General features: G+C 64.9%; 36 protein-coding genes and 2 pseudogenes. 24 read left to right on the forward strand and 14 right to left on the reverse strand.

Annotated elements, in window-relative coordinates:
- The 12 genes from BRX43_RS16095 to BRX43_RS16150 all read left to right on the forward strand — a co-directional run.
- A partial coding sequence (locus BRX43_RS16095; protein ID WP_125996117.1) for a TonB-dependent receptor occupies positions 1–1,275 on the forward strand: 1,275 nt, incomplete at its 5' end.
- Between the two features lie 149 nt (positions 1,276–1,424).
- Entirely contained in the window at positions 1,425–2,660 is a 1,236-nt protein-coding gene (locus BRX43_RS16100; protein ID WP_125996118.1) for a glycosyltransferase family 1 protein, read from the forward strand.
- 3 nt (positions 2,661–2,663) lie between these two features.
- The gene (locus tag BRX43_RS16105; protein WP_125996119.1) at positions 2,664–3,761 is read left to right on the forward strand and encodes a hypothetical protein; all 1,098 of its coding nucleotides are present in this window, start codon (positions 2,664–2,666) and stop codon (positions 3,759–3,761) included.
- Positions 3,758–4,555 (forward strand): ABC transporter permease, encoded by a 798-nt coding sequence (locus BRX43_RS16110; protein ID WP_125996120.1) that lies wholly within the window; start codon positions 3,758–3,760, stop codon positions 4,553–4,555. The genes BRX43_RS16105 and BRX43_RS16110 overlap by 4 nt, the downstream gene beginning before the upstream one ends.
- Positions 4,552–5,946 (forward strand): ABC transporter ATP-binding protein, encoded by a 1,395-nt coding sequence (locus BRX43_RS21220; RefSeq protein ID WP_125996121.1) that lies wholly within the window; start codon positions 4,552–4,554, stop codon positions 5,944–5,946. Before BRX43_RS16110 ends, BRX43_RS21220 begins: the two co-directional genes overlap by 4 nt.
- Positions 5,943–7,235: a glycosyltransferase family 1 protein gene (locus BRX43_RS16120; protein ID WP_206433250.1), complete on the forward strand. Its 1,293-nt coding sequence runs from the start codon at positions 5,943–5,945 to the stop codon at positions 7,233–7,235. The genes BRX43_RS21220 and BRX43_RS16120 overlap by 4 nt, the downstream gene beginning before the upstream one ends.
- A complete protein-coding gene (locus tag BRX43_RS16125; protein WP_125996122.1) occupies positions 7,235–8,398 on the forward strand; it encodes a polysaccharide biosynthesis/export family protein in 1,164 nt (387 codons plus the stop codon). Before BRX43_RS16120 ends, BRX43_RS16125 begins: the two co-directional genes overlap by 1 nt.
- Positions 8,395–9,549 carry a glycosyltransferase family 1 protein gene (locus BRX43_RS16130; RefSeq protein WP_125996123.1) on the forward strand — a complete coding sequence of 385 codons (1,155 nt, stop codon included), beginning with the start codon at positions 8,395–8,397 and terminating at the stop codon, positions 9,547–9,549. The genes BRX43_RS16125 and BRX43_RS16130 overlap by 4 nt, the downstream gene beginning before the upstream one ends.
- Positions 9,550–9,852: 303 nt before the next feature.
- Positions 9,853–10,773, forward strand: coding sequence for a CDP-alcohol phosphatidyltransferase family protein (locus tag BRX43_RS16135; RefSeq protein WP_164523641.1), 921 nt, complete (start codon positions 9,853–9,855; stop codon positions 10,771–10,773).
- A 273-nt stretch (positions 10,774–11,046) separates the two neighbouring features.
- Entirely contained in the window at positions 11,047–12,222 is a 1,176-nt protein-coding gene (locus BRX43_RS16140) for a zinc-dependent alcohol dehydrogenase (RefSeq protein WP_125996125.1), read from the forward strand.
- A 231-nt stretch (positions 12,223–12,453) separates the two neighbouring features.
- Positions 12,454–14,643 (forward strand): xanthine dehydrogenase family protein molybdopterin-binding subunit, encoded by a 2,190-nt coding sequence (locus BRX43_RS16145; protein WP_241215007.1) that lies wholly within the window; start codon positions 12,454–12,456, stop codon positions 14,641–14,643.
- 219 nt (positions 14,644–14,862) lie between these two features.
- Entirely contained in the window at positions 14,863–15,132 is a 270-nt protein-coding gene (locus BRX43_RS16150) for a hypothetical protein (protein WP_125996126.1), read from the forward strand.
- Positions 15,133–15,269: 137 nt separating this feature from the next.
- Here the strand turns inward: BRX43_RS16150 and BRX43_RS16155 are convergent, their stop codons facing one another.
- From BRX43_RS16155 to BRX43_RS16170, 4 genes are read right to left on the reverse strand one after another with little or no spacing between them, the layout of a single operon-like run.
- Positions 15,270–16,385, reverse strand: a complete 1,116-nt coding sequence (locus tag BRX43_RS16155) for a hybrid sensor histidine kinase/response regulator (protein WP_346962866.1) — start codon at positions 16,383–16,385, stop codon at positions 15,270–15,272.
- 17 nt (positions 16,386–16,402) lie between these two features.
- Positions 16,403–16,951: a chemotaxis protein CheB gene (locus tag BRX43_RS16160; protein ID WP_125996148.1), complete on the reverse strand. Its 549-nt coding sequence runs from the start codon at positions 16,949–16,951 to the stop codon at positions 16,403–16,405.
- A gap of 5 nt (positions 16,952–16,956) precedes the next feature.
- Positions 16,957–17,808, reverse strand: a complete 852-nt coding sequence (locus BRX43_RS16165) for a protein-glutamate O-methyltransferase CheR (protein ID WP_125996128.1) — start codon at positions 17,806–17,808, stop codon at positions 16,957–16,959.
- Positions 17,793–21,257, reverse strand: a complete 3,465-nt coding sequence (locus tag BRX43_RS16170; RefSeq protein ID WP_125996129.1) for a response regulator — start codon at positions 21,255–21,257, stop codon at positions 17,793–17,795. Before BRX43_RS16170 ends, BRX43_RS16165 begins: the two co-directional genes overlap by 16 nt.
- A gap of 219 nt (positions 21,258–21,476) precedes the next feature.
- Here BRX43_RS16170 and BRX43_RS16175 point away from each other — a divergent pair, with 219 nt between their 5' ends.
- Both BRX43_RS16175 and BRX43_RS16180 read left to right on the forward strand, forming a co-directional pair.
- On the forward strand, positions 21,477–22,469 hold the full coding sequence (locus tag BRX43_RS16175) for an alpha/beta hydrolase (RefSeq protein ID WP_125996130.1): 993 nt from the start codon (positions 21,477–21,479) through the stop codon (positions 22,467–22,469).
- 59 nt (positions 22,470–22,528) lie between these two features.
- Positions 22,529–25,039 carry a glycoside hydrolase family 9 protein gene (locus BRX43_RS16180; protein ID WP_241215008.1) on the forward strand — a complete coding sequence of 837 codons (2,511 nt, stop codon included), beginning with the start codon at positions 22,529–22,531 and terminating at the stop codon, positions 25,037–25,039.
- Between the two features lie 223 nt (positions 25,040–25,262).
- Here the strand turns inward: BRX43_RS16180 and BRX43_RS16185 are convergent, their stop codons facing one another.
- The 3 genes from BRX43_RS16185 to BRX43_RS16195 all read right to left on the reverse strand — a co-directional run bounded on the left by BRX43_RS16185 (position 25,263) and on the right by BRX43_RS16195 (position 26,707).
- Positions 25,263–25,892: a hypothetical protein gene (locus BRX43_RS16185; RefSeq protein WP_125996131.1), complete on the reverse strand. Its 630-nt coding sequence runs from the start codon at positions 25,890–25,892 to the stop codon at positions 25,263–25,265.
- Positions 25,893–25,915: 23 nt separating this feature from the next.
- Complete coding sequence (locus tag BRX43_RS16190) at positions 25,916–26,218, reverse strand: hypothetical protein (protein WP_125996132.1); 303 nt, start codon at positions 26,216–26,218, stop codon at positions 25,916–25,918.
- A gap of 219 nt (positions 26,219–26,437) precedes the next feature.
- Positions 26,438–26,707: a GlsB/YeaQ/YmgE family stress response membrane protein gene (locus BRX43_RS16195; protein ID WP_125996133.1), complete on the reverse strand. Its 270-nt coding sequence runs from the start codon at positions 26,705–26,707 to the stop codon at positions 26,438–26,440.
- A gap of 160 nt (positions 26,708–26,867) precedes the next feature.
- Between BRX43_RS16195 and BRX43_RS16200 the strand changes: the two genes are divergently transcribed.
- Positions 26,868–28,328 carry a helix-turn-helix transcriptional regulator gene (locus tag BRX43_RS16200; RefSeq protein WP_125996134.1) on the forward strand — a complete coding sequence of 487 codons (1,461 nt, stop codon included), beginning with the start codon at positions 26,868–26,870 and terminating at the stop codon, positions 28,326–28,328.
- Between the two features lie 287 nt (positions 28,329–28,615).
- Positions 28,616–28,801 carry a helix-hairpin-helix domain-containing protein gene (locus BRX43_RS16205; protein WP_125996135.1) on the forward strand — a complete coding sequence of 62 codons (186 nt, stop codon included), beginning with the start codon at positions 28,616–28,618 and terminating at the stop codon, positions 28,799–28,801.
- Between the two features lie 113 nt (positions 28,802–28,914).
- Here BRX43_RS16205 and BRX43_RS16210 read toward each other — a convergent pair whose 3' ends face one another.
- Positions 28,915–29,439, reverse strand: coding sequence for a transposase (locus BRX43_RS16210; RefSeq protein ID WP_346962867.1), 525 nt, complete (start codon positions 29,437–29,439; stop codon positions 28,915–28,917).
- A gap of 478 nt (positions 29,440–29,917) precedes the next feature.
- The gene (locus BRX43_RS16215; protein WP_125996136.1) at positions 29,918–30,202 is read right to left on the reverse strand and encodes a hypothetical protein; all 285 of its coding nucleotides are present in this window, start codon (positions 30,200–30,202) and stop codon (positions 29,918–29,920) included.
- On the opposite strand from BRX43_RS16215, the gene BRX43_RS16220 reads away from it, so the two are divergent.
- The 3 genes from BRX43_RS16220 (at position 30,180) to BRX43_RS16235 (ending at position 32,301) form a co-directional block, all read left to right on the forward strand.
- Complete coding sequence (locus tag BRX43_RS16220; protein WP_206433252.1) at positions 30,180–30,497, forward strand: TonB-dependent receptor plug domain-containing protein; 318 nt, start codon at positions 30,180–30,182, stop codon at positions 30,495–30,497. The genes BRX43_RS16215 and BRX43_RS16220 overlap by 23 nt on opposite strands.
- A 492-nt stretch (positions 30,498–30,989) precedes the next feature.
- Positions 30,990–31,529: a hypothetical protein gene (locus BRX43_RS21185; RefSeq protein ID WP_277600169.1), complete on the forward strand. Its 540-nt coding sequence runs from the start codon at positions 30,990–30,992 to the stop codon at positions 31,527–31,529.
- 574 nt (positions 31,530–32,103) lie between these two features.
- Positions 32,104–32,301 carry a hypothetical protein gene (locus BRX43_RS16235; protein WP_125996138.1) on the forward strand — a complete coding sequence of 66 codons (198 nt, stop codon included), beginning with the start codon at positions 32,104–32,106 and terminating at the stop codon, positions 32,299–32,301.
- A 49-nt stretch (positions 32,302–32,350) separates the two neighbouring features.
- Here the strand turns inward: BRX43_RS16235 and BRX43_RS20585 are convergent, their stop codons facing one another.
- Entirely contained in the window at positions 32,351–33,208 is an 858-nt protein-coding gene (locus BRX43_RS20585; protein ID WP_206433253.1) for an acetyltransferase, read from the reverse strand.
- Between the two features lie 610 nt (positions 33,209–33,818).
- Here BRX43_RS20585 and BRX43_RS20995 point away from each other — a divergent pair.
- On the forward strand, positions 33,819–34,802 hold the full coding sequence (locus BRX43_RS20995) for an SGNH/GDSL hydrolase family protein (RefSeq protein ID WP_125996139.1): 984 nt from the start codon (positions 33,819–33,821) through the stop codon (positions 34,800–34,802).
- A gap of 124 nt (positions 34,803–34,926) precedes the next feature.
- On the opposite strand, the gene BRX43_RS16250 is transcribed toward BRX43_RS20995, so the two are convergent.
- Complete coding sequence (locus BRX43_RS16250; RefSeq protein WP_206433254.1) at positions 34,927–35,814, reverse strand: LysR family transcriptional regulator; 888 nt, start codon at positions 35,812–35,814, stop codon at positions 34,927–34,929.
- Positions 35,815–35,908: 94 nt separating this feature from the next.
- Here BRX43_RS16250 and BRX43_RS16255 point away from each other — a divergent pair, with 94 nt between their 5' ends.
- Both BRX43_RS16255 and BRX43_RS16260 read left to right on the forward strand, forming a co-directional pair.
- Positions 35,909–37,087: an epoxide hydrolase family protein gene (locus BRX43_RS16255; RefSeq protein ID WP_125996141.1), complete on the forward strand. Its 1,179-nt coding sequence runs from the start codon at positions 35,909–35,911 to the stop codon at positions 37,085–37,087.
- A 15-nt stretch (positions 37,088–37,102) separates the two neighbouring features.
- Positions 37,103–37,681, forward strand: coding sequence for an NAD(P)H-dependent oxidoreductase (locus BRX43_RS16260; RefSeq protein WP_125996142.1), 579 nt, complete (start codon positions 37,103–37,105; stop codon positions 37,679–37,681).
- Positions 37,682–37,895: 214 nt separating this feature from the next.
- Here the strand turns inward: BRX43_RS16260 and BRX43_RS21000 are convergent.
- A pseudogene (locus tag BRX43_RS21000) lies at positions 37,896–38,212 on the reverse strand (transposase); the annotation flags it as partial.
- A gap of 50 nt (positions 38,213–38,262) precedes the next feature.
- Between BRX43_RS21000 and BRX43_RS16270 the strand changes: the two are divergent.
- Positions 38,263–39,021: an IS5 family transposase gene (locus BRX43_RS16270; RefSeq protein WP_125996143.1), complete on the forward strand. Its 759-nt coding sequence runs from the start codon at positions 38,263–38,265 to the stop codon at positions 39,019–39,021.
- A gap of 89 nt (positions 39,022–39,110) precedes the next feature.
- Here the strand turns inward: BRX43_RS16270 and BRX43_RS16275 are convergent.
- Positions 39,111–40,351 (reverse strand): IS3 family transposase gene (locus BRX43_RS16275; protein ID WP_125996144.1). Its coding sequence is split into 2 segments (ribosomal slippage): positions 39,111–39,997 and positions 39,997–40,351, totalling 1,242 coding nucleotides; the frame shifts between segments, so codons are not numbered across the junction.
- 263 nt (positions 40,352–40,614) lie between these two features.
- Here BRX43_RS16275 and BRX43_RS16280 point away from each other — a divergent pair.
- Positions 40,615–40,980, forward strand: a complete 366-nt coding sequence (locus tag BRX43_RS16280; RefSeq protein WP_125996145.1) for a hypothetical protein — start codon at positions 40,615–40,617, stop codon at positions 40,978–40,980.
- A 202-nt stretch (positions 40,981–41,182) separates the two neighbouring features.
- Here BRX43_RS16280 and BRX43_RS21005 read toward each other — a convergent pair.
- Positions 41,183–41,480 (reverse strand): annotated as a pseudogene (locus tag BRX43_RS21005) (hypothetical protein); the annotation flags it as partial.

The following is a 41,480-nucleotide window of genomic DNA, read 5'->3' on the forward strand; positions in this document are numbered from 1 at the left end:
GACTATGGCCAGATGCAGGCCATCCTCTCCGGCACGATCGGTGACGTCCATCTGCGCTCCACCAGCGGCATCACCTCGCATGATCTGCTGGAGCGCTATGATGCGACCCGGGCCGGGGGCCCCCGGCGCGTGTTCGTGCAGATCAACCAGACGCGCATGGAGGCAAATGAAACGCGCATCTGGCGGAGTGGGGCAGACGGTTCGGGCTGGCTGGGCGGGATCAGCTACCTCCACAATCGCACCTTGCTGCGCCGCCTGATCGGCGCCCCCGATCGGCCCCTGCCGGCGACCGGGGTGATCAACGGCGTGACCGAATGGACCGCCTATGGCGAGGGCAGTATCCGCCCCCTTCCCGGCCTGCTTGCCACGGTCGGATTGCGTGCCACCCGGTCCATGCTGAAGGGGCGTGGCGCGGACGTGTCCCCGATCGTCGCTGCGGAGCGCGACGATGCGACCGCGAGCCGGTCGCAGACGATCGTTCTTCCCGCGGCCTCGCTGCTCGTCGACCTCGCGACAGGGTCGAAGCTGTTCGTGCGCTACCAACAGGGGTTTCGGCCGGGTGGCCTCGCGATCGAATCCGACTTCGTTCGCGAGTTCCGCAACGACCGGGTCGCCACGATCGAGGCGGGCATCCGCCACAGCGCGCGCCGCATCGAACTGAGCGCAACCATCGCGCGGGCCGCATGGCGCGACATCCAGGCGGATTTCATCGACGGCTCCGGTTTGCCCAGCACCGCCAATATCGGCAACGGCCGGCTCTGGACGGTCGAGCTGGCGGGCGGCGTGCGGCCGCTGCCGGGTCTGCGGATCGAGGGCGGCGCGACCTATAATGATGGTCAGATCGAAGAGCCCTCCAAGGCGTTGATCGCGCTTGCCCTGCCACCCTATCCCCCGCCGGGCGTCAGCGCTCGCGCCTTGGCGCTCGCGCGTCTCGAACAGATTCCGAACATCGCGCGCTTCACCGGCCGGATCGGCGCGATCTATACCCGCCGTCTCGGCGACGCCGAACTGACCCTGGATGGCTGGGCGCGCTATATCGGCTCTTCGCGTCTGGGCGTGGGGCCAGTGCTCGGCCAGCGCCAGGGCGATTATCTCGATACCGAAATCACCGCACGGTCGGATTTCACCCGGTTCGGCGTCAGCGCCGGCGTGAGCAACCTCACCAACGCCCGCGGCAACCGCTTCGCGCTCGGCACCCCCTTCGCCACCGGCCGCGACCAGGTCACTCCGCTGCGCCCGCGTACGATCCGGATCGGATTGGATACGCGGTTCTAGCACGCCGTTCCACATCGGCGGAAACCCAAGTGCGCTAACCTCGCGATCCCAGCGTCGTCGCCATAAGACACTGACGACCGCTTCATTATTCTCCCTGAAATCGACGCATCCCGCCAAGGCTGGGCCGCCACGCCTCCGTCTGAGGAAGGATGCACGGCCACTGTCCCCCTTTCGCCGATCCGAATGCCGCCCCCGTCCTGCTCGACGTGACGCGCCTGATCGAATTGCGCTGGACCGGCCGGCAGCCGAACGGGATCGACCGGGTCTGCCTTGCCTATGTGCGGCATTTCGCCGGCATGGCCCGCGCCGTGGTGCAGCATCGCGGCGTCATCCGGGTCATCGGGGCCGGTGCGTCGCGGCATCTGTTCAATCTCCTCGTCCAGGGCGGACCCTCCACCCGCCCGCGCATCGCCGCGCACCTGGCCGCCGCCCTGGCGGCCCCCTTGCGCCCGCAGCCGGGCAGCCTGTACCTCAATGTCACCCATACCGATTTCGACCTTCCCGCCCATGGGGAATGGATCGCACGCCATGGGTTGCGCCCGATCTATCTGGTGCATGACCTCATCCCCATTCTGCATCCCGAACACTGCCGCCCCCATGCCGTCGCCCGCCATAGCGGTCGCGTGACGGCGGCCCTGACGCAGGGATCGGGCATCATCGTCGGCAGTCACGCAGTGGCGCACGACCTGCACGATCACGCGGCCCGGCATCGCCTCCCCGTACCGCCGGTCGTGGTGGCTCCGCTGGCCGGTGCCGATCTGAAGCCGGACGGCGCACAGGCAGTGGGCTGTGATGATTATTTCCTCTGCGTCGGCACGATCGAGAGTCGCAAGAACCACCGGCTGCTGCTGCGCGTCTGGCAGCAGCTTCATGCCCGTCTGGGAGCGGCGACCCCGCGCCTGGTGATCGTCGGCCGCTGGGGATGGGGATCAGAGGATTTCCGGGCCGCTCTTCACGCATCGGGCATGACGGACGGCCTCATCCGCATCCTCGACGATTGCGACGATGCGGCACTCGCGTCGCTGATGGCCGGTGCCCGCGCGATGCTGATGCCCTCGCTGGCAGAAGGCTTCGGGTTGCCGATGGCCGAGGCGCTGACGCTCGGCATACCGGTGATCGCCAGCGACCTGCCCTGTTTTCGCGACGTCGGCCAGGGTATCCCCTGCCTGCTCGATCCCCATGACGCCGACGCTTGGGCAGACCGCATCGAAGCCTTCGATCCCGCCAAGGGCCAGAGGCAGCGGCGCATCGATGCGCTGCACGGCTATTGCCCGCCGCGCTGGGAGGAGCATTTCGCCACGATCACGCCTTGGTTGGCGGCAATCAGCGGCACGGCGCCCATCAATTCGGCGCGCCGTCGCCGCAGCCTCAACGTGGAAGTCTGATCCGTGTCGTTCCGCCTACCGCGCCCCTCGCCCCTTTTCCTCACGCTGGTCATCGTCCCGACCTTCGTCGCATTCCTCTACTTCGCCGTCTTCGCCAGCAACGTGTACGTGTCGGAGGCGCGCTTCGTGGTGCGCAGCCCCAGCAGGGCGGCGCCCACCTCGCTCGGCCAGGTGCTCAGCGGCAGCGGCCTCGCCGGCGCCAGCGAAGAGAGCAATGCCGTCGTCGAATATCTCGAGTCGCGCAGCGCCCTGGCGGATGCCGATCGGAACGGCCTTCTGACCCGCGCCTACACGGCGGGCTCGGTCTTCGTGTTCGACCGGTTCGGCGGCCTCCTGCCGAGCAATCGCGAGCGTTTCTTCGACTATTATCTCGGCAAGGTCGAGGTGGAGCCCGATCCGACGACGCAGGTCCTTCATCTGAGCGTCAGCGCCTTCGACCCGGTCCAGGCGCGCGCGATCAACGAGCGGCTGCTCGAGCAGTCGGAAGCGCTGGTCAATCGCCTCTCCAGCCGGGCGCGCACCGACGCGGTCGCGGTCGCTGAGGAGGACGCGCGCACCGCGCAGCGCCGTGCCCGGGATGCGGCGGTCGCGCTCGCCAGCTATCGCAATCGCGCCGGCATCGTCGACCCCGAGAAGGAGGCCGAGTCCCGCCTCCAGGGCATCGCCAAGCTGGAGGACGACCTCGTCACCGTCCGTACCCAGCTCCAGCAGATGGAACAGTTCACGCCCGCCGCGCCGCAAATCCCCTATCTGCGGAGCCAGGTCGCGACCCTGCAGCGCGAGATCGCAGGCCGCCGATCGGGGGTCGCCGGCGGGCGCAACTCGCTGTCGGCGGCGGGCGCGCGCTATCAGGTGCTCCTGCTCGACAGCGAGCTCGCCGGCAAGCAACTCGCTGCGGCGCTGATGTCGTTGCAGGATGCGCATGCCGAGGCCCGGCGCAAGCGCGCCTATGTCGAGCGGATCTCGTCACCCAGCCTGCCCGATTATCCCATCCGTCCACGTCGTCTGGGCGGCGTGCTGGCGGTGCTGGTGCTCGGGCTGCTCGCCTGGGGCATCGCCTCCGTGCTGTTCGCCGGCATCCGCGAGCATCGCGAGGGATGACCGCTTCCGCCGGCCCGTCGCTCCGCCACAGCCTGCGGGTGCAGGGGCGCGTCCTGTGGGCGCTGCTGCTGCGCGAGATGCTGACCCGCTACGGGCGCCACAATATCGGCTTTCTCTGGCTGTTCGTCGAACCGATGCTGTTCACGCTCGGCGTCGCGGCCTTGTGGACGGCGGCCAAGGCCTATCATGGCAGCAACCTGCCGATCGTGGCCTTCGCGCTGACCGGCTATTCGAGCGTGCTCTTGTGGCGCAACATGCCGGGCCGCTGCATCGGCGCGTTGTGGAGCAACCTGTCGCTACTCTACCACCGCAACATCCGCGTGCTCGACATCTATGTCGCGCGCGTCGCGTTGGAATTCGGCGGTGCTACCATGTCGTTCGCCGGATTGAGCGTGCTGTTCATCACGCTCGGCTGGATCGACCCGCCGCGCAACATCCTGGAGGTGGTCGGCGGCTGGCTGCTGATCGCCTGGTTCGGCTCCGTGCTGGCGATCACGCTCGGCGCGCTCAGCCATCAGAGCGAACTGGTCGACAAGCTGTGGCACCCGGCCTCGTACCTGATCTTTCCGCTGTCGGGATCGGCCTTTCTCGTCGATGCGCTGCCGGCCGCCGCGCAGAAATACGTGCTCTACATCCCGATGGTCCACGGCACCGAGATCGTGCGCGAGGGCTATTTCGGCAATCGCATCCATGCCCATTACGACCTGGGCTATGTCGTTCCCTTCTGCCTCGTGCTGACCTTCATCGCACTGGGCACCACGCAATGGGTCGCGCGGCGGGTGGTGCCGGAATGATCAGGCTGAACGACGTCCGCAAGGTCTACCACACCCGGTCGGGCGACAATGTCGTGCTCGACGGGGTCGGCTTCGACCTGCATCGCGGCGAGCATCTCGGCGTGCTGGGTCGGAACGGCGCGGGCAAGTCGACAATGGTCCGCCTGATCAGCGGCGCCGAGCGACCGACCTCGGGCAGCGTCGAGCGGCATATGTCGGTATCCTGGCCGCTGGCCTTTGGCGGGGCGTTCCAGCCGACGCTGTCGGGCATCGACAATATCCGCTTCATCAGTCGGATCTATGCGCAGGATTTCCAGCGCAACCTCGCCTTCGTGGCGGACTTTTCCGAACTCGGCACCTATCTGCGCGAGCCGGTGCGCAGCTATTCGTCGGGGATGCGGGCGCGGCTCGCCTTCGCGATCTCGATGATCATCGAATTCGACTGTTTCCTGATCGACGAGATCGGCGCGGTCGGCGATGCGCGCTTCCACGATCGCTGCAATCATGAACTCTTCGGCAAGCGCGGCGACCGGGCGATGGTGCTCATCTCGCATGATCCGGGCTATCTGCGCGACCATTGCAACCGCTTCGCGCTGCTCCATGGCGGCAAGCTGTCGCTGTTCGACGATTTCGACCTCGCCTATGACCGGTTCCGCGAGGTGATCGGCCTTTCGGCGCCGCCCGCCATCGACCGCACCGCCGCCCCGGATCGCGCCGCGCTGGTCGAGGTCGCGCAGCATCGCGCCCTGGGGGACGACCGCTTCCGCATGGCGGTGCGCGAGGGCGACTGGAGCCGCGACGCCGGCCATTGGGCCGTCGCGGAGGAACGCTATGCCGCCGCGCTCGCGCTCCACCCCTATCAGCGTTCCTATTGGGTGCAGCTCGGCCATGTCGCCAAGGAAGGCGGCCATTTCGCCCGGGCCGAACTCGCCTATCGCACCGCCTGCGCGATGGGCGAGCCGGCCGCCGATGTCGTCGAGCACCTCCGCTTCGTGGTCGCGCAGGCCGGTGACGATCCCGACCGCTGGCCGATCCATCCCTATCGGAAGGGCGATGCGGCCATCCAGACGCCGGGCCGCCCCGATGTGGCGGCGCTCGCGTGGCTGCTCTGGCACGGTGTGATGCCCGACGACGCGGAGGCACTGGCGCTGCTCCGGCGCCATGGCAGTTGCGACGCGCTGGCCGCCGCGATGGTCGCGGACCCGCGCTTCCACATGCCGCAGGACGAGGTCGCCGCATCGACTGACCACTCGCATGGCGAGGCGATCGGCGTTCTGGCCTTCGCGCACCTCCCGCCCGCCGAAGCGGCCGACATGGTCGCCCGCATGGCCGACGAGCCGGCCTGGCCCCTGGCGCGCGCGGCGGGCGCCTTTGCCGACTGGCCGCAAACCCGGGAAGCGCTGCACCGATGAAGCATGTCCTGATCGACGGATATAATCTGGGGCTGGAGAAGGGGACGGGCGTCGCCACCTACGCCCGCAACCTCAGCCATGAGGTCGGGCAACTCGGCCATCGCACGTCCGTGCTCTATGGCGACCGCCTGCCGTCGCCCCGCAACCCGCTGCTGCGCGAGATCGCCTTCTTCGACGGTGACGAAGGGACACGCCGCCGACCGCTGCGCGACATCGCCGGCATCGTCTCGCCCCGCCCCTCGGTGGCGGAGGAGATCCAGGTCAGCGGACATGTCATCACCCGGCAGTTCGCCGCGCGTCTGCCGCATCACGATACGCTCTACAATGCGCCCAACGTCTTCCGTCGCGCCAATGGCCGCTTCAACACCTGGGGCCTCAGCACCCCGGTCCGCCTGCCGGCCGCGCCGGATCTGGCGCACTGGACCTATCCCCTTCCCCTGCACGTCCCCGGCGCCGCGAACCTCTACACGCTGCACGACCTGGTGCCGCTGCGGCTGCCCTACACCACGCTCGACAACAAGCGCCGCTATCTCGGTTTGATCCGGCGGCTGGCGAAGACCGCGGACCATATCGTCACCGTGTCCGAATGTTCGCGCCGCGACATCATCGACCTGACCGGCATCGCACCCGACCGCGTCACCAACACCTATCAGTCGGTCGACATCCCGGCCCGGCTTCGCAGCCTCCCCGAGGAACAGGTCGCCCGGGAGGTGGAGGGCGCGATCGGTGCGCCCTATAAGGGCTATTTCCTGTTCTGGGGCTCCATCGAGCCCAAGAAGAATGTCGGTCGCATCGTCGAGGCCTATCTGGCCAGCGGGCTCACCACCCCGCTGGTCATCGTGGGTGCCCGCGCCTGGCGCGCGGAGAACGAGCTACGCCTGCTCGACGCCTTCGCCAACGGCAGGCCCGCCAAGGGCGACGTCCGGCGCGGCCGGATCATCGTCCTGCCCTATGCCCCCTTCAGCCTGCTCGTCAGCCTGATCCGCGGCGCCAGGGCGGCCCTCTTCCCCTCGCTCTATGAGGGGTTCGGCCTGCCGGTGCTGGAGGCGATGATGCTCGGCACGCCGGTCCTCTGCTCCAACACCTCGTCGCTGCCCGAAGTCGCCGGCGACGCCGCGATCGCGGTCGACCCCTATGACACCGCGACGATCACGGCGAGCCTTCGCGCGCTCGACGCGGATGCGGGGCTGCGGGACGACCTCGCCCGCCGTGGCCTGGCGCAGGCCGCGCTCTTTTCCCCCAACCGTTACCGTGCCCGGCTCGCCGCGCTTTACCAAAGGTTCCTGTGATGCCCGCCCCGTCGCTGCGGCTTGCCGCCCTTCTGTCCACCGCGCTGCTCGCCGGCTGTTCCACGATGAGCGCCTCGGGCCCGAGCGTCGGCGCGATCAAGCGTGCGGACCGCGCCCCCGCTGCGGAACGGGGCATAACGGTCCTGCCGCTGGACGAAGCCGCCGGCCACCGCACCGCCAGCTATGCCCGGTCGCAGCGCTTCGCCGATATCTTCGGGATGGCCCCTGCCGCCGGCACCCTGATCGGGACGGGCGACGTGCTCGACATCGCGATCTGGGAAGCGCCGCCAGCGGTCCTGTTCGGCGCCACGGCCCCCGGCGCCGGCATCGGCAATGCGCTGGCGCAGAGCGCCGGCATACCGCAGCAGGTGGTCGGCGAGGACGGCACCGTCACCATCCCCTTCGTCGGGACCGTCATGGTCCGTGGCCGCACCCCGCAGGATGTCGGCCGCATGGTCGTCGCCCGGCTCGCCGGTCGCGCCCACAGTCCACAAGCGATCGTCCGCCTCGCGCAGAACGACAGCCGGGCAATGACCGTGATGGGAGAGGTGGGCGCGACCCGCCGCCTGCCGCTCACGCCGCGTGGCGAACGGCTGCTCGATGTCCTCGCCGCGGCCGGCGGATCGCGCCAGCCGGTCGCCAAGACCACCATCCAGCTCACGCGCGGCACCCGCACGGCCGCCATGCCGCTCGACGCCATCGTCCGCGACCCCGCGCAGAACGTCACCGTCCAGCCCGGCGACATCGTCACCGCGATCTTCCAGCCGTACAGCTTCATCGCGCTGGGTGCGGTCGGCCAGAACGCGGAGGTCCCGTTCGAGGGCGGCGGCATTTCCCTGGCCCAGGCTCTCGGCCGTGTCGGCGGCCTGCGCGACGACCGTGCCAATATTCGCGGGGTCTTCGTCTTCCGCCTCGAACATCCCGAAGCGCTGCCACAGGACGTCGCCACCACGGCGCGCCGCACCGCCGACGGACGGGTCCCCGTGGTGTACCGCCTCGACCTGGGCCAGGCGACTTCGTTGTTCGCCGCGCAGGATTTCGCGATCCGCGACAAGGATGTGCTCTACGTCTCGAACGCGCCGATCGCGGATCTTCAGAAGTTCCTCAGCATCGTCTCCAGCGCCGCCTTCTCGGTGACCGGCATCAACAACGCCTTGCCATGATCGCGCGCGGTCGTTCCACGCCCACGATCTGCATCGACTGCCGCTATATCGGACCACGCCCCAGCGGCATCGCGGAGGTGGTGCGGCGGCTGATCGACCATCTGCCGGCGCTCGCACCGGAATGGCGATTTCTGCTGCTGCGTCATCCGGCGCATAGCGGGCCGTTGAGCGATGCCGCCAACGTCATCGAACAGGTGGTGCGGCAGGCCGCCAACGGACCGGCGACGCTGTGGTGGCTGCCCGAAGTCGCCGATCTCTCACGCGTGGATCTGTTTCACGCAACCTTCAACATCATGCCCGCCGGGCTGACGATGCCGTGCGTCGTGACCATCCACGACATCATGCGCCTGACCCGGCCGGCCTGGTGCCGCACCGGCCTGCGCGGGGTGGTGGAGCAACACTTCTACGGTCACGGCTTGAAGCGCGCGATCCGCCATGCCGATGCCATTGCCGCGATCAGCGCCGCCACCGCGAGAGAGATCGCGCACTATCATCCGCCCGCCGCGGCGCGGACGAGCGTCACCGCGTCCGGGGTGGCGCCGCACTTCCGCCCCCTGCCGCCCGATCCCGCCGTCCTGGCCGGCCTGGGCCTCACGCCCGGCAAGCCCTTCGTCCTGACGATCGGACAGGACGCGCCGTACAAGAATCATGAAGGCGCGCTTCGTGGCTTTGCCGCCGCCTTCCCCGGCGACGCCCCGATCGAGCTGGTCTTCGTGCAACGCCAGGGGGCGGGCCGGGCCAAGCTGAACGTGCTGGCCAAGGCGCTGGGCGTGGCGGATCGGATCCGCTTTCTGCCAACCGTGGACGACGCGCAATTGATAACGCTCTACGGTGCAGCGCAGGTCTTGCTCCACCCGTCCCTTGGCGAAGGGTTCGGCAATCCCGTGGCGGAGGCGATGGCCTGTGGCTGCCCGGTCGTCACCAGCAATATTTCTTCCATGCCCGAAGTGGCCGGAAGTGCGGCCGTGCTCGCCGATCCGTGCGACATCGCTTCGATCGCCAGCGGATTGCTGGCGGTCGTACAATCGCCCGCCCGGGCGGCGGTAATGCGCAGCGCCGGTCTGGCCCGCGCAGCCGAACTAGACTGGCGGGACTTCGCACTGGCCAATCTCGCCATCTATCGCCGATTGCTCGCCGATCGGTCGTTCTGACCAAGGTTTTCGACGTTTCGCTCCGTCAACGGAGCAATGCATCTGGCGGGAACGATTACCTTGTCTCACATTTTCCTGGTTTTCGAGAACGCAGCGACGGTCGAATGCAATGTCGCGGGACTCCCCGCCGGTGCGCGCGCCGTACATGCCCTCACCGCGCTGGCGCGAGAGGACGGGATCAATGGCTGCACGCTGGTCGCGGATCGGGGATGGACGGCAAGTGGCGACCTGATCCTGGAATGCGAACGACTGGCCCCCGATCTGCCGGTCCGTTTCGCGCAGACGCCACCGGCGAGCGACGCGATGGCGGTCAGCGGCGAAGCGTTCGTGGCGGCCCTCGCCCGACGCCATGGCTCGGCTTCGCGCGACGATGTGCTGTTCGCCCTGGTCGATGCCCGCCTTCGGCCGACAAGGCCGCAGGACGCCTTGCGCCGTGCCAGCCGCGATATCCTGACCGCGACCGGCAAGGGCGGCGATGGCATCGTCTCGCAGTACCTCAACCGACCGATCTCGCGCGCGATCAGCGGGCAGCTGCTGAAGATTCGCGGGTTCGAACCGTCGCATGCCAGCATCGGCACGGCCCTTCTCGGCCTCTGCATGGCGCTGGCCCTGGTATTTGGCGGACATGCGGGGCTGATCGCGGGGGCCGTGCTGTTCCAGGCGGCGTCGATCTTCGACGGGGTCGATGGCGAGATGGCACGGGCGACCTATCGCACGTCGAAATTCGGCGCCGCGCTCGACAGCGCCATAGATGCCGGAACCAACCTCGTTTTCCTGCTGGGGGTGACCATCAACGTCGCGCTCGCCGGCGATACATTGGGCGCGGCCGCCGGCGGGATCGCGCTGGTGACGCTTGCCGCAGGTCTTGCCCTGATCGGCCGCCGCGCCCGTGCGACACGTCAGCCCCTGAACTTCGACGTGGTGAAAGGCCATTTCCGTCAGAGGGACCATAACATCGTCATGGATTGCCTGATCCACCTCACCATGCGCGACTTTTATGCGCTCGCCTGCGCGCTTCTCATCCTCGCGGGCCTGACGCACTTCGTCCTGGTGGCTTTCGCAACCGTGGCGCTGGGCTGGTTCGCCGTGACGACGTTCGTGCTCGCCCGGAGCGCACGCCAGCCCGATGCGGCCACCACGCCCGTCACCCGCAGCGACTATACGGACGCACAACCGTCGCGGTCCTCCCGCCCCCTACAACCGGCCGATAGCCGCTTCATCTAGCCGTTCGGTCCCTCCCGGGACCAATGGTCGGGTCGAGCGGATGCACCCGACCATCGAGGGGGCAAGCCGGCCTAGTATCGGGCCATGTCGAAACGGCGCAAGCTCGTCGCGCGTTGCCGCGCGTGGCACGACCTGGTCGCAGACCTTTGCTGAAAACCGGAAGTGCGTTCCCATCGACGAATGGGTGTGAGCCCGTTCCGTGCGACGAGACGTTGAGGTGGTTCAGTCGCTTTTCCGATCCTGGCGGAGCTCCTGCTCATACGGAGACGAAACATGCGCGCATTATGCTGGCACGGTAAGGGCGATGTTCGCGTCGACACTGTCGCGGATCCCGAGATCCAACACCCGCGCGATGCGATTATCAAGGTTACCGCCTGCGCGATCTGCGGGTCGGACCTCCACCTGCTCGACGGCTACCAGCCCACTATGGAGGCCGGCGACATCCTCGGTCACGAGAATATGGGTGAGGTCGTCGCGCTCGGCTCGGAAGTGACCAACCTCAAGATCGGCGACCGCGTGGTGGTGCCATTCACGATCAGTTGCGGCGATTGCTGGTTCTGTCGCAAGGGTCTGTTCGCCGCCTGCGACCGGACCAATCCCAATGCCGAGATGGCCGTCAAGGCGATGGGCCACTCCCCCGCTGGCCTGTTCGGCTTCAGCCACATGCTGGGCGGATATTGCGGCGGCCAGGCGGAGTATCTGCGGGTACCGATGGCTGATATCGGCCCGATCAAGATCCCCGACAATGTCACCGACGATCAAGCGCTGTTCCTTTCGGACATCTTCCCGACCGGCTACATGGCCGCCGAGAACGCACAGATCGAATCGGGCGATACCGTCGCCATCTGGGGCTGTGGCCCGGTCGGCCAGTTCGCCATCCGCTCCGCACTGATGATGGGTGCGGGGCGCGTGATCGCGATCGACGAGGTGCCCGAGCGGCTCGCCATGGCGGAAGCCGGCGGTGCGGAGACGATCAACTTCGCCGAGACGGACGTCTATGACGAACTGCAGGCACGGACCAAGGGACGCGGCCCGGACAGCTGCATCGATGCGGTCGGCTGCGAGGCGGCCGGACACGGCGCGGCCGATGCCGTCATGGACAAGGTCAAGGCAAGCGTGATGCTCGCCACCGATCGCGTCCACGTCCTGCGCCAGGCGATCATGAGCTGCCGCAAGGGTGGCACCGTCTCGGTCCCCGGCGTCTATGTCGGCATGGGGGACAAGCTGCCGATCGGTGCGGCCATGAACAAGGGCCTGACCATCAAGCTCGGCCAGACCCATGTGCAGCGCTACACCAAGCCGCTACTGGACAAGATCGTTGCCGGGCAGATCGACCCCAGCTTCGTCATCACGCATCCGGCCAGTCTTGAGGACGCCCCGGAAATGTACGCCAAATTCCGCGACAAGGAGGATGGCGTCATCAAGGTGGTGATGCGCCCGCACGGTTGAGCCGCAAAACCCTTACCTTGCGTCCGGCCCCCACAGGGGTCGGACGTTTCTGCGACCCATAGCCGGCGATTCGCGCACCCTATTCCGTTTCCCGACTCCAGACGGGTATTCGTCTGCCACCTATGCTTCGATCCATCATCGTTCGATGAGAAGATCGGCGCTTCGCTACGCTTCGCGGAGCGTCCGCCCGCTGCGGCACGTTGAAGCCTTCGGGCCAGACAAGGTGCTGAGATGGAAGCTGAAATATCCAATGGGTCGACGATGTTCGGCATCCGGCAACGAAGCGCCTCCGGCGTCAGCCGGATCGGTGAACCGCAGACGCGCATCGACGGGCCGGAAAAGGTCTGTGGCCTGGTCGAGTATCCCGGCGACGTATCGCTCCCCGGCATGGCGCATGCGGCCCTGGCGGTCAGTGCCATCGCCAGCGGCCGCGTCACGTCGATCAGGCGCGACGAGGCGGAGACCATGCCGGGCGTGCTGCTGATCCTGACCCACGAGGATGTCGGCGACGCCATCGGACCCGTCGACCATCTGATGGAAGGCGGCTATGCGAACAGTAGCTGGCGTCCGCTCGCATCGCCCGAAATCCGTTACGCCGGCCAGATCGTCGCGATGGTCGTGGCGGAGACGGCCGAGGTCGCGGTGGCGGCCGCGGCCGCTCTCCGCATCGGCTATGCCGGGCAATCACCCGTCGCCTCCCTCGCCGACCCGCGCTGTACGACCGAGCGGCTTGCGGAGGTCAACGCCGAGCATCATGATCGCCGCACGGGCGATCTCGATGCCGCCCTCGCCCGCGCAGCGGTCCGGGTCGACTCCCGCTATTCGACGCCGATCCAGCACCACAATCCGATCGAACTGCCGAGCACGACCTGTTTATGGGACGGTGACCGCCTGACGGTGTACGAACCGACCCGCTATCTGGGCGCGGCACAGCACGGGCTTGCCGCACAGCTCGGCATCGCCCCCGATCATGTCCGCATCGTCTCCCGCTTCATCGGCGGGCATTTCGGCTCCAAGCTCGCCCTGTCGCAACACACGGCGATCTGCGCCCTCGCCGCGCGCCGGCTCGACCGGCCGGTCCGGCTCGAGGTCAGCCGCCGCGATCAATTCACGATCGCCAACCACCGTACGGAAACGCGCCACCGCATCCGCCTGGGTGCGACGGCCGATGGACGGTTGCTGGGCCTGGGGCACGAGGCCGCGACCGTCAGTTCGCGCTTCGACGATTTCGCGATGGAAGGGACGGATGTGTCCACCGCGCTATATGCGGCCGAGGCGGTCGCGGCCGAAGAGCGGCTGGGGCGGGTCGATCGGAACACACCGGGGCCCATGCGGGCGCCGCCCGAGGTGCCTTTCCTGTTCGCCCTGGAAAGCGCGATGGACGAGCTGGCCCATGCGCTGGAGATGGACCCCGTCGAACTGCGACGCCGCAACGATACGGCGACCGATCCGGTCACGGGCAAGCCCTTCACGACCCGGCCGCTGATGCGTTGCTTCGACGCGGCGGCCGCGGCATTCGGCTGGTCCGAGCGGGCGCCCCGGCCACGGGCCACGCTGCGGAACGGCTGGTGGATCGGCTATGGCTGCGCGGCCGCGGCCCGGCCTGTCAAGATCGGCCCTGCGTCGATCCGGGTCATGCAGGATGGCGAGGGAAATGTCCGCGTCGAAACCGCGCACCACGAGATCGGCAACGGCCTGTACACGCTATTGGCGACGATCGCGTCCGAGCGGCTGAACGTCCCGCTGGACCGCGTCACCGTCGTGCTCGGCGATAGCGCATTGCCCCCGGCCGGCATATCGGGGGGCTCCGCCACGACCACCAGCCTGGCAAGCGCGCTGGCCGAGGCCTGTGCGGCGCTGCTCCGCAACCCGGAGGGCCCGCGCGAGGTCCGTCACGACTATCTGCCGGCGGGCGCGAAGCCCGATGCGTTGGAGGCGCTGCGGGCCGGGCATATCAAGCTGCTGACGCTGCCGGAGGACGGGCTGGCCTGGACCTTCGGTGCGCATATGGTGGAGGTGCGCGTCCATGGCCTGACCGGCGAGGTCCGTGTGCCGCGCCATGTCGGCGCCTTCGCGGCGGGGCGCGTGCTCAATCCGACGACCGCCCGCAGCCAGTATCTCGGCGGCATGGCCTGGGGCCTGAGTTCGGCGCTGCTGGAGAAGACCGAGCTGGACCCGCGCACCGGCATCTACATGAACCGTGATCTCGCCGAGTATCTCGTCCCGACCTCCGCCGACATCGCCGAACAGACGGTCGTCATGGCGGACGATGACGATGCCGCGGTGAATGCCGAGGGGATCAAGGGGCTGGGCGAGATCGGCATCATCGGTGTCGCCGCGGCCGTGGCCAATGCCGTCTTCCACGCGACCGGGGTGCGCCTACGCGACCTGCCGATCCGGGTCGAGGCATTGTTGAACTGATCACCCGGTCGGATGACCAGCCCCGGACCGATTACTCGCGTCCACCTCCTTCGCCCTCGACCTCCGGACGTTCCAGCAGGTCAGCGAGTGAGGGAGATCCGATTGCGAACGGTGGGCGAAATCCGGACCTTATGACGGCCGGCATAGCCCATCGATCAGATGGGCATTGAATCCCGTCCGCTCTGGTGTATCCATGGCGCACCAGCAAAAGGGTTGATCATGAAGAAGATTTTCGCAGCCGCTATCGTCACCGGCCTGCTTTCGCTCGCAGCCTGCAATTCCAGCCCGCGCGAGCAGGCGGCCGACAACATCGAATCCAACACGGAAGCGGTGGCCGACAATCTGGAGGACGCGGCTGACAACACCAGCAACGCGGCCGCAGAAGCAAGCCTCGAGAATGCCGCCGACGCCGTTCGTGCGACCGGCCAGAACCAGGCTGACGACATGCGCACGAATGACCCGGATACCAACCTTTCCAATGGCATCTAAACGCCAAGGCGTTTAGAACCTGGACAGACTGCTCCCAAGCAGTTCGAATGGGAAGGGCATCCGAGGTCACTCGGATGCCCTTCTCGCATTCAGGCCGGATCACGCGCTTCGCAGACGATATGTCGGGATGATGTACGTCAATCCATGCAAGGCAGCCGGACGAGGAATGTAGATCCTTGCCCAACGGTGCTTTCCTTCAGGCAGATCCCCCCGCCGTGCAGCGCGACGAGCTGGCGGACAAGCGCCAGTCCGATGCCCAGTCCCTCGGTCGGCCCATGGCTGCGCTCGACCTGCGCGAACAGATCGAAGACCTGCGACTGCATGTCCGGCGGGATACCGACCCCGGTATCGGCAACCTCGATCACGACCTCTGCGCCGGTGCGGTGCACCGTCAGGGCGATCGCACCGCCCGGTTCGGTATATCTGGCGGCATTGGCCAAGAGATTGCTCAGGATCTGGGCGATGCGTGCATGGTCGGCATCGAGCCAGATCGGCCCCTCCGGCACATCGACCGTCAGGCGATGCTCGCGGGCTTCGATTCGCGGCCGGGTGATTTCCACCGCGAGCGCAACGGCATCGGCCAGCAGCATCCGCTCGGTGCGAAGTACGATCTTCCCCTGGTCGATCCGGGCGACGTCGAGCAGGTCCTCGATCAGCCGGGTCATATGCGTGACCTGGCGCTCCATCTGTCCACGCACCTGCTCGAACACCTCATCGGAGCGGCTGCGGCCGATCAGGTGCACCCCGGCCCCCAGCGCCGCGATCGGATTGCGCAATTCATGCCCGACCATGCCGAGAAACGCGTTCTTGCGCCGGTCGGCGAGCTGAAGGCTACGAGTCATCTGCGCGAGTTCATCCCGCTGCTCCATGATCTGGCGCCGCTGCTCGTACAGATTGAAGAAGACATCGCTCTTCGACCGCAGGACGGCCGCATCGATCGGCTTTTGGAGGAAATCCACCGCACCCGCCTCATAGCCGCGAAAGCGGCGTTGCGCGTCCGCACTGCCGGCTGTGAGGAAGATGATCGGCACATGGCGCGTGCGCTCGTTGCCGCGCAGGAACTCGGCAAGCTCGAACCCGTCCATGCCCGGCATCTGCACGTCGAGCAGCGCCAGGGCGACCTCATGGACCAGCAGCAGCTCGAGCGCCTCGTCACCGGAGTGCGCCTTCAGACACTCCAGCCCCTCACGTCGCAACAGCGCCTCCAGCGCCAGCAGATTTTCGTCGAGATCGTCGACTAGCAGGAACTTCACGGGTGCAGGCATTCGGCTCAGGCCAATCGTAGGAGGTACGGGGCGATGGCGTCGATCGCCAAACGGGTAGCATCGGGGCAAAGCGCGAGCCCGGCCGCGGGCATGGTATGCACCTGCGCGGTGTCCGGGTCTTCGACAATCGCGATGCCGCCGGCCCGCGCCACGGCGCGAAGCCCCCGGGCACCGTCATCATTGGCACCGGTCAGCAAGATAGCGATGAGACGGCGTCGCATCGCATCGGCTGCGGTTTCCAGCAACAGGTCGATCGACGGCCGGCTATGGTTGACCGGATCGTCGGCCGACAGCGCCATACCGCCACCGGCTTCCACGAGCAGGTGGTAATTGGCCGGTGCGACATAGATGGTGCCGGGTGCGGGCGATTGCTTATCCTCGGCTTCACACACCTGCATCGCGCATCGTGCCTGGAACAGCGCCACCAGCCCGTGGTCGCGATCGGGCGGCACATGGAGGACGATCAGGATGGGCCGGGGAAATTCCGCCGGCAGGGCAGGCAGCAGCGTGAGCAGCGCCTGGACGCCGCCCGCCGAAGCGCCGATGACGACCATCCCGCTCACCGCTCCCGCCGCTGGTAGATCTTCTCTTCCCGACTGAAGGCGGCAAAGCCGGCCGCATGGGCGGAAAAGCGCAGGCTTTCCTTATGGCCAAGCCCCAGGAACCCCCGCCGCACCAGCGATTCCTCGAAGAGACCAACCGCCCGCTCCTGCAGATCGCGGTCGAAGTAGATCAGCACGTTGCGACAGGAGATCAGGTGCATTTCGCCGAATGCCGAGTCCGTAGCCAGGCTGTGGTCCGAAAAGACGACATTGGCGCGCAGGCTGCTGTCGAAGATCGCCCGGTCGTAATCGGCGACATAATAGTCCGACAACGAGGTGCGCGCACCGGATTTCTGATGGTTCTCGGTGAATTTGCGGATCTGGTCGAGCGGATAGATGCCGGCCTCGGCGGCTTTGAGGGCCTTGGGGTTGATGTCGGTCGCGTAGAACAGGGTACGCTGCTCCAGCCCCTCCTCGCGGAACAGGATGCTGAGCGAATATACCTCCTCGCCATTGCTGCATCCCGCCACCCAGACCTTGAGCGAGGGATAGGTCCGCAGATGCGGGAGCACGCGCTCGCGCAGCGCCCGGAAATAGCTCGGATCGCGGAACATCTCGCTGACCTGGACGGTCAGGTAGTTCAAGAGCTTCGCCAGCATGGCGGGGTCGCGCAGCAGTTGCTCCTGGAGCGCGGAGAAGCTGGACATGCTCAGCCGTTCGCGCGCCTGGACCAGCCGTCGCTTGATCGAGGCTCGGGCATAATGGCGAAAATCATAGTGATAGCGCCGATACAATGCCTCGAGCAGAAGCTCGATCTCGATGTCGTCGATATCGGATGCGGCAAGGTCGTCGTTCATCGCGGCATCCATACGCGTACCAGCGACAACAGCTTGTCCACATCGATCGGCTTGGCCATGTAATCGCTTGCCCCCGCCTCGATGCAGCGTTCCTGATCGTCCGGCATCGCCTTGGCAGTCAGCATGATGATCGGCAATTTGGCCCAACGCGGGTCCTTGCGGATTTCGCGGGTGGCGGTGAGGCCATCCATCACCGGCATCATCACGTCCATCAGCGCGAGATCGATCGCGGGTTCGCCGTTTGCCGCAGCCTTGGCCAGGGCATCCAGCGCCTCCCGGCCGTTGCGGGCGATACGGACGACCACGCCGCGCGGCTCCAGGACGCTGGTCAACGAATAGACGTTGCGGACATCGTCCTCGACGATCAGCACATGCCGCCCCTCCAGCACCGCATCGCGACGCCGGGCCGCCTGGATCATCTCCTGCTGTTCGCTCGGCAGCTCGGACACGATCTGATGCAGGAACAGCGAGACCTCATCGAGCAGTCGCTCGGGCGACTTGGCGCCCTTGATGATGATCGAGCTCGAATAGCGGCGCAGCTTCTGCTCGTCATCGGCGCTGAGATCGTGACCGGTATAGACGATCACCGGCGGGAAGCTGTGCGCGCCGTCCTCCTGGCTGAGCGTCTCCAGCAGCGAATAGCCCGACGCATCCGGCAGCGACAGGTCGAGCACCATGCAGTCGAAGGTCTGGGCGCGCAGCATGTCCAGGCACTCGGCCGCGGTGCTGACGCCGACCGTCTCGACATCGTCCTTCTGGAGAAGGCGCGCGACCGCCTCACGCTGGACGGTGTCGTCCTCGACGATCAGCACGCGGCGCATCCGGCTCGCGCTGCGCTCCTGCAGGTTCTTCAGCACCTCGGCGAGCAACTCGCGCTTGATCGGCTTGATGTGATATCCGACCGCCCCCAGGGATAGGGCCGTCTGGCTCTGATCGGCGGCCGAGATGACGTGGATCGGGATATGCCGGGTGGCGTCTTCCTGCTTCAGCCGGTCGAGCACGATCAGTCCCGACTGGTCGGGCAGGCCGAGATCGAGCACCACGGCGCTGGGGCGGTAGGTCTGGGCGAGGTGAACCGCTTCATCGGCGGTGCCGGCGACCAGGCACTGGAAGCCTAGTTCCCGCGACAGATCGCAGACGATCGAGGCGAAGACCGGATCGTCCTCGATCACCAGCAACTGGCGACCACCGGGGATCAGCGAGTCACGGTCATCCTCCACCGCCCAGTTGGCCGCCGCGCTCGACCGGCGCGGCGCCCGGTCGGCGGTGACGGACGCGGGCTGCGCCGGCGACGTCGCCGGACGGGTTTGCGCGGCCGCCGTCACAGGCTGCACGCGGGCTGTCACCGCGGCCGGATCATAGTGCGTGGGGAGCGAGAGCGTGAAGATGCTGCCCTCCCCGGGGCTGCTCTCCAGCCTGATGCCGCCACCGAGCAGCCGGGCCAGCTCGCGCGAGATCGACAGGCCCAGCCCGGTTCCACCGTAGCGGCGGCTGATCGTGCCGTCGGCTTGGTGGAACGCCTCGAAGATCATCCGCTGCTTCTCGGGCGAAATGCCGATGCCGGTATCACGGACGACGAATGCGACCCGATCTCCGTCGGCGCCGTCGGCCCGGACGTCCAGCCGCACCGATCCCTTCTCGGTGAACTTGAGCGCGTTCGAGAGCAGGTTCTTGAGGATTTGCTCCAGCCGCATCCGATCGGTCTCGACGCTGCGCGGGGCGCCCTCATCCAGCACGATCGCGAGATCGAGCCCGCGCTGCTTGGCCACCGGCTGGAAGACCTGGCCCAGGTCGTTGCCGATCCTTACCAAACTGACCGGTTCGGGGCGGATATCGACATGACCGGCCTCGATCTTCGACAGGTCGAGGATGTCGTTGATCAGGGTGAGCAGATCGTTGCCGGACGCCTCGATCGTGCGCGCGAACTTCACCTGTTCGGCGGTGAGGGTGCCGTGGCTGTCGTCGCCCAGCAACTTGGCGAGGATCAGCAGCGAATTGAGCGGCGTCCGCAGCTCGTGGCTCATATTGGCCAGGAAGTCGCTCTTATACTGGCTGGCCTGTTCCAGCTCGCGGGTCTTCGCGAGGAGCGTCGCGCTGCCGCGTTCCAGTTCGTCGCGCTGGTTCTCCAGGGCCTGGGCCTGCTCCTCCAACTGGCTGTTGGTCTGTTCGAGCTCGACCTGCTGCTGTTCCAGCATCGCCTGAGATTCGCGCAGCGACCGGCCCTGCTCCTCCAGTTCCTCGTTGTTGACCTGCAACTCCTCGCTCTGCGTCTGGAGCTCGGCGGCCTGGCGTCGGGTTTGCTCCAGCGCATCCTGCAATCGGCTGCGGAAGCTGGCCGATCGCAGCGCGACCCCGATCACGGGCGATGCCCGCTCCAGCAACTCCACCACCATCTCATCGATCGTCTCGAAGAAGCCGAGCTCCAGCACCGCGTTCACGACATCGTCCGCCCTGGCCGGCACGATCAGCAGGTGACGCGGCTTGTCGCTGCCAAGGGCGGAGCCGATCTTCAGATACCGATCAGGAACGTCGTCGAGCTGGATCGGCGCGCCCTCGGCGGCCACCCGGCCGAGCAGCCCGTCGCGAAGGCCGAATCTCGCCGGCATGTCGGCATTATCTGGAACGCCCAGCGTGGCGACGCGGTGGAACTCGCCCGCCTCCCCCTTGAACAGCGCACCGGCTTCAAAACGCAGCCGGTCGGCCAGATATCCCAGCACCGCGTCGGCGATCTCCTCGACCGTCCGGTCGCCGCGCACGGCGGCGGAGATGCCAAGCACGCCGTCCTGCAGCCAATCCTCCCTGGCGCGCGCATGCTGGTTGCGGCGGACCAGGACGAAGATCAGCAGGGTCAGCGCCGCGCCGATCATGCTGGAGACCAGGCCGCCGGCGATCGCCATCCGCGACGCGGTGGCCATCTCGGCGAGACGCTCCTTGCGAAGGCGGTTTTCCTCCTGCGCCATCGAGGCAAGATGCGTGCGGATCGCATCCATGCTGATCTTGCCGCGATCCGTACCGACGATGGCCAGTGCGCCCGTCAGGCCCCGCGTCCGGCGCGCGTTGATCGTCTCCTGCAATTCCTCCAGCTTGGCGCGGACATGACGGCGGAGTTCCGTGACATTGTCCTGCTGCACGTCGTTGTCCTGGACCAGGTTTTGCAGGCGATCGAGGCTGGCCCCAAGCGTCCGGGTCGCGTTGGTATAGGGTTCGAGATAGCTGCTGACGCCGGTGAGCAGATAGCCGCGTTGACCGGTTTCCGCGTCCTGCACGCTGGATAACAGCTCGTCGACCGCGATCATCACCGTGTGGCTGTGCCGGATGGCGGCATCATCCTCCCTGAGGGTGCGTATGTTGTGATAGGCAAGTGCCCCGCTGATCAGGAAGAACGCCAGGCCGACGACCAGCCCTATCGTCGTCCAGGCGGAACGGCCACCGGAGCTATCGAACGAATTCCGGCGCTTCATGCACGTCTGTCCCCGCTGAACCTCTGCCTTCGCATACCGTGCCTCCAAGAGAGAGCAAGAACCTAGGTTCCGACCTCCACCCATCACCCGGGCCTCCACGCGGGATATCGCGGATGCCCAGAATAGCGGACGCCTTGGCGCGGGCGGAATTGGCCGGCTTGACCCGTTGGTAGCGCTATCGCTATCGTCTTGAAAATAAAGACAAAATAGGAGAGTGCGATGATTCGCGAGACTGTCCGGGCTACCCGACACCCGTCGCCTGGTCAGCGAGCGACCTGGCTGACCGCCACCGTCCTCGCCTGTGCAGCGATAGCGGTATCACCGGCCTACGCCCAGACCCTGAGCAACGCGACCCGCGGTCCGGTCAGCGACCGGATGGTCCCCATTCCCACGCCCGCGCAGCCGGGGGCGATCACGCTGGATACCGGCCGTCTGCCGGGCGCGACGGCGCCGGAAGCCTGGCACAGCCAATATGGCAGCGTCTTCGCGCGCAATGTCGTGGTCGCGACGCTCACGCCGTTCCTGCCCGATCCGGCCAGCGCGAGCGGCACCGCGGTCATCGTCGCGCCCGGCGGTGGATTCCGCACCCTTTCGATGCAGAACGAGGGCTGGGACGTCGCCAAGGCGCTGGCGGCGCGCGGCGTTGCCGCCTTCGTGCTCAAGTACCGCCTCAACCAGACGCCGCAGGACATGGCGGCCTTCGACCGGTCGATGAAGGTGATGGTCGCGCGCGGTCCGGGCGATCGGCCCTCGGCCGACCGGGCCGCCGCCAGCCTAGCGCCGCAGGTCGCCGATGCGCGCGCTGCCTTCGCCCTGGTCCGCGCGCACGCCAGGGATTGGCATGTCGACCCGAGCCGGATCGGCATGATCGGCTTTTCCGCCGGCGCGATGCTGACGATGACGACCGCCCTGTCCGGCACCGATGCACGCCCCGCCTTTATCGGCAACGTCTATGGCCCCCTGGGCGCGGTGACGGTGCCGGCGGACGCCCCGCCGCTGTTCGCCGCCATCGCGGCGGATGATCCGCTGTTCGGCAAGGCGAATTTCGCCTTGATCGACAGCTGGCGCACGGCCGGGCGGCCGGTGGAGTTCCATCTCTACGAACAGGGCGGCCATGGTTTCGGCATGTATCCGAAGGCGACGACATCGACCGGCTGGTTCGATGCCTTTGCCCGCTGGATGACGATGCACGGCTGGATGCGCGCGCAATAGGATCGCGCGTCCTCCTTCCTACCCCCTCTCCTTCCCTTCCCGTTTTCCGGAGACGTCCTGTGCTCAAGCCATTGCCCGCCTTGTCGGCCAGCGTCGCCCTTTGCGCGCTCGCGATCGGCTTGCCCGGTTTCCCGATCGCTTCACGGGCGGACGCCCAGGCGCTCAGCGTGTCGCCCGCGGAAACGCTGGAGGGGCGCGGCCTGAGCGTCATCATCGACCAGAACCAGTTCAGCCCGATCTTCTTCGACGAGAAGAATGCCGGCATCCAGATCGTCCTGCATGGCGAGCGGATCGCCACGGACGGCGCGGTGCGGCTCGACAAGACGCCCGAGCAATGGGCCCCGGTCCCGGCCTTTCTGGGGCGCAGCGTCGACCGGGCCACCAACACGGTGGTCGTGCGATCCGCCTATAAGGCGCAGGACCTGGGCTATCGCGTGCGCGTGACGCCGGAGGGCGACGGGGCCTTTCGCATCGCGGTCGACCTCGACCGTCCGCTTCCCGCCGCCATGGCGGGCAAGGCCGGGTTCAACCTCGACTTCCTGCCCAGCAGCTATTTCGGCAAGACCTATCTGATGGATGCCGCCGGCGGCCTGTTCCCGCGCCATCCGACCGGTCCGATGGCGAAGGACGGATCGGGCGATCCGCTGCCACTGGCATCGGGCGGGCATAGCTTGACCCTGGCGCCCGAGGACCCGTTGACCCGCGTCTCCATCACCTCCGACAGCGGCCCCTTGTCGCTCTTCGACGCGCGTGCCCGGGCCCAGAATGGCTGGTTCGTCGTCCGGTCGGAGATCGCAGCGGGCGCAAAGGACGATGCGGTCGTCTGGCATGTTCGCCCCAATCTGGTGAAGGACTGGGTCCGCCAGCCGGTCGTATCCTTCAACCAGGCGGGCTATACGCCGGGCCGGGCCAAGGTCGCGTTGATCGAACTCGATCCGAACTTCCCCGCCCCGCGCGAGGCGGAACTCGTCCGCTTGGGGAGCGATGGCGAACAGGTCGTGCTGCGCGCCGCGACCAGCCCGCGCGGACGCTATACGCGCTATGACTATGCCGCGTTCGACTTCTCGTCGGTGCGCGCGCCGGGCGTCTATGCGATCCGCTATGCCGGGCGCACCACCAACCCGTTCCGCATCGCGGCCGACGCCTATGCCCGGATCTGGCAGACCTCGCTCGACACGTTCATCGCCGAACAGATGGACCATATGGGCATCCGCGAACAATATCGCGTCTGGTCCGCGCCCTCGCATCTCGACGATGCGCGCCAGGCGCCGCCCAACCACGTCCATTTCGACGGCTATCGCATGGGCCCGAACCTGGACTCCCCGTTCAAGCCAGGCGAGCACATCCCGGGCCTGGCGGTCGGCGGGTTCCAGGATGCCGGCGACTATGACATCCAGACGCCCGAAAACGCGCAAGTCGTCCGCGACCTGGTCTGGGCGCGCGAACTCTATGGCCTCGACTGGGACGAGACGAGCATCGACGAGCGCGCGCGGGCGGTCGAGATCCGCAAGCCCGACGGCGTCGAGGACGCGGTCCAGCAGATCCGCCACGGCACGCTGCAACTGCTCGCCCAGTACAAGGTCTTCGGTCATGCCATCGTCGGCATCGTCGACCCGGCCCTTCGCCAATATGCCCATCTGGGGGATGCCGGCTCGCAGACCGATGGCCGCCGGTTCGACGCCGCATTGAAGACCGGTGAGGTCCGCGACGACGCGTCCGGCACGGCCGACGACCGTTGGGCCTTCACCACCGACCTGCCGGCCAACAGTCTGGCGGTGGCCGGTGCGCTGGCGGCGGCTTCGCGCGCCTTGCGGGTGAGCGATCCCGCCATGGCGGACGAGGCGTTGGCGGCCGCGAAGGCGCTATGGGCGCGGCAACAGACCGGCAAGGTCCAATCCGGCGACGGTCGGGACGATAGCGCCTCGCCCCGCTCGGCGGAGGTCGCCAACGTCACCGCCACGGTCGAACTGCTGCTGACGACCAAGGACCGCGTCTATGCCGACAGGCTGCGCCGCCTGCAGCCGGTGATCGCCCGGACCTTCGCCTTCACCGCCGGGCCGGCGGTGCGCGCCCTCCCGCTCATGGATGCCCGGTACCGCGCCGCCATCGCCGGCGCCGTGCGCGCGTTCAAGGTCCAGACCGACCGCGATCTCGCGAGCAATCCGTTCGGCGTGCCGATCACCGAGGGGAGTTGGGCGGGTTCGAACCAGGTCGTCAGCTTCGGCGCGACCATGCACCTGCTGCACGGCGCCTTTCCGGCGATCGTCGGCAACGACTATACGCTGAACGCCATCGACTATGTGCTGGGCCGCCATCCGGCGAACAACCTGTCGCTGGTGTCGACGGTCGGCACCGCATCGAAGCTGATCGGCTATGGCCATAACCGTGCCGACTACAGCTTCATCCCGGGCGGGCTGGTACCCGGCGTACTGATCGTGAAGCCCGACCTTCCCGAAGCGAAGACCGACTGGCCCTTCCTGTGGTTCGAGAATGAATACACCGTCAGCACCACCTCGGCCTATATCCTCGCCGCGCGGGCAGCCGAGGCAAGCGCGGCGGAGGCGCGATGACCATAAGCGGCCATCCAGTACGGGTTTGGTCGCTGGGCTATATGCCGGGGAATTCTTCGCGCGCATAGCCGGAAGGGCTCCGTCGATGCGCATGCGAACGAGGTTTGACATGTCGACCAACGACCGAAACAAGGCGTCCGATTTCGCTCAATTGGCAGATTGAGGACGATGCCTCGAAGCCTGTTGTCGGCTCCCACCTTTCGACGGGAGCCGACAGCCGCGTTCAAAAGCGTGCCGGCTGGGCGTAGCGGCTACGCTCTTCGTGCACCTGATCGGTAGTATAGGCGGGGGCATCCGGGTCGAACGAGCTCCAGCCGCTCTCGCGATAGCTGGCGCCGCGCGTCGCTGCGGTCACCGAACCATGGCGGTCGAGCACGGCCTCGGCTTCGCCGACCAGTTCGTCCGGCACCTTGGCACTGACGAGCGAACCGCCGCGCCGAACACCCTCGGCATAGACATGGGCGTCGTTTTCGTCATGACCGGCGTCCTTCAGCGCACCGACGATGGTGCCCGTCGCCGCGCCGCCCGCTGCACCGATGCCGGCGCCGGCAGCCGTTGCCGCCAGCCAGCCAGCCGCGACGATCGGCCCCAGCCCCGGTATGGCCAGAAGCCCGAGCCCCGCGAGCAAGCCGCCCGCCCCGCCCAGCATCGCGCCGGTCGATACGCCACGGCTGACATCGCCGTCGTCGTTGACGCCATCATGATCGCGCGTGCCATGATCGTCATGATGCCCATCGGCATTGCTGGCAACGATGCTCAGATCGCCATGCGCGATGCCGAGCTGTTCCAGGTCTCGCACCGCGGCGGTAGCATCGGTATAATTGTCGAACAGTCGTGTGATGGTCTGTGACATATATTCTCTCCTAATGAAATGGATCAGCGCGCGGTGATGTTGCCCTTATAGTCCAGCATCACCGTCATCCGCTTGCCGCCCTTCGTCGCCGCACCCTGCCAGAGGCCGTTCTGCTTGGTCAGCTTGGAAGCGACCTTGTACCCGGCTTTCGCAAAGCGACCGCGCGCCTGATCCTCGGTGAAGGAATTCGCACCCTTGGCCGGCGCTGCGACGCCATGCGGCGCGCTGTCCTTGATCACGGGGTTGCGAGAGCCGGCCTGGGTCTGTGCCGGTGCGGCGCTGGCGAACAGGGCGACGGCCGAAGCGGCTATCAGATATCGAACCATGGAACTCTCCTAATTAATGTTATGATGCTGGTGTCGGGCGGGCGGGCAACGCCGACGATGCGCGCTGCCACCACTGCCCCTCACCTTCGCGCCGGTGCACGCGGCATCCGGCGCCTGCGTCTGGCCCGCATTCTCGGGACGAGCCGGCGGTTTCGCTTTACCGTCGGCCCGACCGTGCCGCCCCGCCCATTCGGGCAGGACGGACGGCCGGGCTCTCGATCAGCGCAGCGCGCCGCGGCGAAAGAAGTTGATGATCGCCAGCAACACCACTGCGCCGAGCAGCGATACCACCACGGACTGGATGCTGATCACGCCGCTGGTGATCGGTGCGCCGCCAATCAGCGGCGTGATGAGGAAGCCCGCCAGCATGGCGCCGACGATGCCGACGACGATGTTGAGGAAAATGCCCTGCTGCCCGTCGGTGCGCATGATCATGCTTGCCACCCAGCCGATCAATCCGCCGACGATAAGAAGTACGATGAAGCCCATGGTCATTCCTTCACATCATGATTTCGTGATCGCTCAACGGGTTGTGGCACGATGATGTTCAGATCGACGCCCGGCCGACGGTCGGGGCCATTGGTGCGCGCGCACTAGTGGCACCAATGCCGGCCAGGAACGTCGGCGCCGGCCGAGCGCTTGCAGGACCATGCCGACACCCGCTTCCTCGCCGACGCTCCGCCACCTCGAACAGCTCATGGCGCAATTGCTGGACGGGGTGATCCTGCTCGATTCCGCCGGTGTGATCCTGCGGGCCAACGCCGCGGCCCTGCGCATGCACGGGATCGATAAGCTTGAGGATCTGGGCACGACCGCCGAAGGCTATGCCGAACGCTTCACGCTCCGCTCCAGCACCGGCCGGCCGCTCAAGCGTCGCGACTATCCGCTGTTCCGGCTGCTGGCCGGGGAAAGCTTCCCGGACGAGGTCGTCGAAGTGATGCCGGCGGGCGAGGACGAGGTCCGTTGGGTGCATCAGGTCCGCGACGTCACGATGGATGTGGATGGGGGAGAGCCGGACTATCTCGCCCTCGTCCTCTGCGATGTCTCCGCGCGCTTCGATGCCGAGGCGCGGTTCAAGGCGATGTTCCAGGCGAACCCGGCGCCGGCGCTCGTCGTCCGACAGTCCGACCTGCGCGTGATGCGGGCCAATCCGGGATTCCTGTCGCTGACGGGGTTCGGGGAAGACGATCTCCGCGGCAAGGCGCTGTTCGGTCTCGAGCTGCTGGGCGGCGTGGAGGATGCGAAAGGGGTCAAGACGCGGATCGAGGAGGGCCGCACCGTGCCTCAGACCGAGGCCGAATTGCTGGTCGCGGGCGGATCGCGGCGGCTGGTCCTGTTCGCCGGTCAGCCGATCGACGTCACGCAGGAGGATGCGCTGCTGCTCACCTTTGCCGACCTCCAGCCGCGCCGCGAGGCGGAGCAGGCGCTGGCCGCCAGCGAACGGCATCTGCTGACCGTGTTCGAGATGGCCCCCGTCGCCATGGCGGTCACGCAGGGCGCCGACCGCTCCATCACCCGCGTCAATGCGGCGTTCCGGGCCCTGACGGGATATGACAGCGCAGAGCTGACCGGTCCGGCGACGGGTGGCCCGGCCCTATGGGACGCACGCGACGCGTACCATGCCGCAGACGGGCTCGTGGCGGAACACGGCACGTTGCGCCAGTACGAGGCGCGGTTGCGGTCTCGCACCGGCGAATTGATCGACTGCCTCGTTTCCGCCGAAACCGTCAATGTCGATGGCGCGGATTGCGTCCTCTGGGTCTATCAGGACGTGACCGAGCGGCGCCGCGACGAAGTCGAACTGGCCAAGGCCATCGACGAGGTGATGCAGGATACGAGCTGGTTGAGCCGATCCATCCTGGACAAGCTCGCCACCCTCCGCCGCCCCCAGACGCAGCCGCCCGCCGAACACCTGTCCCCCCGCGAGCGGGAAGTGCTCGGTCTGATCTGCGACGATCTGGACGACAGCGGGATCGCCCAGCGTTTGAACCTGTCACGCAACACCGTGCGCAACCATGTCGCCCGGATCTACGCGAAACTGGGCGTGAGCCGGCGAAGCGGTGCCGTCATCTGGGGTCGTGAGCGCGGCATGGGTTCCCACGGCTCATAGTTCGTGGAACGACTGCTGGTAGCGAGGAGATGTATTGGCGGTCACCTAGGCTGGACCGACATTCAGGATTTCCAAACAGGTTGAAGGCTGGTTACGGGCACGACGGCTGATCCTGGCCGGACGGGTGTGGATATTCGACCTCTCGGGGTGTCGGACACGCATCGGAGCTGAGCCATCAGGTGGCACCGCGGTGAAATTGTGTCAGAACCCAGAAGCAGACGGTATTTAAAGAATCTACGGCACAGCCTGAAGCTGCGTTCGTTCATGTCGAACGATTGGAGAGGTTCGTGATCAACCTGAATAGCGCGACTGCAGCAGAACTGGACAAGGTGCCACAATTGAAGGGCCATGGTTTCGAGATCGTGAGATATCGGGATGAGCGAGGCAGCTTCAGCGAGGTACGCCAGCTTGAAGAAGTGCCGGGCCTCGCAGGCAAGTGGAACGGAGCTGAAACGATCCTATTGATCGAATGACGATTGTCATAGCCATGAAGACCCACTGGCAACCGTTCACCGCCGCCTGACTCGCTCTCCACACCGGTCATCCACTCCTATGGCGGCAGATCGCTGAGCGTCCGTTTGGAGATTTACGGATAGCCGATGCGTCGGACGAGCGAGTTGGTCATGGCGGCGGAGACGTCGATGCGGGCTTCGTCTTCTTGCACGAGGCGGCGATATCGGGTGAGCGATCCGAAGGTCCGCTCGACGACCCAGTGCTTGGGCAGGATGGCGAAACCGGGATCGGAGCGGCGAACGATCTCGACGACAAGGTCGATGAGGGCGGCGTTTTCGAGCATCTGCCGCCGGTCAGAGGCACCATGGGCGAATGGATGCCTGATCCAGGGCCATCGCTTGTGCAAGACATCGATGACGGTATGCGCGCCGGCACGGTCGGAGATGTTGGCGGTGGTCAGGTTCACCATCAGCAACCGTCCATCGGTATCGATGGCGATGTGGCGCTTGCGCCCTCTTCGCGCAGCACCGGGCAGGAGCGGCGATATCCTCGACCATTCCTCATCCGTCAGGTCACTGGGATGCGCTTGGTCGTTCGCCCGATCTCGGCCTGCCGACCACGGCTCTTGCGGGTCTGAATCCCCACAGTGAATCACCATCAGAACACCCGTGCAATCATTTCCAAACAGCCGCCTAGAGCGCGATGACGTCAGCTTGATCCACCCCTCCCTTGAAGGTGAGGGGCTTTCTTCAGTTTTACCTCATTTCATCGCGTTCCGGGGAAGCCACGATTGGTGACGCCCTTCCGTCGCTGGTGCGCGTCACCTTCCCTTGCAGGGGATAAATAGAAACGCTGGATAACGATTGTGACGTCTGCGTCATCACGTCGTCATCCCAATCAGATCGCTTCATAACAAAGCCCCGCTACGGCAACGGCAACGACCGGCGCCGGGGGGTGTCGGCACGACCAAGCGCCCAGGGGAGCATCATGCACATCGTCCGTTTCGGCATCCGCCGTCTTGCGGGGGCCTCGCTCATCGCATGGGGTCTTGCCGCAGCGCCCGTATTCGCCACCACCAGGGATGCGGCCGCCCCTGCGTTCATGCCCGCTTCCGGCCCGATCCTGTCGGGGCGCATCTATGACGCGACCGGCGTGGCGCTGCCCGGCGCGCGGGTGGTGGTCGAGGGGACGGGGGCCAGGCGACGACCAACCTGCAAGGCGAGTTCGGCATCATCACCCCCGAGGCACCGGGCGACATCACCCTGCTGGTCGACTATCTCGGCCGCCCGCCGGTCACCCGCGTCGTGGCGGCGGCCGATCGCGGTCGCGACATCTCGCTGACCCTGCCCGCCGCCAGCGGAGAGGCGGGCGATATCATCGGCATCGTCGCCTCGCTGCTTGACAACACCGCGCGCGCTCAATCAGCAGCGGACCGCCGACAACACCGTCACCATCGTTTCGGCCGATGCGATCGGCCGCTTCCCCGATCCCAATATCGCCGAGGCGTTGCAGCGCGCACCCGGCGTCGGCATCGAGCGCGATCAGGGCGAGGGCCGCTATATCAACGTGCGCGGCGCCCAGCGAATGGTCGGCCATCTCGGTCGACGGCATCCAGATCCCCTCGGTCGATCCAACGATGCGCGCGGTCGACCTGGACACGCTGCCCTCCGACATCGTCGCCAACCTGAGTGGCCCCCACCGGGTAGTCCGGGTTGATAGTTAGTACATTGTGGTTCGAGGGTCCCCCGTGGACGGCGATGTCAACACGCAGCTTAAGGGATGGAAGCTAGAGACGCCACCTGGCGAACACGTCACGTTGTGTGAGTTGTTGTCGCATACGGCGGGAACCACTGTGCACGGCTTCCCCGGATACGCTGCCGGGGAAGCCGTACCGGGAGTGGTGGACGTGCTTGCCGGACATACGCCCGCAAACACCAAAGCGGTCGTCGTAGATAGTAAACCGGGGACGATCTGGCGCTACTCTGGCGGCGGCTATACGGCTGTCCAGAAACTCATCGGCGACGTGACGGGCAGGCCATTCGCGGACGTTCTTCGAGACGAGGTGCTTCATCCCGCCGGCATGATGCGCAGCAGCTTCGCGCAGCCGCTCGATGCCGCCTTGCTGGCGACCGCCGCATGGCCACATGACGGATCAGGGAAACTTGTGCCCGGCGGACCACACACCTTCCAGAGCTGGCTGCTGCCGGTCTGTGGAGCACGCCAAGCGACTTGCTACGCTACGCGATCGCCGTGCGCGACAGTGCACGCGGAGAAAAAGGCAGCATCCTTGGCCAGTCGCTGGCGACGGCAATGCTGACACCCGGCAAAGGGGAATGGGGCCTTGGCCTGGAGGTCCACCCGACACCTACCGATCGCGCCTTCGCGCACGGAGGCAGCAACGAGGGATACGAGAACTTCCTGGTCGCCTATGCTGGATCGGGTGACGGCGTGGCTGTCATGACGAACGGTGCCCAAGGTGCCGAGCTGGCATCGGAAATCACGCGCAGCGTGGCCACCGCCTATGGCTGGCCAAGCTACCACAGTATCGAGCGCACCAGCGTGCCGATTCCAGCCGCCACCCGCGCCCGCCTGGTGGGGACCTACGCCGTTTCCGATCTCGGCTCCTTCTCCATCAATGCTGATGGATTTAGCCATCTCGCTCAAGGACGGCGTCAGCGAACCGCTCTATGCGTCGGGACCAGATACCTACTTCATCCTGTCGAACGACCTCGTACTGCGGCTAAATAACCGCGAGTCAAAGGTCACCGGGCGGCTCGTCATGAGATCGTTTGACGGGCCGTTCGTCGGAGAAGGTATTGCCAAGCAATAGGCCTGACGTTCCTGATCGGTTAGGGCGGTCATACGACCCAAAATCGGTGAATTCGGGCATCTATCCGCTTCCCAACTTCGAACCCTTGTTCAGCTATAGAAGGCGCTTGCCGTATCCTCATTACAAAAGTGCAAATATTGGAAACGGGCAGGAGGACCGGTTGCGCAAAATCCATCGCTAACTGCGGACTAGAACGACCTGCGATACCGTTGGCGCTTCAAGGTAGAGCGGCCAATTTGGCGATCGCGGAAGCCACTCGGTCTACCCGCCAGAGAGAACCACAATGCAGCTTATCACTTCGCAGGCGTACTCGGAGCAATTCCCATCTTACGGTCACGCATGACCACCTACCACGGATTACATTGCGTCCCGAGACGGGACTACCCACCGCACATTTCGGGCACGTAACCATTGAAACCAGATTATATTGACCAGCGTTTAAATCGCGTACAGAACGATATTTTTGAAGCTTGTTAACTTTTAGGCAGCCTGATGATTATCCAGACAGATGCAGGAATGGATGCGATAATCTCTCTTTTCGAGGAGGGCTGGACAGCGGGCTTTACGAAGAAGGAAGAAAATCCTCCGAGCTATATGAGCCCCTCAATGCTTGAGTTTTGGCACGATGGTTACGCTGCTGGCGTTGCAGACAGCGCTACGGATTCGGCAATGAGTTCTTTGTTTCATTGATGCTCTTCGGGTTGTCTCTAGCATTTAGCTATTAAGTCTACAACTTCGTCTATTGATAGGTGATCGCCTCGCAAATCAGGCCAGCCACTTGATCGTAGGAAAGAGTATCTTCTGCCGTGTCCGCAGCCGTACATCCCTTTTCGAAGCTGGCGTCCTTTATCTGGGCAAATAGGCCATCTTCTTCATTTGCCAAGAAGAAGAATGGGTAAAGTGAGCGCACAGATGCAGCATCTCCTTGGCCAGCGTGCTGATCGATCTGGTCTCGAATATCGGAAATTTTCAACCACATGAGTTGTGCAGGCGCATCAACGCTGAAATTTGTCTTAACTGTGCCAATACGCTTAAATCCGAGCATCAGCTCGTAAAAGCGTCGATGACGAGGATGCACCTCAATAAACAGATCGGTGCACTCATGGCGGCGCTGACCATAGATGAATACGATGTGGAAGAGTGCAGCCAACATGGGTTTTGAGGGCATAGTGGAGATGAACGCCAGCTTCGTCAGCTCGCAAACCTTGGCACCGGGCCGGCTGCGAAATTGGTCGATTTCGTCCTGAAAAATGCCATCTGCAGCGAGCCCGGCTTCAGAGTCTACGGCGAGCGTCAACGTGCCTATGGTATTGCCCTCTACTGACGCTGCGAAGGTTGAGTGCGTTGAGCGCACCGGCAGCTTGTGACTGCTCCCATACCCGCGCCAGGAATACATCTTGTTGATTAGCGAGCATGCAGAGCTACGTTGATCATCGGTATCGGCTAAGAGTACACTTACAAGCTTTTGTTCGCCGCAAGTACCCGTAAGAGGAAGCACGATCTCACGATGATTTTGAACAGCCCCAATGTGGCTAACTTTTGCCACTCCCGTTTGGCGATGATGCGGCTCACTTTGCCCGTCGATTGATGGATACATGTTAATCGCCCTGAAAGTTTCTATTTTTCCACATTCAGTAGATTTAAAGCAGAATTTAGTCTTGCTTTACCACAGCAATGCATGGTTTGCCATATTAGCTCTGAGCAGACGCGCTATTGTCACTTAGCCAATCGTGTTTCTACGCAGATAGCACTCATACTATTAACGGCACTACAATAACATTGATTGTTAGAGATTAACCCTGCCGCCACGCTTGCCATGGCCAAATTGGAGACACAAAAACGTTAAGCAGCTACATGGCCGAACGGGTAGAGCTTATGGTCACTTAGTCGACGGAACGTGCGAAGGATAAGACAGATTTATTTTGTTGTAGCTAGTGGAAGGCAATGATAACCGCCAGCACGAGCAAGTGATATACGATATGATGGCAAGCCGTTGGGGGCCCAGCCTGGTAGGGTAATCGATGATCATCTCATAAATCAAGCGGTGGGTCAGCAGAATACCTTTCACAGCCACTTTTGACCTGCAGAATATTCTTCACTTCGACGCACGGCATATAATTTTGTTAATGCCTCATTAAGGATATGGCTTATCGCGCACAGCCGGTGTACGTCGGTGGCTTAACGATTTGTGCGGGTAGGTTTTTGCAATGAACAAGCGTTTGGCATCGGTCATATGCGCAATCAGTGCTTTTTCAGCCGCCCCCGCCTGGGCCGACAGAGATACACCTCAATATACCTCGGTCACGGTTTTCGGCGACAGCCTCGTAGACGCTGGCAATCTCTACATCGCTAATGGTGGCACTCGACCCGATCCGGCACTTGGCTATTTTCAAAACCGCTTCACCAACGGTTATGATTATCCGGATCTTCTATCCATTGAACTTTTTGGCGTGCCGACAACACCTTCGCTGGCAGGAGGCAACAATTTTGCCTTTGGCGGCGCACGCGTGGTCGATACCGGCGACAACATCCCCGATCTCAAAGCGCAAATTGGAGCATTCACTGCGTCGGGTCGGTCTGTCGACACCAATGGCCTCTACATCCTCAACTTTGGTGGCAACGACGTTTTTGGCGCCAAGGGTGTATTTGGTCTTGAGGGCGCAATCGGTTCATACCCGACCGTCGACGCCTACCTACAGGCCGCGGCGAACCAATATGCCGCTGGCGTTCAGACGCTCAATGATCTGGGCGTGCGGAACATCCTGATGACGGATTTCCCGCTTTTCGGCGATCCCTACACCATTGCCGCCAACGCCTATCTCAATAAGGCACTCGGCGGCTTGTCGCTCGATGCTGACACAGACCTGCTTTTCTATAGCCTGAGCGATTTCAATCGACGCGCGCTGACTGATCCTGCCTCATTGGGCCTGCCGCCACAACGAGCGGATATCACCTGTATTGAAGCAGGTGCACAGGCAACCGGTTGTGCCGGCATCTTCTCCTTTGATGGTGTTCACCCCACCGCCGCAGCGCAGGCCGCAGGCTATCGTGACATGAACCGCAAATTTGGCCTCACTTCTGTACAGGCAGTGCCGGAGCCAAGCAGCTGGGCGATGCTGTGTGTCGGCTTCGGGCTGTTGGGAGCCTCTTTCCGCTATCGTCGCCGGTTCAACAAGGTGACGTTCGCATGACGTTGATCATGGCTTGGTCAACCTTGGGGTCGGGACCAAACACCTAAGCGATCGCTGGGTGCAACGCCCTCAGCCTATGTCCGACGCAGTTGAGCACCGACTAGCAGCGCCAAGCCCATGACACTCACGCGTGCGCATGGCACTTCGCAGCTTCGACTAAAGCGTCGATGAAAACTCGAACCTTCGCTGATAATGCTCGATGGTTTGGATAGAGCGCATGAATGGCGACCTCGTGGGTGCGCCCGTTAGGCCATAACCTGACCAGTCGGCCCTCCTCGATAGGAGCTTTAACGAGAAAGTCTGGAAGCCGTGCGATGCCGCAGCCGCCAAGAACCGCAGGCAGGATCGCTGCGGCGTCAGAGATGATGGCGTGCGGGCAGAATTCGGCGATGCCCGCTGGCCCAGCTGTGCCGTCGTAATAGGCCACTGGGCGATCCGCATAGTCGAGCAGTGTATGGGTATGGAGATCGGCGGCGCGAAGCGGCGTGCCGCGAACTGCGAGATAGTCAGGGCTCGCACATAGCCACGTCTGCGATGTCAGGAGGTGCTTTGCGATCAGATCGCTATCGGCCAGCGGGCCGACCCGGACAACCATGTCCACGAGCTCGGCCGGCATGTCGATAATGCGATCCTCGATCTTGAGCACCACCCGCACTTGCGGAAAGGCCGCCATGAAGCGGGGCAGCATCGGTGCGACCAGTGCGCTTGCGATCGTGAACGGCAGACTGACCCGCAACGTGCCGCTCGGCACGGCGGCAAGACCTTCAAGCGCTGCCCCTGCCTCGTCGACATCGGCGAGAATGCGAAGGGCATGCGGCCGAAACAGGGTGCCAGCGTCGGTCAGCCGCATATGCCGGGTCGAGCGATCGAGCAGGACGGCGCCGACCTGCTGCTCAAGCCGCGCCAGCGCGCGACTGACGCCTGATTTCGGCAATCCCAGCATCCTCGCCGCGGCCGACACGCTCATCAGGTCGGTGATGTGCACGAAGGCACGTAGGTCAGCAAGGTCCATCATTGTTGCACCATATGCAACACCTGTCGCGGATAGGCCACCTAATCAGGCCATTGCACAACGACTATCCTTTCCCGACACGAAAGGATGCAACATGAGCACCACGATCAATCAGACCCAGCCCGATGCGGTGACGGCATTCCCGATCCACATACCCGACGCCGGCCTGAGTGACCTTGCCGACCGCCTCGAGCGTGTGCGCTGGCCCGATCCCGGCACGACCACGGATGGGCGTCAGGGGCCTGCTTTGCCGATGATCCGGCGATTGATCGAGCGCTGGCTGAACGGCTATGACTGGCGTGCCACGGAGGCCATGCTCAACGGTTGGGGCAGCAGCAGAACCGTCATCGATGGGCTGGGCATCCACTTCCTGCACATCCGGTCGCCGCACGCGAACGCCACTCCACTGCTGCTGACTCACGGTTGGCCTGGTTCGATCCTCGAGTTCCGCGACCTGATCGCGCCACTCAGCGATCCGTCATCGCATGGCGGCAATGCCGCCGACGCCTTTCATCTCGTGATCCCGGCACTCCCGGGCTTCGGCTTTTCGGACAAGCCGAGTGAGCCGGGCTGGGGTGTGGGCCGTACTGCCGCGGCATGGGGGCAGTTGATGCAACGGCTGGGCTATGGTGACCGCTGGATGGCGCAGGGCGGTGACTGGGGGACGGCAGTGACGACCGCGCTGGCCCACATGCGCGCACCCGGTCTCGCCGGCATCCACCTTAACATGGTGCTGTTCCAGCCGACTGCCGAGGAGATGGCCGACGCGACGCCTGACGAGCAGCGAATGCTCGACGACGCGCAGCGCTACGACCGCGAGTACTCGGGCTATATGAAACTGCAATGCACGCGCCCGCAGTCGATCGCGTTTGCACTGGCCGACTCTCCGGTAGGTCTGGCGAGCTGGATCTACGCGCTTTTCCAGGACGTATCCGACAGCGATGGTCAGCCCGAGCGCGTGATCCCGCTCGACCATCTCATCGACGACGTGATGCTTTACTGGCTACCAAACTCCGGGCCGAGTTCGGCACGCTTCTACTGGGAGGCCGCCCAGGAGATGGCGCAAGGGATGCCGCACGATCCAATCCCGTTGCCGGCCGGCGTGAGCATGTTTCCAGGCGAGCAGGTTCGGCTCTCGCGGCGCTGGGCTGAAACGCGCTTCGCGGACCTACGCTTCTTCGCCGAGGCGGACAGGGGCGGACATTTCGCGGCCATGGAGAACGCACAGACACTGGTCGAGCATATCCGGTCGACCTTCCGCACAATCCGGTAAACGGGAGTAGTAGCAATGCACATCCTCGTCGTCATGGCGCATCCTGCCGGCCCGTCGCTGACCCGCTCCGTTGCTTCCGCAATCCTCGATGCGGGAACAGCGCTCGGACACACCGTCGAACTTGTCGATCTGGTGGCGGAAGAGTTCGATCCGGTCTTCGGGCCTGCGGACCATGCAGCGTTCACCGCAACTGACCCGACCCCGCCAGATGTGCGCCGAGAGCAGCAACGGATCGACAGAGCGGATCATCTCGTCCTGGTTCACCCGGTCTACTGGTGGTCAATGCCGGCGGTGCTCAAGGGCTGGATCGATCGTGTGTTCGTGTCCGGGTGGGCATTCGAGGAAGATGCCGATGGAGGTATCGTCAAGAAACTTGGACGTTTGAACGTCCATCTCATCGCGCTGACAGGCGCCAGCGCCGCGACCTATGCCAGGCACGGATATCGCGATGCAATGCGCGCGCAGATCGATCATGGCATCTTCGACTTCTGCGGCGCGCCGGTCGTGACTTCCGAACTCGTCGATGGTCAACAGGAAGATCTTGCCTCGATGCCATCGAGGATTGCCAGCCTTGTTGGTTGCCGCCTGGCGTGACGGGCAATCCAGCCGCGCTGCCTGAGGATCCAAAGCCGGATATTTACGCCCCCTTCTCCACCTCCCTACTTCGGCCGTCCGTTAATCTCCGCGTTACGACCGCTTTTGCGCCTGACTTTGCGTTTTCGAATGTCGTGATGTGGTGGGGTCGTGGTGCCGTGTCCCCGATCTCGCCGCCCTCGAGCGAGTCCGCCAGCACCGCGAGGTGGGCAACGCCCTCGGGCGCTACCCAGCCATACTCGGCCAGGTGCCCGCGGATCGCGTTGCCGATCTGGATGCGCTGCTTCACCGCCAGGTTGCGCGTGCGGAACACCAGTGCTGCCGCCCGCTGTTCCTGCTCTTCACCGCCACGAACCGCATGCTCGGCCGCTGCGCCGCCTCGCAGATCGCCTCGGCATCCACCGCATCGTTCTTGTGCCGCTTCACGAATGGCTTCACGTCCGCCGGCGGGATCAGCCGAACCTCATGCCCTATTGCCCGCAACTCGCGCGCCCAGTGATGCGCACCGCCGCACGCCTCTAGGGTCAGGATCCATTAATCTGAGCGTCGCGATCTGATTCAGGCTCCGCAAGGAGACTGGGATAAGCGACCTGTTTTGGCTGACGGATGAGCAGATGGAACGCCTGCGGCCGTTCTTTCCCAAAAGCCACGGCAAGCCACGAGTCGATGATCGACGGGTGCTGAGCGGTATCGTCTTCGTCAACCGCAACGGGCTCCGCTGGCGCGACGCGCCCAGCGCCTACGGTCCGCACAAGACGCTCTACAACCGGTGGAAGCGCTGGGGCGAGGCCGGTGTGTTCACGCGAATGATGGAAGGTCTGGCTGCAGCCGGTGCCGAGCCGCAGACGGTCATGATCGACGCGACCTACCTGAAGGCGCACCGCACGGCATCGAGCCTGCGAGTTAAAAAGGGGATCTCGGCTGCCTTATGGGGCGCTACCTATGGCGGCATGAACACCAAGCTCTATGCCGTCGCCGACGCGAACGGGCGCCCCCTGAACTTCTTCATGACCGCTGGCCAAGTCAGCAATTACACTGGCGCGGCAGCGCTGCTCGATGATATGCCCAAGGCGCAGTGGCTGCTCGGCGACTGCGGCTACGACGCCGATTGGTTCAGGGACGCTCTTCAGGCCAAAGGCATCCAGCCCTGCATCCCGGGCCGCAGGTCGCACAACGAGCCGGTCCGGTACGACAAACGCCGCTACCAGCGTCGCAGTCGTATCGAAATAATGTTCGGCCGCCTCAAGGACTGGCGCCGCGTCGCCACCCGTTACGACCGCTGGCCCACCGTCTTCTTCTCCACCATTGCCCTCGCTGCCACCGTCATCTTCTGGCTGTAATCAACGAGTCCTGACCCTATCGGAACGACAATGTTCCTGTCCAAAATCGTTGGACTGTCACGCGCGATTGGTGCGCCTGTTGTTGCCCCCTAAATGCCTGACGGGGCCTCGCGGGTTTGGTTGATGTACTCGCGGGGGGAGCGGTAGCCCAGCGCTTTGTGTGGGTGGACCTCGTTGTAGTGCTCCAGCCAAGCGGGCAACTGCTTGATGACGGTGCGTGCGTCCGGCGTCGGGTTCACGCGGACATAGTCGCGCTTGAGGGTGCGGACGAAGGCCTCTGCCATGCCGTTCGACTGCGGGCTGCTGACCGGAGTGGTGCGCGGAACGAGGCCGATGTGGCGCGCGAAGCGTCTGGTATCGCCAGCAATATAGGGACTGCCGTTGTCGGTGAGCCACTCGATCGGTTCGGCCAGGCGGTTCACGGGTCCGAAGCGGTGCTCGACGGTGGCGACCATCAGATCACGGACGTCCTCGGCGGTGATGCCGCCGGTGGTGGCGACGTGCCCCATGGCTTCCCGGTCGCAACAGTCGAGCGCGAAGGCGACACGCACCTTCTCGCCATTGTCGCAGCCGATCTCCAGTGCGTCGGAGCACCAGCGGGTGTTGCGCCGATCGACAGCGACACGGCCGTCGTGGCGCCGTTCCTCGCCCTTGCCGCCATGGGGCTGGAGCAGCAGGTCGTGAACCTTCATCACGCGGTATACCCGCTTTGGATTGGGCGCTGCGCGCCCAGTCCGCTGGGCCCGACGGCGCAGCAGGGCATGCACGCGGCGATAGCCGTAGGTCGGCAGATCAGCGACGAGTGCGCGGATCTCGGCGACCAGTTCGGCATCGGGCAGCGGGGGTCGCCCCCGCTGCCTGGGCGGCGGTCGGTTGCGCATCGCGGACAGGTGCTGGCGGCTGATGCCGAGGGTGTCGGCGACCGCGGTCACCGACCGTCCCCCGGCAACGATGTCGAGCGCAACAGCAGTTTTTTTGGGCCTGTGGCCCGGGACACGGCCTCGCGCAGGATCTCCGCTTCCATGATCTTCTTGCCCAGCAGGCGCTGCAGCTCGCTCACCTGCGCCTGTAACGCCCGGTACTCGGACGCGGGCACCACCTCCTCGCCAGCGCCGGCCGCGGTCAGCGCACCCTGCGCCATCAGCCTGCGCCAGGTGAACAGCTGCCCAGCGCCGATGCCGTGCCGGCGCGCCACCAGCGACACGCTCATGCCCGGCAGGTACGTCTCCTCGACGATCCGGACTTTCTCCTCCGGGGTCCAGCGCCTCCGGCGCTGGACCCCGGAGAGGACCTCACCGTCATTGTAACGCCTGGTCGTATGCTCAGTCATATGCCTCACTCCAAGAGCGAGGCCCTGTCAGGTCATTTAGGGGGCCATCTCAGCGCCCGTACGTGAGAGGCAAGCGCCACCGATGGCGTCCAGCAAATAGCTTTAGTCTCACGGGGCTGGCATTCCCAGGCATAGTCTGCGTACATCCTACACCACGCTGCAGCTTGGCTCCGTCTGCTCGGTAAGGCGCTTAGTTCGATGAGTTCTATGCCAGCGCTGCTTTGGGACATCAAGCAACGCCGAGCAGCAACGGAGAAGCGATAATGCTTTACACCTTCTCGTTTCTAATCGCGGGCGCTGCGCTCACGATGTCAGCACCTACCGCTTCGGCGCAAGGGCGCTACTCTGCTGCGTTGCGCACGATCTTGACCAGAACGGCTAGCGGTACATGCCCTGCGGATATGATGCAGGCAAAATTGCTCAAGGCATGTAGGCAGCAGATCGCAAAGTCGGGTCCGCCACTAGCATCGAAGGGCACAATCAAGGCATTGAACTTCATCAAAACAACCCACACGTTCGGCCGAACGGAGTTCTACAAGGTATTCTTCACAAAGGGCAATCCCGAAATCTGGCAGATTGGTGGCTTGGAAAGGGGTAAGTTCGCTGAGCTTTATACAGACGACGAGTGACGAGGGCTGCCATTAGGTCGCAGGCATTCTGCAATATTTTTTGCCGTCTGCTCAGACGTAAACGGCATATGATATCTGCTCTATTTTTCAATTGGACGTCTTGCTTTTTGGGGCGGGAAGGCAAAGAGATTGTCAAAGTATGGCTCAAGATGGCGGCAATGCTTTGCCCATCTTCAAGGACCGCGATGAAGTCAGACGTTAGTTAAAGAGCATAGCGTCGGCAGTGATCGAGGTCGCCAGCCTCATGGCTGCCAGCGAGCGACACCATGCTTTCCCATAGCCAGGAAGGCGTATCGATGCCGCCGCGACGATCGGCCTCCTGGACCGCTGCCCAATCAGTTCGGGTGAACGAACGTTCAGTTACGAGGACTGTTCTAGAGCGGGATGACGTGGGGCTGAATCGATGGGGATTTCCATGGAGGCGCTGATCTGATTCAAGGGCAGGCTGGCGGAGGAGGCCGGTCTGCATGGCGAAGCCGTATTCGATGGACTTGCGCGAC

Source organism: Sphingomonas sp. S-NIH.Pt15_0812 (genome assembly GCF_003951315.1).
Taxonomy (GTDB): Bacteria; Pseudomonadota; Alphaproteobacteria; order Sphingomonadales; family Sphingomonadaceae; genus Sphingomonas.

What these genes read in the sequence shown, in the direction of transcription:
- BRX43_RS16100 (WP_125996118.1), top strand. Translation starts at nt 1,425, where the DNA reads ATGCACGGCCACTGTCCCCCTTTCGCCGATCCGAATGCCGCCCCCGTC.
- BRX43_RS16110 (WP_125996120.1), top strand. Translation starts at nt 3,758, where the DNA reads ATGACCGCTTCCGCCGGCCCGTCGCTCCGCCACAGCCTGCGGGTGCAG.
- BRX43_RS21220 (WP_125996121.1), top strand. Translation starts at nt 4,552, where the DNA reads ATGATCAGGCTGAACGACGTCCGCAAGGTCTACCACACCCGGTCGGGC.
- BRX43_RS16120 (WP_206433250.1), top strand. Translation starts at nt 5,943, where the DNA reads ATGAAGCATGTCCTGATCGACGGATATAATCTGGGGCTGGAGAAGGGG.
- BRX43_RS16125 (WP_125996122.1), top strand. Translation starts at nt 7,235, where the DNA reads ATGCCCGCCCCGTCGCTGCGGCTTGCCGCCCTTCTGTCCACCGCGCTG.
- BRX43_RS16130 (WP_125996123.1), top strand. Translation starts at nt 8,395, where the DNA reads ATGATCGCGCGCGGTCGTTCCACGCCCACGATCTGCATCGACTGCCGC.
- BRX43_RS16135 (WP_164523641.1), top strand. Translation starts at nt 9,853, where the DNA reads ATGGCGGTCAGCGGCGAAGCGTTCGTGGCGGCCCTCGCCCGACGCCAT.
- BRX43_RS16140 (WP_125996125.1), top strand. Translation starts at nt 11,047, where the DNA reads ATGCGCGCATTATGCTGGCACGGTAAGGGCGATGTTCGCGTCGACACT.
- BRX43_RS16145 (WP_241215007.1), top strand. Translation starts at nt 12,454, where the DNA reads ATGGAAGCTGAAATATCCAATGGGTCGACGATGTTCGGCATCCGGCAA.
- BRX43_RS16150 (WP_125996126.1), top strand. Translation starts at nt 14,863, where the DNA reads ATGAAGAAGATTTTCGCAGCCGCTATCGTCACCGGCCTGCTTTCGCTC.
- BRX43_RS16160 (WP_125996148.1), bottom strand. Translation starts at nt 16,951, where the DNA reads ATGGTCGTCATCGGCGCTTCGGCGGGCGGCGTCCAGGCGCTGCTCACG.
- BRX43_RS16165 (WP_125996128.1), bottom strand. Translation starts at nt 17,808, where the DNA reads ATGGATGCCGCGATGAACGACGACCTTGCCGCATCCGATATCGACGAC.
- BRX43_RS16170 (WP_125996129.1), bottom strand. Translation starts at nt 21,257, where the DNA reads ATGAAGCGCCGGAATTCGTTCGATAGCTCCGGTGGCCGTTCCGCCTGG.
- BRX43_RS16175 (WP_125996130.1), top strand. Translation starts at nt 21,477, where the DNA reads ATGATTCGCGAGACTGTCCGGGCTACCCGACACCCGTCGCCTGGTCAG.
- BRX43_RS16185 (WP_125996131.1), bottom strand. Translation starts at nt 25,892, where the DNA reads ATGTCACAGACCATCACACGACTGTTCGACAATTATACCGATGCTACC.
- BRX43_RS16190 (WP_125996132.1), bottom strand. Translation starts at nt 26,218, where the DNA reads ATGGTTCGATATCTGATAGCCGCTTCGGCCGTCGCCCTGTTCGCCAGC.
- BRX43_RS16195 (WP_125996133.1), bottom strand. Translation starts at nt 26,707, where the DNA reads ATGGGCTTCATCGTACTTCTTATCGTCGGCGGATTGATCGGCTGGGTG.
- BRX43_RS16200 (WP_125996134.1), top strand. Translation starts at nt 26,868, where the DNA reads ATGCCGACACCCGCTTCCTCGCCGACGCTCCGCCACCTCGAACAGCTC.
- BRX43_RS16210 (WP_346962867.1), bottom strand. Translation starts at nt 29,439, where the DNA reads ATGGTGATTCACTGTGGGGATTCAGACCCGCAAGAGCCGTGGTCGGCA.
- BRX43_RS16235 (WP_125996138.1), top strand. Translation starts at nt 32,104, where the DNA reads ATGATTATCCAGACAGATGCAGGAATGGATGCGATAATCTCTCTTTTC.
- BRX43_RS20585 (WP_206433253.1), bottom strand. Translation starts at nt 33,208, where the DNA reads ATGTATCCATCAATCGACGGGCAAAGTGAGCCGCATCATCGCCAAACG.
- BRX43_RS20995 (WP_125996139.1), top strand. Translation starts at nt 33,819, where the DNA reads ATGAACAAGCGTTTGGCATCGGTCATATGCGCAATCAGTGCTTTTTCA.
- BRX43_RS16250 (WP_206433254.1), bottom strand. Translation starts at nt 35,814, where the DNA reads ATGGACCTTGCTGACCTACGTGCCTTCGTGCACATCACCGACCTGATG.
- BRX43_RS16255 (WP_125996141.1), top strand. Translation starts at nt 35,909, where the DNA reads ATGAGCACCACGATCAATCAGACCCAGCCCGATGCGGTGACGGCATTC.
- BRX43_RS16260 (WP_125996142.1), top strand. Translation starts at nt 37,103, where the DNA reads ATGCACATCCTCGTCGTCATGGCGCATCCTGCCGGCCCGTCGCTGACC.
- BRX43_RS16280 (WP_125996145.1), top strand. Translation starts at nt 40,615, where the DNA reads ATGCTTTACACCTTCTCGTTTCTAATCGCGGGCGCTGCGCTCACGATG.